The organism is Treponema zioleckii (assembly GCF_014737315.1).
GTDB classification, from domain to species: domain Bacteria; phylum Spirochaetota; class Spirochaetia; order Treponematales; family Treponemataceae; genus Treponema_D; species Treponema_D zioleckii.
In genome coordinates this window covers 1-46,371 of record NZ_JPUF01000031.1, presented here as the reverse complement: position 1 = coordinate 46,371, position 46,371 = coordinate 1, and the positions used below count along the sequence as shown (strand labels likewise).

At 43.2% G+C, this 46,371-nt stretch carries 51 protein-coding genes and 1 pseudogene; 41 read left to right on the top strand and 11 right to left on the bottom strand.

Annotated elements, in window-relative coordinates; translation table 11 throughout:
• Window positions 1–578 (bottom strand): annotated as a pseudogene (locus tag JI65_RS09545) (hypothetical protein); the annotation flags it as partial.
• A 137-nt stretch (window positions 579–715) separates the two neighbouring features.
• Here JI65_RS09545 and JI65_RS09540 point away from each other — a divergent pair.
• The 12 genes from JI65_RS09540 (at window position 716) to JI65_RS09485 (ending at window position 10,749) form a co-directional block, all read left to right on the top strand.
• On the top strand, window positions 716–988 hold the full coding sequence (locus JI65_RS09540; protein WP_197971931.1) for a GNAT family N-acetyltransferase: 273 nt from the start codon (window positions 716–718) through the stop codon (window positions 986–988).
• A 144-nt stretch (window positions 989–1,132) separates the two neighbouring features.
• Window positions 1,133–1,594 carry a GNAT family N-acetyltransferase gene (locus tag JI65_RS09535; RefSeq protein ID WP_191015704.1) on the top strand — a complete coding sequence of 154 codons (462 nt, stop codon included), beginning with the start codon at window positions 1,133–1,135 and terminating at the stop codon, window positions 1,592–1,594.
• Window positions 1,595–1,771: 177 nt separating this feature from the next.
• Window positions 1,772–3,118, top strand: coding sequence for an ankyrin repeat domain-containing protein (locus JI65_RS09530; RefSeq protein ID WP_191015701.1), 1,347 nt, complete (start codon window positions 1,772–1,774; stop codon window positions 3,116–3,118).
• Window positions 3,119–3,129: 11 nt separating this feature from the next.
• The gene (locus JI65_RS09525) at window positions 3,130–3,666 is read left to right on the top strand and encodes a membrane lipoprotein lipid attachment site-containing protein (RefSeq protein ID WP_191015699.1); all 537 of its coding nucleotides are present in this window, start codon (window positions 3,130–3,132) and stop codon (window positions 3,664–3,666) included.
• Window positions 3,663–4,139, top strand: a complete 477-nt coding sequence (locus JI65_RS09520) for a hypothetical protein (protein ID WP_191015696.1) — start codon at window positions 3,663–3,665, stop codon at window positions 4,137–4,139. Before JI65_RS09525 ends, JI65_RS09520 begins: the two co-directional genes overlap by 4 nt.
• A 2-nt stretch (window positions 4,140–4,141) precedes the next feature.
• Window positions 4,142–4,951, top strand: coding sequence for a hypothetical protein (locus tag JI65_RS09515; RefSeq protein ID WP_191015694.1), 810 nt, complete (start codon window positions 4,142–4,144; stop codon window positions 4,949–4,951).
• Window positions 4,948–6,186 carry a hypothetical protein gene (locus JI65_RS09510; protein ID WP_191015692.1) on the top strand — a complete coding sequence of 413 codons (1,239 nt, stop codon included), beginning with the start codon at window positions 4,948–4,950 and terminating at the stop codon, window positions 6,184–6,186. The genes JI65_RS09515 and JI65_RS09510 overlap by 4 nt, the downstream gene beginning before the upstream one ends.
• Window positions 6,187–6,455: 269 nt before the next feature.
• A complete protein-coding gene (locus JI65_RS09505) occupies window positions 6,456–6,599 on the top strand; it encodes a hypothetical protein (RefSeq protein ID WP_191015689.1) in 144 nt (47 codons plus the stop codon).
• Entirely contained in the window at window positions 6,596–7,975 is a 1,380-nt protein-coding gene (locus JI65_RS09500) for an ankyrin repeat domain-containing protein (protein WP_191015687.1), read from the top strand. Before JI65_RS09505 ends, JI65_RS09500 begins: the two co-directional genes overlap by 4 nt.
• Window positions 7,976–7,986: 11 nt before the next feature.
• On the top strand, window positions 7,987–8,574 hold the full coding sequence (locus tag JI65_RS09495; RefSeq protein ID WP_191015684.1) for a hypothetical protein: 588 nt from the start codon (window positions 7,987–7,989) through the stop codon (window positions 8,572–8,574).
• Between the two features lie 81 nt (window positions 8,575–8,655).
• Window positions 8,656–10,056: an ankyrin repeat domain-containing protein gene (locus tag JI65_RS09490; RefSeq protein ID WP_191015681.1), complete on the top strand. Its 1,401-nt coding sequence runs from the start codon at window positions 8,656–8,658 to the stop codon at window positions 10,054–10,056.
• 261 nt (window positions 10,057–10,317) lie between these two features.
• Window positions 10,318–10,749 (top strand): hypothetical protein, encoded by a 432-nt coding sequence (locus JI65_RS09485; RefSeq protein WP_191015679.1) that lies wholly within the window; start codon window positions 10,318–10,320, stop codon window positions 10,747–10,749.
• A gap of 178 nt (window positions 10,750–10,927) precedes the next feature.
• Here the strand turns inward: JI65_RS09485 and JI65_RS17550 are convergent, their stop codons facing one another.
• Window positions 10,928–11,521, bottom strand: coding sequence for a peptide chain release factor-like protein (locus tag JI65_RS17550; protein WP_191015676.1), 594 nt, complete (start codon window positions 11,519–11,521; stop codon window positions 10,928–10,930).
• Between the two features lies 1 nt (window position 11,522).
• Window positions 11,523–12,644 carry an RtcB family protein gene (locus tag JI65_RS09475; protein WP_191015673.1) on the bottom strand — a complete coding sequence of 374 codons (1,122 nt, stop codon included), beginning with the start codon at window positions 12,642–12,644 and terminating at the stop codon, window positions 11,523–11,525.
• A gap of 258 nt (window positions 12,645–12,902) precedes the next feature.
• On the opposite strand from JI65_RS09475, the gene JI65_RS09470 reads away from it, so the two are divergent.
• Both JI65_RS09470 and JI65_RS09465 read left to right on the top strand, forming a co-directional pair.
• Window positions 12,903–13,415: a hypothetical protein gene (locus tag JI65_RS09470; RefSeq protein WP_191015670.1), complete on the top strand. Its 513-nt coding sequence runs from the start codon at window positions 12,903–12,905 to the stop codon at window positions 13,413–13,415.
• 282 nt (window positions 13,416–13,697) lie between these two features.
• Window positions 13,698–14,309 (top strand): sigma-70 family RNA polymerase sigma factor, encoded by a 612-nt coding sequence (locus JI65_RS09465; RefSeq protein WP_191015668.1) that lies wholly within the window; start codon window positions 13,698–13,700, stop codon window positions 14,307–14,309.
• Window positions 14,310–14,317: 8 nt separating this feature from the next.
• Here JI65_RS09465 and JI65_RS09460 read toward each other — a convergent pair whose 3' ends face one another.
• Complete coding sequence (locus JI65_RS09460; protein WP_191015665.1) at window positions 14,318–16,714, bottom strand: AAA family ATPase; 2,397 nt, start codon at window positions 16,712–16,714, stop codon at window positions 14,318–14,320.
• Window positions 16,715–16,829: 115 nt separating this feature from the next.
• Between JI65_RS09460 and JI65_RS09455 the strand changes: the two genes are divergently transcribed.
• The 7 genes from JI65_RS09455 to JI65_RS09425 all read left to right on the top strand — a co-directional run bounded on the left by JI65_RS09455 (window position 16,830) and on the right by JI65_RS09425 (window position 22,025).
• Window positions 16,830–17,405, top strand: coding sequence for a hypothetical protein (locus JI65_RS09455; RefSeq protein ID WP_191015663.1), 576 nt, complete (start codon window positions 16,830–16,832; stop codon window positions 17,403–17,405).
• Window positions 17,406–17,490: 85 nt separating this feature from the next.
• Window positions 17,491–17,721 carry a hypothetical protein gene (locus JI65_RS09450; protein WP_191015660.1) on the top strand — a complete coding sequence of 77 codons (231 nt, stop codon included), beginning with the start codon at window positions 17,491–17,493 and terminating at the stop codon, window positions 17,719–17,721.
• Between the two features lie 84 nt (window positions 17,722–17,805).
• Complete coding sequence (locus JI65_RS09445) at window positions 17,806–18,546, top strand: hypothetical protein (protein WP_191015658.1); 741 nt, start codon at window positions 17,806–17,808, stop codon at window positions 18,544–18,546.
• 125 nt (window positions 18,547–18,671) lie between these two features.
• Entirely contained in the window at window positions 18,672–19,394 is a 723-nt protein-coding gene (locus tag JI65_RS09440) for an SEL1-like repeat protein (RefSeq protein ID WP_191015655.1), read from the top strand.
• 116 nt (window positions 19,395–19,510) lie between these two features.
• Window positions 19,511–19,720 (top strand): hypothetical protein, encoded by a 210-nt coding sequence (locus JI65_RS09435; RefSeq protein ID WP_191015653.1) that lies wholly within the window; start codon window positions 19,511–19,513, stop codon window positions 19,718–19,720.
• Window positions 19,717–20,175, top strand: coding sequence for a hypothetical protein (locus tag JI65_RS09430; RefSeq protein WP_191015650.1), 459 nt, complete (start codon window positions 19,717–19,719; stop codon window positions 20,173–20,175). Before JI65_RS09435 ends, JI65_RS09430 begins: the two co-directional genes overlap by 4 nt.
• Before the next feature lie 14 nt (window positions 20,176–20,189).
• Window positions 20,190–22,025: a YwqG family protein gene (locus JI65_RS09425; protein WP_191015647.1), complete on the top strand. Its 1,836-nt coding sequence runs from the start codon at window positions 20,190–20,192 to the stop codon at window positions 22,023–22,025.
• Window positions 22,026–22,048: 23 nt separating this feature from the next.
• On the opposite strand, the gene JI65_RS09420 is transcribed toward JI65_RS09425, so the two are convergent.
• Complete coding sequence (locus tag JI65_RS09420; RefSeq protein ID WP_191015645.1) at window positions 22,049–22,336, bottom strand: hypothetical protein; 288 nt, start codon at window positions 22,334–22,336, stop codon at window positions 22,049–22,051.
• Between the two features lie 75 nt (window positions 22,337–22,411).
• Between JI65_RS09420 and JI65_RS09415 the strand changes: the two genes are divergently transcribed.
• Window positions 22,412–24,055 carry an SH3 domain-containing protein gene (locus tag JI65_RS09415; RefSeq protein ID WP_191015642.1) on the top strand — a complete coding sequence of 548 codons (1,644 nt, stop codon included), beginning with the start codon at window positions 22,412–22,414 and terminating at the stop codon, window positions 24,053–24,055.
• 129 nt (window positions 24,056–24,184) lie between these two features.
• Complete coding sequence (locus tag JI65_RS09410) at window positions 24,185–25,504, top strand: SH3 domain-containing protein (protein WP_191015639.1); 1,320 nt, start codon at window positions 24,185–24,187, stop codon at window positions 25,502–25,504.
• Between the two features lie 116 nt (window positions 25,505–25,620).
• Here the strand turns inward: JI65_RS09410 and JI65_RS09405 are convergent, their stop codons facing one another.
• Complete coding sequence (locus tag JI65_RS09405; protein ID WP_191015636.1) at window positions 25,621–27,438, bottom strand: SH3 domain-containing protein; 1,818 nt, start codon at window positions 27,436–27,438, stop codon at window positions 25,621–25,623.
• Between the two features lie 659 nt (window positions 27,439–28,097).
• On the opposite strand from JI65_RS09405, the gene JI65_RS09400 reads away from it, so the two are divergent.
• From JI65_RS09400 to JI65_RS09325, 17 genes are all read left to right on the top strand, one after another.
• Window positions 28,098–28,421, top strand: coding sequence for a hypothetical protein (locus JI65_RS09400; protein WP_191015633.1), 324 nt, complete (start codon window positions 28,098–28,100; stop codon window positions 28,419–28,421).
• A 156-nt stretch (window positions 28,422–28,577) separates the two neighbouring features.
• On the top strand, window positions 28,578–29,264 hold the full coding sequence (locus JI65_RS09395) for an SH3 domain-containing protein (RefSeq protein ID WP_191015631.1): 687 nt from the start codon (window positions 28,578–28,580) through the stop codon (window positions 29,262–29,264).
• Window positions 29,261–29,947, top strand: a complete 687-nt coding sequence (locus tag JI65_RS09390) for a YARHG domain-containing protein (protein ID WP_191015628.1) — start codon at window positions 29,261–29,263, stop codon at window positions 29,945–29,947. Before JI65_RS09395 ends, JI65_RS09390 begins: the two co-directional genes overlap by 4 nt.
• 205 nt (window positions 29,948–30,152) lie before the next feature.
• Entirely contained in the window at window positions 30,153–30,977 is an 825-nt protein-coding gene (locus tag JI65_RS09385) for a hypothetical protein (RefSeq protein ID WP_191015625.1), read from the top strand.
• The gene (locus JI65_RS09380; protein WP_191015623.1) at window positions 30,974–31,660 is read left to right on the top strand and encodes a hypothetical protein; all 687 of its coding nucleotides are present in this window, start codon (window positions 30,974–30,976) and stop codon (window positions 31,658–31,660) included. The genes JI65_RS09385 and JI65_RS09380 overlap by 4 nt, the downstream gene beginning before the upstream one ends.
• A gap of 9 nt (window positions 31,661–31,669) precedes the next feature.
• Entirely contained in the window at window positions 31,670–32,437 is a 768-nt protein-coding gene (locus JI65_RS09375) for a hypothetical protein (protein WP_191015620.1), read from the top strand.
• Window positions 32,434–33,195 (top strand): SH3 domain-containing protein, encoded by a 762-nt coding sequence (locus JI65_RS09370; protein ID WP_242457209.1) that lies wholly within the window; start codon window positions 32,434–32,436, stop codon window positions 33,193–33,195. The genes JI65_RS09375 and JI65_RS09370 overlap by 4 nt, the downstream gene beginning before the upstream one ends.
• 54 nt (window positions 33,196–33,249) lie before the next feature.
• Window positions 33,250–34,368 (top strand): YARHG domain-containing protein, encoded by a 1,119-nt coding sequence (locus JI65_RS09365; RefSeq protein WP_191015617.1) that lies wholly within the window; start codon window positions 33,250–33,252, stop codon window positions 34,366–34,368.
• Window positions 34,365–36,080, top strand: coding sequence for an SH3 domain-containing protein (locus tag JI65_RS09360; protein ID WP_191015614.1), 1,716 nt, complete (start codon window positions 34,365–34,367; stop codon window positions 36,078–36,080). Before JI65_RS09365 ends, JI65_RS09360 begins: the two co-directional genes overlap by 4 nt.
• A gap of 9 nt (window positions 36,081–36,089) precedes the next feature.
• Entirely contained in the window at window positions 36,090–36,716 is a 627-nt protein-coding gene (locus JI65_RS09355; RefSeq protein ID WP_191015611.1) for a hypothetical protein, read from the top strand.
• Between the two features lie 16 nt (window positions 36,717–36,732).
• A complete protein-coding gene (locus JI65_RS09350; protein WP_191015609.1) occupies window positions 36,733–37,821 on the top strand; it encodes an XAC2610-related protein in 1,089 nt (362 codons plus the stop codon).
• Window positions 37,822–37,830: 9 nt separating this feature from the next.
• Window positions 37,831–38,217 carry a hypothetical protein gene (locus JI65_RS09345; RefSeq protein WP_191015606.1) on the top strand — a complete coding sequence of 129 codons (387 nt, stop codon included), beginning with the start codon at window positions 37,831–37,833 and terminating at the stop codon, window positions 38,215–38,217.
• 9 nt (window positions 38,218–38,226) lie between these two features.
• The gene (locus tag JI65_RS09340; RefSeq protein ID WP_191015604.1) at window positions 38,227–38,421 is read left to right on the top strand and encodes a hypothetical protein; all 195 of its coding nucleotides are present in this window, start codon (window positions 38,227–38,229) and stop codon (window positions 38,419–38,421) included.
• A 21-nt stretch (window positions 38,422–38,442) separates the two neighbouring features.
• The gene (locus tag JI65_RS17545) at window positions 38,443–38,571 is read left to right on the top strand and encodes a hypothetical protein (protein ID WP_277950595.1); all 129 of its coding nucleotides are present in this window, start codon (window positions 38,443–38,445) and stop codon (window positions 38,569–38,571) included.
• A 9-nt stretch (window positions 38,572–38,580) separates the two neighbouring features.
• Complete coding sequence (locus tag JI65_RS09335; RefSeq protein ID WP_191015601.1) at window positions 38,581–39,312, top strand: SH3 domain-containing protein; 732 nt, start codon at window positions 38,581–38,583, stop codon at window positions 39,310–39,312.
• Window positions 39,309–39,809 (top strand): hypothetical protein, encoded by a 501-nt coding sequence (locus tag JI65_RS09330; RefSeq protein ID WP_191015599.1) that lies wholly within the window; start codon window positions 39,309–39,311, stop codon window positions 39,807–39,809. The genes JI65_RS09335 and JI65_RS09330 overlap by 4 nt, the downstream gene beginning before the upstream one ends.
• A gap of 100 nt (window positions 39,810–39,909) precedes the next feature.
• Window positions 39,910–41,139, top strand: coding sequence for a hypothetical protein (locus JI65_RS09325; RefSeq protein WP_191015597.1), 1,230 nt, complete (start codon window positions 39,910–39,912; stop codon window positions 41,137–41,139).
• 269 nt (window positions 41,140–41,408) lie between these two features.
• Here JI65_RS09325 and cobM read toward each other — a convergent pair whose 3' ends face one another.
• Both cobM and JI65_RS09315 read right to left on the bottom strand, forming a co-directional pair.
• Window positions 41,409–42,164 carry a precorrin-4 C(11)-methyltransferase gene (gene cobM, locus JI65_RS09320; protein ID WP_191015594.1) on the bottom strand — a complete coding sequence of 252 codons (756 nt, stop codon included), beginning with the start codon at window positions 42,162–42,164 and terminating at the stop codon, window positions 41,409–41,411.
• Window positions 42,161–42,916 carry a precorrin-2 C(20)-methyltransferase gene (locus JI65_RS09315; RefSeq protein ID WP_191015592.1) on the bottom strand — a complete coding sequence of 252 codons (756 nt, stop codon included), beginning with the start codon at window positions 42,914–42,916 and terminating at the stop codon, window positions 42,161–42,163. The genes cobM and JI65_RS09315 overlap by 4 nt, the downstream gene beginning before the upstream one ends.
• Window positions 42,917–43,040: 124 nt before the next feature.
• Between JI65_RS09315 and JI65_RS09310 the strand changes: the two genes are divergently transcribed.
• Entirely contained in the window at window positions 43,041–43,997 is a 957-nt protein-coding gene (locus JI65_RS09310) for an MBL fold metallo-hydrolase (protein WP_191015590.1), read from the top strand.
• A gap of 48 nt (window positions 43,998–44,045) precedes the next feature.
• Here the strand turns inward: JI65_RS09310 and JI65_RS09305 are convergent, their stop codons facing one another.
• The 3 genes from JI65_RS09305 to JI65_RS09295 all read right to left on the bottom strand — a co-directional run bounded on the left by JI65_RS09305 (window position 44,046) and on the right by JI65_RS09295 (window position 46,335).
• The gene (locus tag JI65_RS09305) at window positions 44,046–44,414 is read right to left on the bottom strand and encodes a hypothetical protein (RefSeq protein ID WP_191015588.1); all 369 of its coding nucleotides are present in this window, start codon (window positions 44,412–44,414) and stop codon (window positions 44,046–44,048) included.
• 134 nt (window positions 44,415–44,548) lie between these two features.
• A complete protein-coding gene (locus JI65_RS09300; RefSeq protein WP_191015585.1) occupies window positions 44,549–45,790 on the bottom strand; it encodes a DNA adenine methylase in 1,242 nt (413 codons plus the stop codon).
• An 11-nt stretch (window positions 45,791–45,801) separates the two neighbouring features.
• Window positions 45,802–46,335, bottom strand: a complete 534-nt coding sequence (locus tag JI65_RS09295) for a hypothetical protein (protein ID WP_191015583.1) — start codon at window positions 46,333–46,335, stop codon at window positions 45,802–45,804.
• Between the last annotated feature and the right edge of the window lie 36 nt (window positions 46,336–46,371).

Here is a 46,371-nt window from a genome sequence, read left to right as displayed (position 1 = left end):
TTTGAGTTGATTTTTTGAATGAATTTTGAGATTTCTTTTTGATTCCCGATTTTTTTTAAGTCAAAGCCTTGTTTTAAGGCCCACACGTCAAACGCCCATTTTTGGTGAATATCTGTTGACGTTGTTATGACTGGCAAAGCACCTAATTTTTCTGCGAGAAAGTTTGCCACGGTGTTTGCACCGCCAATATGTCCGCTTAAAACAGGAATTACAAATTTTCCGCTGTCGTCAATGCAAATTACTGCCGGATCTGTGACTTTGCTTTTTAAAAACGGCGCGATTTTTCGCACACAAATTCCGACTGCGCCCACAAAAATGATTAAAACTTTTTTTTCTTGGAAGGAAAGTTTAAAAAGCTCTTCGATTGTATATTTTAAATCATTTTTATTTGACAAACCGTCTATAAAAGTAGACGATTTTAGAATTTTCCAAAGTTTTTCTTCGAGTTCTGCGCCGAATTTTGAGAAGGTGAATATTTGTATTTTATCAAAATGATTAGGCAAATCGGATTTTTGCGTTGACTGCCCGAATTTATGGGCTTCCCCTTTTTTTAATTCAATTTCTGTCATAAGTGCCATTATAGCATACTGTGCTGAATACATGTTAGATTTTATAATAGAGGCACTTTTTAAAGTCTGTTTTTCTCAGCGTTCATTTCAGCATGAATGGCTTGTAAATTCTACATGGTTCGACGGGAAGTTAGGAGGTTTGATTTATGGAAATCACATACAAAGATACGCACGAGTTTTCATGGGAGGAGCTTGAAGAGCTGTTTTTATCGGTCGAATGGTCTTCGGGGCATTTCCCCGACAAACTCAAAGTTGCAATGCAAAACTTCAAGACTGTCGTTTCTGCTTGGGACGGAAAGAAGCTTGTCGGTATGGCTTGCGCAATGGACGACGGAATTATGAACGCATATATGCACTATCTTCTTGTGCACCCAGAGTATCAGGGAAAAAAATTGGCGCGGCACTTGTTTCAAAGATAAAAGAAAAATACAGCGATTATCTTCGCCTTGTCATCGTCGCTTACAACAAAGAAATCGGCTTTTACGAGCATTGCGGCTTTAAGAAAGCAGAAGACGCAAGTGCGATGTTTATCACAGATTTATGGACTTAAAATGGGGGAAACTATGGAAAAGAATATCGAAATCGTAAAAACGACAGCAGCAGACATTGAAACGCTGATGGCGATTCGGCTTGAAATGCTCTGTGAAGTGAACGACTTGTCGAGTGATTATGAGTTTAGCGAAGAGCTTAAAACGTGCGCCCGCGAATACTTTTTGAGCGGCAATCAGACGACGATTCTCGCAAAGGACGGCGAAAACATCGCAGGTATGGCGTCAATCAACTACATCACGATTATGCCGACTTTTTCTCACCCGACAGGAAAGAGAGCCTTTTTGATGAGCGTCTATTCGAGAAAAGAATATCGCAGAAAAGGCATTGCGCGTGATATGGTTCAATCGTTGATAGATGAAGCGAAGTCTCGCGGTTGCTCCGAGATTATCCTTGACGCAACGGATGATGGAAAACCTCTTTACAAATCCTTAGGATTTACTGAAAGCGACGACACAATGACGAAGCAGATTTAATTTTCTTTATGCGGAACTCTTTTCAGCATCGACGGTTGCTGAGCTGTTCCCTGAGCGTAGTCGAAGGGAGTCAAAGCACAGATTCCGAAATAAGTTCGGTGGGACGATAGACGATAATAGAAATAATGTATACGCGAAAAATCTATTCTATTCATGGCCTTTCTTTTGGAGGTTTTTATGGATTTTGAAATTCCTTTGTGGCTTATAATCACTTTTGGTGTTTGTGCCGTGGCGTGGCCGCTGATTCTTATGGCGGGCGGAACGGCAATCGTCTCGCTCATTGTGGCGGCGGCGGCAAAAAGTGCGCTCGCTCTCAAAGTGGCTGGAATCGCGGCGGCGGTCTTCTTTTCGCCACTCGCCATCGGAATCTTGGGTGCGCCCATACTAAAGATACTTGATAGCGCAGGAGATTCGTTTTCTAATTCGGGCTTCAGCGAATGGAAGGAGAACACGCCTCTTATCCGTGCGGTGAAAAAGCAGAACGAGAAAAAAATCGCAAAACTGCTCAAAAAAGGCGCGGACGTGAACGCTTTTTCTGAATATGAAAGGCGCACCCCTTTGAGCGAATCCTGCAAGGCTTACGCCGACGAAGAAAAGGCTGACAGAATCACGGCTCTTCTTTTGGACTCAGGCGCGGACGCGAACAAGGAAATAGAGTTTAAAAGGGATGCGATGAAGAACGCGGTTGCGTACAAAAGGCACGGCGCAATCAATCTTCTTTGCTCCCACGGCTACGATTTTTTTGCGGAAGACGGAAAAGGAAACGGCATTGTGGAGTTTGCAATCGGGACGAAGTGCTATGAGGAAGCCTGTATTCTTCTTGAACTTGGTACAGTCCCCCTTGAACGCTACGATTTTGGCTTTTGCCGCGAGGACTACACGCCTTTTATGTTCCTCTTGGAGGAATCGATTTTTTTCATCTATGATTCCAACGAAACTGAGGAACAGAAAGAAAACAGGCTGCGCCTTGAGAAAAAGAATGTCGCCGACCTCTGCCGCCTGTTCACTCTTCTTTTGGAGAAAGGAGTTGATGTGAACGCGCAGACAGATGACCACAGAAAAATGACCGCGCTCATTCTTCTTGCAGACAGGTATGCGACAACGCGGAACGACGCTCCCAAACTGCCAATGGCAAAAGTTCTTTTGGACGGAGGGGCTGACGTGGACATTCAAGACGCATACGGAAGAACTGCGCTGATGTGTTTTGCTAATATTTCGTGGGCAACAGAAATCACAGACATAGTAGACTGGATTCGGCTTTTGGTTTCATACAACGCGGACAAGACTTTGCGCGACGAAAAAGGACTCACCGCACTGGATTACTTTCACCGCTCATGCCGCAGGGACGACCTCAAAGAAGCGGAAATCCCCGTCTATGACGAAATCGAGCGACTCCTCACTCCAGACACACAAACAAAGACAGCCGTAACAGAAAGAGGCAAAAGCGTTACTGAAATCGAAAGAGCTGAGAATGTGCAGATTGCGCTTCATCTTCCGCTTGAAGATATGAGCGACGATTGGTAAGGAGAGAGACAGTGAAAAAGATATTTTTGATTTTGGCGGCGGCGGTCATGCTGTCGTCGTGCGCGTCGAATAATCTTCCGCCAGTGACGGAGGAGCGGCTCAATGAGATACTTGCCGAGATTGTGGAGCGTGAGAGCAGAATCATCACGGAAGAAGAAAGCGACACGGTTATTGAAAATAAAAAAGAAGGCTACATCTACTTTCACGCGAACGGGTGCACCTATCTTATGGATATAAACAAAATTTCGCCGTATCACTATGTCCGCGTGTTGTACAGAGGCGAAGATGCCGATGTGCCGAATTACATATATGTTCGGTACGGTCGCCCGACCAAAGAAAATATGCGCTATATAAAGAAAATTCGGAAAGAAGTCGTCCGAATTCCAGTCGATGATGTTATTGGAACTGACGGCATCGAAGATGGGTACTACGGCGCACAGTCAGGTTTTGAATTCACGCTGCATACCACCGTGGAAATCGGCGGCGAGGAATACGAGGTGATGTTCGTCGATGTAGACGAAGGTTTAATCGAAAGGAGCGAAAGATGAAAAAGATATTTCTGATTTTTGCGGCATCGGTCGTGCTTGCGCCATTGTTCGGAGAGCCGAACTACACATTTTCGAGCGAGCGGCGGGACGAGGCTTTTCCCTCTGGCTTCATGGTTGAAAGGACTTTTGTCATAATCGGGCATAACGGCAGAAAATGGGAACTTTCTCTGCCTGTCGCCGACTGGGAAGCGAAGAATTTCGGCTTGGGCGACCCCGCGTTTGCTGAAACGGACGAAGGATTTTACATAGCATTTGACTGGGGCGGCGGTCATTGCCTTTTCTATGAACTGTTCTTCTTCAAGGAAATCGCGGGCGAGCCGAGCCTGTACAAAATCGAAACGAGGCGCACATCTGACTATGAGCCACCGTATGATTACAAAACGGAAACGCGGCAACGCCCGATTCAGCCGCCCATAAAGATAAGCGAACTAGACGCAGACAAAATCAACGACCTGCTCGGAGGAGGAGAATGACGATGAAAAAGATATTTTTGATTTTGGCGGCGGCGGTCATGCTGTCGTCGTGCGCATCTAAAGTGAAAAATCCGCCCGAAAACGTCCCGCCGTCGCCTGTTTTCAAAAGCGAAGGAATCACCTTCGACGGCTCGGAGTGGTTTCATACTCGCTTTGCGGACAAGAAAGGCATAACTCAAGCATTTATGAAAAACATGCCCGTCATTATCACCGTGAAGTTTGGCGACGGACGGGAGGGGCGGATTTGGACAGAGTGCGACGAAAACTCAGAGGTTTTTATTCCGAACCTCAGCGATGAATTTAAAGACTGCAAGATTTCTCTTGAAATCGACAGTGAACGATGGCATGAGCTGTGTGAAATCCAAAAAGCCAAAGACGAAGAACAAAAATCCCGCGTCGCTCTGGGGGAAAAGCGAGGGGAAATCCTTTCTCCGAGCCCTGTTCGGTGGACTTTTTCCGACGAGAAAGTGGAAATCACCGTGGAGTTCGGCTTGGGGTATCCAGAGGCTGACGAAATGGAAATCAAGCTTGACTACAAAAAAATCAAATACAAGTTTTATGCGTGGCAAGGAAAATACGCCGCCACCGACAGCCACATCGAGCTTTTCGTGACGGACTACGCCGAAGGCTACAAAGACGGCGTTGGCGGCTACGGAAGCCTTACGGATTACTGCGAGCTTTCCTATTTGCTAGACGGCGACACGCTCACGATACACACTCCGCTTTCCGACATTCTGTATTCTGCGGACGAGCTGGAGAAAGGCTACCGCTTCCCCGTTCCGCTTGTGCTGACAAAGGAGAAAACACAATGAAACACAAACTTGCGAAAATCATTCTTGCGCTACAGATTGCTATCTATGCGATTGGGTTTGCCGCCTTTCTGCTCGGTCGCTTGGACGGCATACACTATGGTTTTGAAGGCGGACAACTTGTCGAATCTGATTCCGCTTTTCTCAAAACTTTGGGACATATCGGCGACACTGCGAATGCGGTTTTTATGTACACCGTTATTTTCGGCGGATTTATCTTGCTTGCTTTTGCCGTTGTGGGCGTGGTCTTTTCGCTCCTTGCCCGTCGTGAGCGGCTGGCGAAAACCTGCCTTTTTGTTTCGCTCTTTAACCTGCTTGTTTGTGGAATGATTTTACATTGGATAGTCGGAATCTCGAATGAGTGGGGGTATCCAAAGCCATCTCCCGTCTACAATCTCACTTGGCATTTGCTGGACGATTCGATTCAGGGCGAGAAAATCATTTTGACTTTGACAGCCGATGATTTTTCAACTTCAGAGCCGCAAAAAATTGAAAAAAAGAAAAACGTTGTGGCAGGAAAGACAAAAAAGATTCGCCTGCCCGACGAGGATTTTACAAAAGTCGAGGGTGTTTCAAAGTCAGACGAGAATGTGAGAGTTTTTGTTCCCTACGGCTTTTTCATCAACTGGCGGGAGGATTTGGACAAATACGTAAAACGGGATTCATACGAAATCATCGTCTACAAAAAGCCCGAAATCACGGAGGACGAAGAAAAGTTCGTGATGGAAAATGTTCCGCACGACGCTGTTTTTGAGCTTTGCTACTGGGACAAGGATTTGCGGAAATTCGTTCACATCGCTTCAAGCGACGGCGTTTTCTACAAGAAAGACAGAAGCGAAGAGCTTCTTTTGGATTCAGAAAAAGAATATCCCGATTCGGACGAGCAGTATAATCTGTTTATGAGCGTCAAAAGCGCGGTCTATGCTGACGAAACATATCTCATCACGCTGAGCTATGAGCGGGACAAGAGTTTTTTGCCCGTCAAAAATATCCGCACATATATTCAAGACGGCAGGGAAATCAAGGCGGAAAACGTGGAGCTGAACGGCACGCAATGGATTAAGACGCAGTATGTAAGCAAGACAGGCGAGCCGATTGCGAATGTTGAAGCCGAGATTTTTGTTTTTGGCGACGACATCAAAGACGGCATTATCCACGCGAAGACCGACAGCGACGGCTATCTTTGGGTGGAGCATATCCCCGACGGCGTTGATTGCTATGTTATGCTCGGCGATTAAGATGGCAAAAACTTTTAGGAAGGCTTCCTAACTCTTTAGGAAATGCTCCTAACCTTTTAGGAAGGTCTCCTAACCTTTTAGGAAAGCCTCCTAAACCTTTAGGAAGGTCTCCTAACCTTTTAGGAAAGTTTCCTAAGCCTTTAGGAACATTTCCTAACCTTTTAGGGAACTCTCCTAAGCCTTTAGGAAAAGTTCCTAAAAATATGTGCTTGAAAATTAGCCCTTGAAATGTATAGTATTTAAGAAATTTTATGCCGAGGAGGAAACAAATGGCATCAAAAGCAAATACATCTTTGTCTAGCGAAATTACGACGGCTCGGCTTTTGGCTGAGGAAATTAAGAACCGTGCGGATTCTGTGGCGAAAGTCGGCTTGACGACGTTTTTTTTGCAAGCAGGGGGTGAATTATTATGACTGGTGAACACGCACTTGGTGCGATTGTTGATGTATTTCTGCTGCTCGGCGTTTTGTTGCTGCTTGGCGGGATTGCACTTGGAGCGGGAATTATCGCGACGGCAGTTGCGGCTTTTTTTTCGAGCGGAGCAAAAAGAATCGCTCTGATTGCAGTCGCTAGTCTTGGCGTTGTTGCAATCCTTTGGAATTCGGGAGTTTTTGGAATTTCATCTGGCAGAAAAAAACAGCAAACCAAAGGATACACATCGCTTATGAAAGCGGTTCACAAAAAAGATGTGAAGAAAGTCAAAAAGCTTTTGAAAAAAGGTGCTGACCCGAACGAAACGAGAGCAGGGCTTTCGCCTCTCATCGTTGCCTGCAATCAATTTCCTGATGATTTTTATGGAATCAACGAATCTTCTGATGAAATTGTCCTTTTGCTCCTTGAAGCGAACGCAGACCCAAACTTGAGAACAAACACTGACGGCGAAAAGGAGCTGCTCCCACTTGAACGTGCCATAGAACACTCAAGAATCGAGGCTGTTCGTGCTCTGGTCTTGCACGGAGCGAGCATTGACAGCCTTGACGAAAAAGACGGAATGCTTGATTTTATGCCCGTGCAGTTTGCCCTTACTCGTGGTTTTAATCAAGGAACGATGCTGAAAATAACAGAAATCCTTTTGGATAACGGTGCAAAGACAGGGCATTATCTTTACAAATACGAGAAAAATACAGGCGAAACGATTATTATGCGAATGATTCATTATATCCCCGAAAAGAGTGGCGAGAAAGAACTTGCGCTGAAACTTTTTGAAAGATTCCTTGAAGACGGAGTGAATGTGAACGAAAAAGACGGAGAAGGCAGGACAGCCTTGCACTACGGAGCTGAGTATTCATTCCGTCATAAAGAGGAATTTCCGTTTGCAGAAAAACTCCTTTCCTACAAAGCCGATATAAACGCCAAGGACAACAAGGGCAGAACACCGCTCATGCTGCTGATTATAAATGGCTATAGTGTAGAAAGACTTTTTCCCGCAGTTGAGTTTTTTGTCTCTCACGGAGCCGATGTCTCGCTGACCAATAATTGGGGAGAACTTGCATTGGATTTGTTCAAGGAGCATTTCAACTGGGCAAAAGACCAAGATCATTATGACGAAATCGAGCACCTGCTCACGCCAGAGGCAAAAATCAACGCGCCGAAGAGCGAAAAAAGCAAAACCAGCGAAATACGCACGGACGGGCAAACACTTGTGGCAAAGGCAACCACCGAAGAAAAAAACGACAAAATCGCCGACTTGTGCACGGTGAAAACAGGCGTCAGCAAAAAAGAGGCAGAAATGCCGAAAATTGAAGCAGAAGAACATATTGCACTCTGCGATATTTCAGATGATTGGTAACGGGAGATTTTATGAGGACAAAAAAGATTGTATTTATCGCGATGGCGGTGCTTTTTCAAATCGCGCTTGTCTCGTGTGCGACGATGAGAGCGACAGAAACTGGGGAAACTCTTTTGTGGAAAAGCGGGCTTCGCCAAACCGACAGGGCTGTGCTGAACAAGGACATCACGATTTTTGCGCGCTTACCGAACGTGGCAGACGGAACGAAAGTGAAAATCACGATTAGCGAAGTAACGACAAAAAAGGAAACTCCCCTTGTTTACGAACTTGAAAGCACTGTCAAACACGGCAAGGTCAAAGCTCTGTGGTGCGTGAAATATGATGTGGACGACGAAACTGATTTGGGATTCGGCGAAAACTACGAGCAGCCCTCTTACGTTTTTTGTGTGAATTATGAGGGAAAAACGAGCGAAGATTCAAAACCTGTGCGTTTGTTTTGCGATTTGTATATGAAGCTTGAGTTTAGAGGGCGCGTGCTAAAAGGCTATCCGTATTGTCTTAAGCTTGCCGACGGAAGCACACGACAGGGAAAGACAAACAAAGACGGGCTTATCATAGAAAAAGAAATCCCCGTCGGCGCGGTGCGTCGTCTGTTTTAATCTTTTTTCTAACTTTAAGCCGAGCCTATCTCTGTTTTATGATTGAGATAGACGAAGATTTAGGAGAATAGGAGAAAAAAAATGGGAGACGCATTGGGAAAAGCCCTTTGGGCAGGTCTTTTGGTATTTGGCTTTATGGCACTCACGGGCGGAATCGCGCTCATTTCGGGAATTGTCGCGCTTTTGGCGCACGGTGTGGCGAAGACCGTGGCGGCGTGGATTTTCGGCATAAGTTTGGGTCTTTGCAGCCTGCCGATTTTGGGCGGAATCCTCGATTCGCTCAAAGATTCCGCAGCCGTAGCCCGATACCACAGGGAATACAAGAAGGAATACAAGAAGGAGCGCACAAAACTCATTATCGCGGTGGAAAACCGGGACATCGAGAAAGTCAAGAAACTCATCAAAAAAGGCGCGGACGTGAACGAGGGCAAAGGCTACCGAACGCCGCTCATCGTTGCCTGCGAGCGCGTAAGCGGCTTGGCCGACGAAGACAAGGTGAGCGACTATGACGAAATCGTGAGGATTCTGCTTGAGGCGGGAGCGGAAGCCGACCTTGTGCGCGATGAGCAGTATATTTTTAAGCGCAGCACCAAATATTTCTCCAATATTTGCGCCATGCCGATTGCGATTGAAAAATACAGGGACAATGCGGTGAAGATGCTCATCGAACATGGCGCGAACATCGACACCTACGAGGAAGAAATCGACGAAAACGGCAAAAAAGTGCTTGTGGGAAAGCCTTTTATGCCGTTTCAGTGGGCGCTTTCGACTTGCTCCTACGAGTGCGCGAAGGTGCTTTTGGACGCGGGAGCGAAGACGGGCTTTTATATGTACGGCTTGAACTCCGAGTACGGCAAGAACGAAAAGAAGACGATTTTGATGGAGCTTTTTCACGGACACGAGACAGATTACGACATCGAGGCGAAAACCTACGTTCTTTCAAAAATCCTCGAAAAATGCGACGAAGAGGACGTGAACCGCCACGACGACAAGGGAAAAACGGCTCTGCACTGGGCGGCTTCTCAATACGACTGGGACGAATTGAAAACCCGGCTTGCCATTCTTCTTGTGGAAGCTGGCGCGGACGTGAACGCGATAGACGACGAGGGCAAAACGCCGCTGATGTATGCGGTGAAGGAAGTTGGATTATGGCGCGATACGGCCTTGGAGCCGGTGGGCTTTATGGTCTCCCACGGCGCGGACATCACGCTGAGGGACAAAGATGGCAAGACTGCGCTCGATTTGTTCACGGCTCGCTATGCCGATAGAAAACTTGACGGCAAAGAAAAAGCGAATTACGACAAAATCGTGGAGCTTCTCACGCCGAAGAAAGTCAAAAAGATTGCAGCAAAAATCCCGGAACTTCCAAAAAGTCAGTTGATAGCGAAAGCCCCGGAGCCGGCGCAGATGCCGAATCCTGAAAAATCCGCTTTTTCCGAGGAAAAGCACTTGGAACTGAACGACATGGAAGACAACTGGTAGAAAAATGATGAAGATACTGTTTTTTGTGCTGGCGGTGTTGCGCGGTGCTTTTGCGGTCGGCGCGGTCAGACGACTGTTTTAGCCTTCTCTGCTCTGACGGCGGCGGGTTGCGCTGTCGTCTGTTGCGTTCGCGGAAGACAGAAATCTAAAAGCGGCAACTGACTCGTCGCGGAAATACATTTGAGCAAATTATGATTTTGAACGGCTATGTCGATGCAAAAAGAGCGAGCTATATTCGGAAGGTGAAGCGGTAGGAAAGATATGAAATCAAAATATGAACAGAATCATTTTGCAGTTTTTCAAGGAAATTTGTTTTCTGCCGACAGCTGGAAATGCTGTATCGAATTACATACAAAAAGCAAACGAATTGCCAAAAAATATGATTTTATAGAAGAAAACGGAGCTTTTCACAAACTTGTCTCTCCATACGAAGTGAGTGAATATTATCTGCAAAGGTTTGAAGCAAAATATCATGAAAAAACTGTTTGCATTTTGCGCGGAGACGATAGATATGTCGATATTGAAGCTGGGGCAGGATTTTCTCCTGATGACCTGAATTCCCTGGGGTTTGTCCAAGTAGAAAAATATGTTTTTGAGAAAACCGTCCGTACTTCAGAACTCAAAGATATTCACGCGATAAAAGAAAATTTGCTGGAAAATGCAAAAAAAATTTTTGATGAACATCAGAAATAGAGTCAGATGCTTTAAAGTAAAAAATATATTTTATATTTCGCTGGGGGCTCGTAATGAATAATAGGCTTAAAAGGCAGTGGTTGAACCTGTCGAAGCCACCGCCCATAGCCTTGCAAAGTCATTTAGAGTGGCCCAATGACCATACGAATGGAACTTATTGGCAGTCCCGTTTTGCATCCTAGCGTTTCAGGACGAAATCCTTGCCTTCATAAACGCGGACGGCTTTTCCTCGGACGAGATTTTTATGCCTTTCCCAAAGCGCAAACTTGTTTTCATCGGAAGCCTCATTGCGTTTTTCTTCAAGAACGGCATGAAGTTTTTCAAGTGCACGCTTTCGGTTCAAAACCTGGCTCCGCTCTTCGCTGCAAGTGACCGTAAGTCCCGTCTGAACATGAATCAACCGCACCGCAGTTTCGACTTTGTTCACATTCTGACCGCCATTTCCGCCTGAGCGAAAAAACTGCCACAAAATTTTTCCGTCCGGCGAAAATATTTCAGAATCCGGCAGAATCGCAATATCGACAAACCAATTCTTGCGCTTGTGACCGGGCCGGAGAAAACTCTTGCACCGCCATTCAACGCTTCCTTCCAAAAACGAAAAATCAGTCTGCGTTTTAAAAGAAACAGAAGTCCAGCCTTCACAGGATTTTGATTCATTCAAGTTCAAAATCTCAAATTTCTCGCAAAATTCTTTTTGAAGCGATTCGAACAAAAGCCTGACCGCAATCTCACATTCGCAAGGCCCTTGCCCGGAAGAAATCTGAATTGTCATCCTATGCCTCCGACTGAGCCTTAAAATTGTAGACCGGTTTTAGAATTTGAGTGATTTCTACCGTCGGTTCGATTGCTTTTTGAATTTCGTCGATTCCCCGGTACGCGAACGGCGCTTCGTCCAAAGTTCCTTTTGAAATGCACGAAGAATAAATTCCTTTCATCGCGGACTTGAACGAACTCACCGTAAAAGATTTTTTTACATCTTCACGCTTCATGATTCTTCCAGAGCCGTGAGGGGCCGAAAAATTCCAGTCAGGATTCCCCTTGCCTTTTCCGAGAATGATTCCGTCTTTCATGTTAATCGGAATTATGACCCGTTCGTCTTTCTGCGCCGAAACTGCGCCTTTCCGTAAAACCGGCTTTTCAGTCCGAAAATCCACATAATTGTGGATGCATGAATATGGCTCGTCGATTTTCCACTTCATTCCGCGGGCAATTTCATCGATAATCGCACGCCTGTTGCGCTCTGCGAATTTCTGAACGACCGCCACATCCGAAAGATACAAATCCTTCAAATTTTCTTCTATATATATAAGTTCGAACGGAACCGTTTCCCCGCGATTCTTCAGGATTTTCTGCCCTTCCCCAAGGTAAAAATCTGCGACTTCCTTTCCGAGATGCCGGCTTCCAGAATGAACGACGATGAAAAAATCACCCTCCTCGCTTTTGTCGATTTCAATAAAATGATTTCCTCCGCCCAAACTTCCAAGACTCAGAACGGCTTTTTCTTTGTAAACATGAGAGCCGCATTCAAGCCGGGAAAAATCGAAATCTGCCGAAAAACGATGCGGATTTTTGCGGACTTCAAATCCGCTCGGAATATTTTCCCGAATCACGCTGTCGAGCTGCTTGAATTCCATTCCGCGATGTTTTTTGATGCGAGCGAGCGTCATTCCGCAGCCAATGTCGATTCCGACAAGATACGGAAGAACTCGATTTTCAACCGTCATAGTAAGCCCAATCGGAGCGACTTTTCCAGGATGAACATCGGGCATCACGCACATTCGGCTTCCCGAAGACACTTCGTTGTCGCAGATATTCTTTATCTGCAACGCAGCATACTGCTCACACGTTTCGCTAAAAACCGTGCACGAGCAAAATTTTCCTTTGATAATTTCCATATAATTCCTTTTGAAAATACGGAAACAACGGAGAGAATTTAAAACTGAATCTGTCGGATTAAAAAAAGACTATAAGCGGACAGCCGTTGCTTCCTTAAGATTTGATGTGAATAAAAATGTAATTGCAATCATAGCCGTCCTCCTTTAAAATTGGTTTTGTTTAAATATAGCGAATCGAAAAAAGTTTTGCAATCGAATGCTTAAAGTGTTTTTTATTAGGACAAATGTCGAGTTTTGCTTGAAAAACGGAGGTCAAAAATGAAAGCAAAAAAGAGTAATTTTGTTTTATTTGCGGTTATGGGCTTGCTGCTTGCTGGCTGTGCAACGACAAAGCTGGAAAATTCAGCTGTAGAAGAAAAGGATTTTGGCGAGGAATATTGTTTTGTCATTTCGCGAAGCGGTTCGGAAGTAACGGCAACCTGCGGTGAAAAAACGGTTCGGAATTTCTCAAGGATTGACCGAAATGACCCGAATCAAGTGATTGCAGCGTTTTTTGAAAGCTATCTAAAGCAAACTGACGATTGGAAAAAGTATGTTGCAGAGACCGGCTTTTTTGGCGAAGAAAAAAAAGATTTAATCAATAGTATGAATGAGTTTTTTAAAGAGTTTTACGGGGCCGCGGAAAGCATTTCCGTTACAATTACTTCGGAACAACTTTGTGCGATAAAAATCAGCTATTCGTATCAAGGAAAAAAACAAAATATAGAAGATTCAGTGGCTGTTATTCAAGATGAAAACGGTTATTGGTTCATAGTGAAGATTCCTTATTAATCATAGATTACGGAGGAAAAATGGACGGACGTAAAAGAGGCTATTTTATGGGAATCGCGGAAGGCTTTGAAAATGCGATTTAAACCGCTCGGTATTCTTTGAACGGCTTTCGGGCGGGAAAGTTTCTCTCAGAGAGGCTCTGCTTCTCTACTTTTCACAGCTCACCGAATTGGTTGAAAAAAACTAAATATAATAAAAAATTCTAAGAATTTCGAATGGTCAGCCACCTATATTTTTTTTTCTACACATTTTTTTATTTTACCAATTTTTAGGAGGCTAACCATGGATGAATTCAAATTCCCAACCGTCAAACTTTCTCCAGAAGATGAAAAAGAAGTCGCTCTCAGAGCTGAGAATGGCGATAAAAAAGCCCGCGAACTTCTTATTCTCTCATGCGTTCCTTTCGCACGAAAATATTCTCAGCGATTTCATGGTCATTTTCTTGACGACGAAGAGCTTTTTGAACAAGCTTTGATTGGCCTTGTAATCGCTGCGGATAAATTTGATGTGCACAGAGGATTTCGCTTTAACACTTACGCAAAATATTGTATTCACTCGGAAATTCGAAATGCCCTTAATTTCAACAAAAAAAGACTTCCTCTTATCAAAAACAAAAACGACCCGGATGAACTCTTGGAGCTTGAACCTGATTCTTTTGACACCGCAGAAACTTTCGTTAATTCTGAGTCAACAAAATCTCTTCTCAAAGCCGTGCGCAATCTTAAGCCACTTGAGCGCGATGTCGTTTCAATGCACTATGGTCTCAACGGCAAAGAACCAAAATCTTTCACTGAGATTGGTGAACTCAAAGGCTACACAAAGGTCCGAATGCACCAGATTGAGAAAAAAGCCTTCCTCAATTTGAAAAAATCTCTGGAAGGCCTTTGTTCGTAGACTTATTGCTAATCGGCGTAAAAGCCGATTTTTCGGCTTGTGCTTTCGCCTGTCTTTTCGTCCTGCATTTTGCAGAGTTCTTCTGTGATGTAGGCAGGCGAAAGTTCCGTGCTGTCCATAAATCTCATCCTGTTCGCGAGCGCACCGAAGTCACCGGGCGTTACGCTTTCTTTTCGCTCCAGACGGTTGATTTCCTCATCGCTGAATTCGTATGAAGCAAAATATTTTTCAAGCATACAGCGGATTCCGTTTTTATCCAGCGGTTTGAATTCTACGATTATGTGAAAACGGCGGTTCATCGCACTGTCCATGATTTCTTTTAGATTCGTGGTGCAGATTATGATGCCACCGAATTCTTCCATCTGCGTGAGAAATTCGTTCACCTGTGTGCGCTCCCAGCTGTGCTCGGCGTTTTCCCTGCTTGCAAAAAACGAATCTGCCTCGTCGAACAAGAGAATGCTGCCCGTCCTGTCGGCTTCCTCAAATGCGTCGCGGATATTCTGCTCCGAGCCGCCCACGTATTTGTCGAGAATGTCACTTGCCCGCTTCAAAAGAATCTTTTTGCCAAGGCTCTCTGAAATGTAGCGCGCGAACTCGGTTTTGCCAGTGCCGCTCTTTCCGTAGAACAACATTCTGATTCCGTTTTCGCTTCCAGAAAGGTTCTGCAAGTTGTTCTTTGAAAATCTTTCTGCGTTCTGAACCATCCTCACGATTTTTTCTGGCTCCATGCTTGCGTTCAATGCTTTTGCGTCGTAATTTTTGCCGACATTTTCCCGCAGCCGTTTTTTGCCGTTAATCAGGAGAGCATTTTCTTTGAGAATCGCCTGCACGGAATCAATAAAATCTGAATCTGTGCTTGTCTCTTGCCCGCTTTGCAACGAAGAACTTTCAAGGCTTTTTATCGTTTTTACAACGTTGTCAACAGAAGCTCCGGTCACGCTGTATTTTTCCATCAAGACCAAAATCTTTTCGTTCATAAGATTCGGGAGATTGAGCGGGCTTAGCTTACTTTGTGCGATTGATTTTAGCTGCTCACGGCTCATCGCGTCGAACTTGTAAGAGAAGTTGAATCTCCGCAAGGTTGATTCGTCAATCTGAGCCGTAAAATTCACAATCCAGATGATTTTGTTTTTGTTCGTTTCGAGCATTTTGTTTATGGTACCCTTTGTTTTTGACGGCGAAATTATGCCGAAGAACGATGAATCCCGCGTTTTTAAAATCGTGTCGGCCTCATCGATAATCAGAACAGTGTCCGGACGGCTTATCGAAAGAAAAAGATTCAGCCTGCTCAAAACATAATTTTCGCCACTTTTCTGCGAGACATTTAATTCTGCTTCGTTTTTGAAAATCAGCGGTTTTAAGCAGGAAGCCTTCGCCAGTGATTTGGCATATTCTGTTTTTCCGCTGCCGGGCTTTCCGTATAAAAGAAGGGAAATATTTTCTTCGCCGCAAAGCATTCTGGTCATAATGTTCGTGACATTTTTGTTCACGTTGAATGAGTCGAGCTTGTATGAATCCTTGCAGTCTGTTTCTTTTACCAAATCCGTAAAGAAAACATCAAAATTTTCGTTTGTTATGCAGTCGATTGTGTCTTCGTGCGGGTCTCCTTCATCGTCAATGAATCCGTATGTTCTGAGGGATGAAGATGAGCGTAGAATCGCGCTGTAGTCATGGGGCGAAATGTTCAGCACTTCTGAGCGGAAGAGAGAATTTTCTTCGGCTGAGAGAGAATTCAAAAGCTTTTTTAGCGGCGGAAAGATTGAAGAGCGGTACAAATAGAGAAGATAAGTTTTTTCTTTATCTGTAAGTTCAATCGCAGCGCTTAAGAAGTCAAGGCGAGAAAAATCTTCGATTGCGTTTTTGACCTTTGCCGGAAGCCGCGTGATTTTGGAGCCGCCGTTTTGAATCTTTCCCGTGTCCTTGCAAGGCGATTTGAGCAAAAAATTGGCTATAAGGTGCGGTAAAAATTCATTGTCCACATAAAGACAGCGGTAGAGATTTACGACTGTCTGATTGATTTTTAATTCGTGGTCGCCGAAGTCGCCTGGAATGTTCCTGTCAACATCTTTGTCTTCATCGTAAACAAACGGAATCGTTGTGTAGTCAAAATACATCGGCTTAATTGTGGGCACATCATTTGGAAACTGAAATCTTGAGAGTTTTCCCTCTTTTTCAGCCTTTTCCACCATTTTTTCAAGATAATCAGAAATCACCCGTGTGCATTTTAGGCGGGAAGCGAGTTTGAAAAAAAGTATAACCTGATATTCAAATTCAACTTCAGAGCCGACGAGCATTTCCGAGATTTTGTACAAATAGTATGCCGAAACATAGCAGTCAGTCATACTCAGTTCGCCCATGTACAATACTGTTGGTTTAATGTATCTGGATAATCTTCCTCTTCGCATTTTATACCTCGTAGAAATAATATATGGGGATTTTTTTTTTAAGTTAAATTTTTTGAGAAAAAAAATTGTTTAACGGTGTAAAAAAATAGCACTAGATTAAAAGCAGGAGGAACAAATGTCATTTCCACAATATATTACAAAATTCGAATTAAGCGATTATATTTGGGTTGAAGCCGCAGGTGGCCCTGAAACTGAATATAGAATCTACAAAAAGGACAATTATCGCATACATCATGCTGATGCGCATCCTATTGATACGTCGTTGGCTGAAATCTTGATTCCGCATTTTTGCATGGAGCCAAAAGTAAAGCTCGGTGCCTTTTTGCCTCAGTTCGACAAAATCCTGTGCGAGCTTCTTGTCGTGGCTGACCGCGAAATTGTAAGCCTTTTGTTCTCAGAGACGATGAAAGCCCTATTCCCCGAAGAGGCCGATAATTTTGAATTTGAAGTTTACGAGAAATTCGGCGGAGTTTATTCTAAGATTGATTGCTCAAAGGAATATTTCAAGAGTATTTTTGGGCATGAGCGCGGTGTAAGCGCTGCGGAAATGGCAATGAATAGAATAATTCCACAAAAACGGACGATGTTCCAAGAGCGGGACGAAATCTGGGAAAAATACAAAAATGCATTAGAGGCCAGATGCGAAGCCGGAAAAAGAAGAAGAGATTTTGGAAAAAATCGTAAAAATTAAAAAATAATGTTAAGGAATTGACCTCTGTGCGTCTATATTGTCTTATATAAAATTTTTAATCTTCTATTTTAAACTGGAGGAAATTATGATAAAAAGACTTTTAGTTATGATACTTAAACTCTTTGTTTTTTGCTGCATTTTGCTTTATACATTATTTTTCCTGAATAAACTTTTTGACTTAGAGCAAAATGCTCCGGCGATTAACAATTTTCTGGCAGCGATTGCCGCTATACCAATTCCTGGAGTAGGAAAACTTGGCGGCATTGTTATACTCGTTGTCGGCGCGCTTACATTATCAGGTGCTTTCGATGACTAAGGGAGCGGAATCGCAGAATTTTATTTTATTTTTTTTACAAATGTATGGTAAAATCAAACTACATCAAAAAAAGGAGATTTTTATATGATTTTAGAACCTGTACAATGCCAAAAAATTGTTGAAAAACTTACAGCTTTTTTAGAACAAAAAGAATTATGTGACTGGTATAATGCACCTGTTCCTGCTTCTTTGAATGAAATATGTTCGAATGTATATGGGGAAATAGCCAAGACAGATGGAAATTACAAAAAAAATTGCCTGTTAAAAGAGATGCTTCCAGCTGAATTCAGAAGTTTGGATGAAAATCAGGCTGTAAATCTTGCAATTTGGATAATTCGCAAGTGGGGACGAATTAATCGAAGTTTTAAGAATGATGGCCCGACAATGGCTCTTGCAAAAGATTTCATTAAAAAGGCAAAAAATGATGAAGATGACATTTCTAAACTTTCGATTACAGGTGGAATATCATCTCTTTCCAAAGTTTTGTCATTTTTGAGACCAGAACAGTATGCAATTTGTGATTCAAGAGTACTTTTTACACTTAATTGGCTGATTTGTCTTACAAGCGAAAAAAATTCTCCAGAGATTAAAATATTTACAAGTTTAGGTTCTCTTAATAAAGACGTTTCTAATGCAAAAGCTCTTCCAAATAATGCATCTATTTGCTTCAAAAAATATAAAGAATATTGTGATGCTGTAACAGAATTAACTGAGGCTTTAAAAGCAAAAACTGGCAATTCAGATTGGAAATTCTATTACACAGAAATGCTGTTATTCGCAATCGCAGATTCTCAAGAATTATTGAATCTGATTGATAATTATTAATTGAAAGATTAAAAATAGAATATCAATCAAAAATACAATAAAAAAAAATTAACGATTTCAAAGTCCTCCACTATGTTATTAGTGTATAAAATCAATTCTCACCCTAATTGCATTTGGAGGCAAATATGGAAATCTTAACAAACGAATGGAATTCTTACATCGAATCAATGAAAAACACTCTTGCAGAAAATGCGAACTGGCAGGAAGAGCTTGACGGTTGCCTTGAAATGGCAGAAGACGCAAAGAATGACGATGAAGAAGTTCTCCTTGACCTTGCCGTTTACAAAATGGATCATGGCATTGATTTTGAAGAAAGCCTTTCTTTCGTTGATGAAAAAGCTGGTCAGGGAGATGTTTACGCGCTCACACAACTTGGATTTCTCTACTGCACGGGCGTGTTTAATTCCTTCGATGATTCGAAAAAAAGCCTCATCGATATTAACGACATCAAAAACGAAGAAAAGTCCAGCTCATACTTTGAAAAAGCTAGTGAACTTGGCGGCGTGCGTGCAATGGCAACTCTGGTAAACCACATTTGGGTTTATGGCCGCAATCAGGATTCAGAAGATTCAGAAAATGAAGAAGATTCAGTTCAGCTTACGGCAGAAGATTTTGTCAAAGCCGAAAAACTTGCATTGAACGCCATCGGCATCTACGAAAATCAAAAAGAAAAATGTGATGTTCCTGATTCAATCATCGCCCTTCTCATGAGCTGGCTTTCTGATTTGTACGAATCAAAAAATCCTCTCTCACCAATTTTCAGCCAGGAAAAAGCCGAATACTGGAAAAATCGTTCCGACAAACTCTCTCAGGAACTGAAAGAAAGCTCTGAAGAAAGTCAGCAGTAGTTTTGCTTGCTGGCAGCTAAAGAATGAATTAAAATATTCTCTGTTTATCACACCAATTGCTGATGCGGTAGTCGGTGTGTTTTTGTGTGTCAGGAAAATAAAGATGCCAATAAAAAATGTATGCAAAAGATTTCATTTGCTGGGCTAAAACATTTCAAAAAGATGACCGCTCAATTGAAGGACTAACTTTAATACTTTCAGCTGAAATATATGGATTTGGTTTTCCGCTTGCGTGTGATTTTATAAAAGAACTTGGATTTGAAAACTTTGGCTTATTGGAAAGCGGAGATTTGTATCTGAATAAAAAAATAAGGAGCGAGTCATGACAAAAGGCGAACTTTCAGAAAAGATTTCATCTTTTATCATTGCTGAAATCGAAAAGAAATACAGCGGGCAACTCATTCAGAAAATGTTTTTCGAGATGTGCCCGTATTACAACAAGGGCGAAAATGGCGAGTGGGAAAACTGGATTGAGTTTCGTGCCATCGTCGCAAGCAAGGCGGAAGTTGAGCGCGTGATTGAAGAGTACGTCAAAAGCGGAGAAAGCCGTGAAGACGCGATTTCGATAAGCGAATCGAGCGGTGAATACGACACGGAAGACTGGAAAAACCACGTTAAGTTTAATTTCTCAGAAAAAGAATACGGCATTGAAGACTGGGAGAAGTCGGACAAAGTTGAAGCGTGCGAGAACGCTGTTCAAAAGATAAAGGCTCACGAGTTCACAGCATTTTCAAAGACAAGCGACTTTTGTTTTTACGACGAATTGTGGATTGATGATTAAAAAAGGAGCGACTTATGGCAAACAGAAGTTATCTTTATTCTTTGGATGTTTTTTCAGATTGTCCAAAACCGCGCGCAATCGGTCTTTCGGAAAGCGAGTGCAACATTCCGCTGATTTATCGCATTCTTGTGAGTTCTGCACCGCAAGCGACCGACTCCATTTTGTTTTCTGGACAAGGAAAAATCGCGATTACGGCTGATTATGACGGCGGAGTTCGAAAGCTCGAAGAGTTCTTTTCAAAACTTCCACAAGAGTACAAAGAGAAAGCCGAAAATGTTATAAAATTCTTGAAAGATTACAAAAACAGGCAGACTTACATTCATCTTGAGTGCGCTGAAATCTTTGAAATAGAAGCCGACGAGGACGAGTTTGAGAAAAAGAACGCCGAACTTGTTGAAGAAATAAAAAACATCGATGAAGAAATCAAAAAGGCTCTAAAGCGCATTCACTACGACGGCGACACTTTTGATGTGCGCGAGATTGAAGCGGAATATTGGACGAACACGCTTTTTTTTACGCCTAGTTCCGGCGATGAAGATGAAAACGGTGACAATGCTTCTAAAGAGCATTTGTCTTCTGAATATTCTTCGGCTCCAAAAAACAATGATGTTAAACCCGCAAAGAAAAACTCTGTCAAAAGCTCAAAGAAAAGCTCTGTCATTATTTGGGATATTCTTGTTCCGCTTGTGATTGCAGCTGTGGGAATAATTTTGTTCGTGCTCACAGGTAGTCAGGCAATCGTATTGCTTACAGCCGTTTTGCTTTTTATCTACAGCAAAATCAAAAAAAACAGAGAGTCTCCGTCGGATTTTAATGATAAAGGTTCCAACGCGTATTGGAAGTCAAAATCAAAAAATCTTGAAAACTCATTTGATGAGATCTTTAAGCCGCTCGTCCGTGACAAACAAGAGTCATCTGAAAACTACGAAACAATACAATCAGGATTTTTCACGGTAAAAGTTCCAAAGAAAGATTCTGGCAAAAACGACGATGTAGAAAAGTACACGCACGAACAGGCTAAAATGATTTTACAGCGCATTCACGACACAGACGGCGCGGAGTCGATTCGCATAAAGACAGCCGTAAAAGAAACGCCGCTTCCTTTGACCGCGAGCAAGTTCGGCGGGCTTCCTTATTGGGAGAGAACAGACGAGTTTCCGCGCGACGAAGACGGAAAGCCTCTTTATCTTTTGGCGCAGATAAACTTTGCAGACGTTCCGCATTTGCCCGATTTTCCGGAAAAGGGACTTTTACAGATTTTTGTGAAAGCCGATGATTTGTGGGGATTGGATTTTAAGGACGAAAGGCAAAAAAACTGGCGCATCGTCTATCACAAGTCCATCTCTTCAATCATGGCAATGAGCGAGGCGGAGCTTCGCGCAATGGGCGTAAAAACTGCGTCAGACGAAAAAGACGAAGAGGAATATCTCCCGTTTGAAAAAGAATATGCGCTTTCGTTTGAAAAGCAACTCACGTTTGTTCACCCCAACTGCGACGACCAGTTCGACGACACGGTGCAGGCTATCGCACAAGAGCTTGGCTTTCCTGTGTTCGACGGAGGCGCGCTCGACTGGTTTGAAGAGGACGATTACAACGCGTTCTATTTGGACGACAAATACGCAAACCACCAGATTGGCGGCTTTCCTAACTTCACGCAAAGCGACGTGCGCAGAGTGGGCGACGTGCTTTTGTTCCAGATGGACAGCGAAATGGGCAACGGCGAGGACGGAAAAAGCAAGAGCTGGGAAATCCTTTGGGGAGATTGCGGGATTGCGAACTTCTTTATCAGCCGGGCAGATTTGAAGAACCTTGATTTTTCAAACGTGCTTTACAACTGGGACTGCTACTGATTTTTGGTCATGCTGAACTCGTTTCAGCATCTGCGTTTACTGAGCGTAGCCGAAGCACGGATTCCGAAATAAATTCGGAATGACAACTCTTCCTTGACGTTAAGGAACTCTTCCTTGACGTTAAGGGAAACTTCCTTGACGTTAAGGAACTCCTCCTTGAGGTCAAGGAACACTTCCTTGCCGTTAAGGGAAACTTCCTTGAGGTTAAGGAAACCCTCCTTGAGGTCAAGGAAAGCCTCCTTAATGTTAAGGAAAGCCTCCTTGACGTTAAGGAAGCGCGGATTCCGAAACAAGTTCGGAATAACGTTCATTCTGTGCGGTTGCAGAGCGTAGCCGAAGCACGGTTGCTGAGCGGAGTCGAAGCACACAACAAAAAGGAAAAGAAAATGAAGAAGATTTTTTTTATCTTGCTAACTTTGTTTTTCGCGCTCTTTGGTTTTGCCCAAGAGTTCCGCGGAATGTACGTCAATTCCCGCGAGGGACTGAATATCAGAGAATCGCCGAGCTTGAGCGCAGAAAAAATCGGTGCGCTAAAAGGTGCACTAAAATACGGCGAATACATTGGCGTGGTGGAAGAAGGCGAAATCGTGACAATCGACGGAATAAAAGCTCCATGGACAAAAATCCTCATCGATTACGACGGATTTGAGGAAGATAATTTCAGAAACTACGGCTGGGTTTTCGGCGGATATTTGCAGAAAGAATGCCCGATGAGCGAAAAAGAAATAATCTCTTATCTAAAAAAGCTCAGCGTTGAAAACGAGGATTACCTTTTCAGCAACTATTTTCCAAAAAATCCTGCCATTAACTATATGAAAAATCCTAGCGCATACTTTGAGTTTGACGGCGCGGAATGGCAAAAGCCGAACACTGAGTTTTCGCATGCGCTTCCGAACTATGCCTGCAAATATTGGGAGTATGAAACAGAGAACGAAGTCGTTGCCGTGCGCGACTGCTTTATGTATTTTGCCCCTGCTGGACCAGCGGCCTACGGTTGGCTTCGCTTTGTGAAAGCTGGCACAACGTTCAAGGTAAAAGGCGTGTCGAGTTGGGGAATAGAGAACGGCACTCTCTTTCCGATTTACAGGACTGGCTATGACTCGTATATCCGCGGAATCGACTTTACGGGCGCAAATTGCGTTTCAAAGGCGAGCGACGGCAAGGGTGGATTCCACACGCTTGTCTATCAGCCGATTCTGGAAAATGTTTCGATGAAAAACGTTCAGAATCACAACCAATGGGAAAGAGAAAAACTTTCCACGAGCGATCAGCTTGAAAAATATTTCAGCCACGAAATGACATATGAGGGCAGATGGCTTCGAGGCGGCTTTGAAACGAACTTTGCAGAGTACACAGACCCCAAAGGCAAGAAACTCCCCGTTAAAATCGACAAGCGGACAAGCACTCTCAAACTCCTTTATCCGCTCAATATGAATAAACCCGTGCCGATTGTTCAAAAAGAATGGTTTTCAGGCGGAATGGGCGGCGGAACGTATTACACGGAGCTTTATTCCCTTGATACATTCGCGCAGCTAAAAAAGATTTGCGAATACGGCTACACGAGCGCGGACGTGGGCTTTGACGGAATGGCGTATCATTACTTTACCAAAAACTGCGTGGTAACCTATGAGTATCAGACTGACGAAATGGGCAAGGTTGAAACGAACAGGCAGGAAGCGTTTCGGCAAACAGACAGTTCTCCTTATGCGTTTTTCAGTGAAGATGAAGCACTGTGCGAGCCGCAGGGAAAAAGCCAGAGTCTGAAAGTGGGACAGTATGTAAATCCTATCTGCCGTCTAAAAATGCGACAGTCCCCTGACCGTTATTCACGGACGCTCCTTATTTTAAAGCCTGGAACGCTTCTCAAAGTTGTCGAGGTCGGAGAGCGGCAGACAATTGACGGACTGAGCGCGAACTGGGTGAAAGTTCAGCCTGTCAACGATGACAAGTCAGTGGATGGCTATGTCATCAAGGATTTCCTTCCTGCTGAGGAAACTGCCGCCTGGGTCTTCGGCGCGTATTTGGAATAGCTTTTTCGTCATTCATTTTCGTCATGCTGAACTCGTTTCAGCATCCGCTGTTCCCTGAGCGTAGTCGAAGCAGAGATTCCCAAACAAGCTCACCGATGACAAAACGCCGATGAAAAACAGGAGAAAATTATGAGTAAGAAAACAGCTTTGATTTTGGCAATTTTGCTTTTCGCGAAGAGCGGTGTGTTTGCGGGTGGCGGAACTGATTTTGCTCCAGATTCCCCGATGACCGAAAGCGAACTGATTGAAGAGGCTATAAAAAACGGCTCAGTTCAGGCGGAGTTTTTTCCCTCTGGCGACGGCGTGAATTATATGAGACCGAAAAAGCAAAACGAAGCACTTGTCTGGGACTCGACCCCAGTGGAATACAAATACGCGCTCACAAATCTTTGTCAGGACAGCCGAGGGGGCGTGAAGTGCATGGTTGTGAGGGATTGCTTGTCGTTCTGGGAGCCCATCAATGATGAGAAATACGGAGAGTTGTGTTTCGAGAAAACAGGAACAAAGCTGGATGTGTACGGTATTGCAGGCTTCGGAATAGAAGACGGCTTGCTTTACCCGATTTATTATCTTCGCACTGGAGGCTACATTCGGGGAATCGACATCGCGCCTTTGAGCAGCCTTATTTTCGCGAGGAACGGAAAAGGAAGAAAAATGAGTATAGCCTTTCAAGCGCTGCTGAAGCGCATTACGAGCAAAAGCACGGGTATAGCGTTCAATGAAATCGAGAGGGCTTTGAGAACCGTAAACACAGAGGATTCATCAAACTTCTTAAGCTACATTCCGTATTTCATCGACTGCGACGGCAAAAGTCAAAGACTTCCTGCATTATGGTACGACAAAAAATACAGGCTTTTGTATCCGCTCAATATGAAAAATCCTGTGCCGATTCTGGAAGAAAAATCTTTTTCTTACGGGATTTCTGCCAGCGGCGGCGAGTATATCTTGATTTTTGCACTTGAGCCCAAGGACGACATCTTCTGTTCCCTCAATAATATCTGCATGTACAAGGTCAGAGAAAAATACAAAGGCTTGAGCAATCATTTTTTTACAGAAAACGGCGTTGCAGTTTACGAGTTTGAGCACATTGGCAAAGAAATAACACAGAACGAAGTTACGCTCTATTTGCAAGACGAAACAAATCCGTACAAGTTCAGCAAAACAAGCAAGACCGACGGCGAACCGCAAGGACGGAGCAAGACGCACAAACAAAACGATTTTGTAAATCCGATTTGCCGTTTGAAGATGCGAGCAGAGCCGAACCTTGACGCACAAGTTTTTGGCACTCTTGAAGCTGGCACGCTACTAAAGATTGTGCAAGTTGGCGAACAGGAGCAAATCGACGGCGTTATGGCAAGCTGGGCGAAAGTGGAAGCTGTGAACGATGAGCATTTTGTTGAAGGTGGCGAAGTCAGCACAGGCTGGGTCTTCGGCGCGTATTTGGACTAGCTTTTTCGTCATTCGGCTGTCATGCTGAACTCGTTTCAGCATCCACTGTTCCCTGAGCGGAGTCGAAGGGAGTCGAAGCAGAGACCCCGAAACAGGTTCGGGGTGACAGAATATCTTTAGAACTCAGGAAGATAATCTACAATTTCGGCATCTCCGTCTTCTTCAAAGCGCAAGGCTTCTGTGTCGAATCTGTATTTTTGAGTAATCGTGAACGGGTTTTCTTTTTCCCCTGTTTCCAAATTCCGACTCCAGTAGCCGTATTCAAACATCGTCAATTCTGGCAAGGCGGAGTCTTCGTCCAAAGAGGCTTTAAAATCGCTGTTCACTTCCGCGCAGTGCTGCACATATTCTGAGTTGCCAAAAGTTCCAAGCAGGAAGGCAGTGCCGTCGTCGCGAACCGCGTAGAAATGATAGAGCGAGCGGTTTGGTGCCCATGAGAACGGATTGAAGCTGAACGCGCAGAAATAGTAATTCTGTTCTTTGAGCTTGAACGGAAAGGATTTCACAAGCGTAAAGTTGCGCATGAAATCTTGATTGCCCAAAGAAATTGGTCTGCTCTCAAAATGCATTTCGTTTTCAGCAAAGCCAGTTTCGAGTTTTCTCAATTGCTCGGTTTTTAAGTCATATTCATACAAATCTACAAAATATTCGCTCTCGTTGGTGTAAATGTATTTTATGTATTTGTAATTAACATACAGTTTCACGCCATCAAGTTCGGCAGAACTATAAAAATGAGCGCCCATTGTGATTTCGTCATGCGCCAAAGCCGAGCCTGACAAAATGCCAACTTTGTCCTTGAAGCGAACAAGATAATAATTGTAGCGAGTATAGTATCTTTGAGCGCTGTCGGGATTGTATTCATCGTATTCAAAAAGGCTGTTGTATGGCTGTTCGCCGTATCTGTCGCTAAGCAATTCCACAATTTCCACAGTGTCGCACGAGTTGACCTCTGTCGTCGTGCCGTCGGGCAGGAACATTTGCGCCTGGCGGACAACAATCGGAGAGTCCCCGCGGGCGAACTCTTGCTGCGTGAGCAAAATCGTTTGCTTGTCTTCTGACATCTCAGTCAAGGCTTCTGCCGCAAGCTCACGGTCATTTTGTGTTTGAATGAGATATCCCACGCACTGAGAAACAAGGCTTGGAACATCATAACGGCAAAGATCAAGCATTTCTTTGATTTCGTCGTTTTTGCAATTGTCGATGTAATCAACGAGCGCGCGGCCTTCGTTGTCTTTGTGAGTCAAACCGCTAAAATTATTGGCTTTGATTTTTTTATAAAAATACTTTACGGCTTCGATGTTCATAGATTTTACGGCAAGCATCAGGCACGAACGCCCTTCGCTGTCATAGGCTCTCATATCGTCAAACAAAAATAAAATATCTTCGTTCGCATAAGGAAGCAAAATATGAAGAGGGTTTGTTGTGTCCGGGCTAAAGTCGGTAACTTTTTGAAATTTTGGCAAAATCAAAGAAACAAAGTTTTTTAGAACAGCGTCATCTTCCCAATTCTCTTTCTGCAATCGGTCTTTCAAGTGCAAGTCGGCAAGGAGTTTCGTCAACTTCTCAACAGCTTCCGCATTTGAAAACATGTAAAAACTGTGCTCGAACAAAATCTTTGCGTTTTCATCTCCGTCAATCGCAAGGTTCACGGTCTTGTCAAAAATTTCTTTCGTCAGCGTTACGTCTTTCAATGAAATCCAGCCGGTCTTTTTCGAGCCGCCGTCGGAGAACTTCACTTTGAGCAAATCGCCGGACTGTTCGATTATTGAGAGCTGTGTAGGCTCTGTAAAAACTGAAAGTTCATAGTATGTACTCTCCTTTTTTTCTGTATCCGAATAAATCTCTACTGGGCTCTCATTCGGAGTCACCACGCAGTCAGCGATTGGCGATGTGTTTTGAGTTTTTTGTTTGCAACTTGCAAGAAAAAACGCCAAAAGAAAAATGGTTGTTACTCTAAAAAAGTTTCTCATATGCGAAATATAGCATAATCAGAGTTTTTGTAAAGGCTCTTAAGACTTTATTTTCTTTGTGTTTGAGATATTTATCGTTTTTGCAATCTTGAAGCCCGAAGATTTCAGGATTTCTTTTAGAGCACGCACTGCGCCTGTCAACGATGACAAGTCAGTGGAAGGCTATGTCATCAAGGATTCGCTTCCTGCAGAGGCGACTGCCGCCAGGGTCTTCGGCGCGTATTTGGACTAGCTTTTTCGTCATTCGGCTGTCATGCTGAACTCGTTTCAGCATCTGCCTTCGTGTGGGCAAAAGACCCCGAAACAAGTTCGGGGTGACAACCCGCGCGTCATGCTGAACTTGATTCAGCATCCACTCAGCCACCCTTTTGCCCCACCCGTTTAGGAAAGCTCCCTAGACCTTTAGGAAAGTTTCCTAACCCCTTAGGAAAGTTCCCTAAACTTTTAGGAGAGCTCCTGAACCTTTAGGAAGTGTTCCTAAACCGTTAGGAGAGATTCCTAAAGCCTTAGGACGAGTTCCTAAACCGTTAGGAATGTTTCCTAAAAGTTTTTTGCGGGTGCTTGCAGTTATAGGGGTACACTAGTATAGTTTATACAGGTTTAATTGCCACAGGAGGAAAACAATGGCATCAAAAGCAAATACATCTCTTGCAGAGCAGCTTTCTGCCGCGCGCCTTATGGCGGACGGACTCAAGCAGAAAGCGGACGCTGTTTCTGGTGTGGGAATCACGGAGGCGAAGGTAAAGGAGCTTGAGAATTTGACCGAGCTTCTTGCGAGCCAAAACAGCGAGCAGGAGGCTCTCAAGGCTGCTCTAAAAAACAAGACGGCGGCTGTTGATGAGACGCGGAAAAAGCTTTCTGATTGTATGTCCACTATGAAAAAACTGGTTAAAGTCGTGGTGGACAAAAACGATTGGGTGGCGTTCGGTATTTCGGACAAGCAATAGGGACTGTCCAATATGTTCGTTGCTCAGTGTCATTCCGAACTCGTTTCGGAATCCATGCAGCGTAGATGAATACTTTTGGGGCAACCACTTTGTAAGAGCTACAGGCTGTTGGGCGGACAGGCTAAAAACTTGCCCGCCTTTTTTGTGTGGATATTTATGAAGAAAAAGATTGCATTTTTTGTTTTGATGTTGTTTTGTCTGCTCACCGCTGAGGCACAATCTGCACGAAGCGGATTTGCAGACGGCTTTTCAATAGACAGGTATGAGAAGAAAACTTTGGGTGATGCTTATGAAACTGCGCAGCGTTCTTATGAACGAGGAATTTCTGGCGAGCATTTTAAAAGTTATTGCCATTTTATAAACCAGTTTGACTGGTCGAATGGAGGAACTCAAGGTCGTTTTTATGGTGATGATAGTTATTTGGCAGGAGATTTTACAAAAGGTGTTCCATTCCCAAAAGACATTCCGCCTTTTACGTCTCTTATAATTTATTATCATTTTGAAGCTCCGTATTACGCAATATTTCCTTATATCGACGGCTGGGAAGTTGTGAACGAAGCTCGCTTTGTGAATCAAAAATACATAGCAACGGACAATCTCAAAATCAGGGAATCCCCTTCACTTTCGGCAAAGCAAATCGGTCGGCTCGTGAAAGCTGAGTGCGCAACCGTCATCGAGCTGGGCAAAGATGTTATAATCGACGGGATTGAGTCGGCGTGGGTCAAAGTGCGCACAAAAGACGGAGCGGAAGGCTGGTGCTTTGCGGGCTACCTCACCGACGGCACGGAGTACCGAGTGCCGATGTGGAAGAGTGATGACAAAGCGGAGGAGAAAACAAAATGAAAAAGCTATTTCTGATTTTTGCGGCACTGTTCGTGCTGTCGTCGGTGGCGTGGGCGGACGAATTTTTCAAGTGCAGAAAAGAAACTTACATCTATAATTATAAGTATGCTGTTCATAGAGGCGAAGAGTATTCAGAAGAGTTTTACTTCATAAATAATTTTATGATTTATGAATATCAAAATGGACTCACTGTTTTTTATAAAAATGAAAAAGGTGATTATTACCGTGTTTTTGGGAATTACGGGAACTATCACCCTGATTATCTGGGCGATGGGATATTTTCAGCGGCAAAATATGACTTCAATGAGCCTCCAAAGGCAAATATTAAAAATGTCGAGGAAATAAAATACCGCAAAACTGATTTTTACAGAATCCTTGCGGACGAGTTTTACAGGTGGTATCTTCAAAACGAGGCATTTAATAACTCCTCTTACAACCCGGATTTTGACTGCCTTGCAGCATTTGTTGAGATAGCAAAAATCTTTTCAAAAGAAGATTTGCGAATCCTGCGGAACACGATTTATGCAAAATACGGATACGAGTTCAAATCCGCCGACCTGAGCGAGATTTTTTCCAAATGCGACTGGTATTCTCCAAAAGAAAGCAGTGCCGAAAACGTTGAGAAGCGTTTCAACCGCCTTGAATCAAGTTTGCTCGAAGTTATAAAGCTTGCGGAGAAATAATTGCAATTAAGGAAGGAATGAGAAAGTACAATCTTTATTGTGCTTTCAATCGGAGGCGTCCTGTTTTCCGTGCTTGCGTGGACGGCCGACGAATGCCGCTTTTTATCGAAAGAGCTGCTTTTCTCTGTCCTGCATTTTATCATGATGGGCATCTGGTTCTTTTTCCTGCAAATGTGCATTTATGCGACTTGACGGAGGATTTTTTATGAAAGCAAAAAAGATTGTATGTATCGCTCTGGTATTGCTTTTTCAAACTGTGCTGTTTACTTCTTGTGCAAGCAATCCGCCTGCACCGCCCGAAAACGTTGAGCCGTCGCCTGTTTTCAAAAGCGAAGGAATCACCTTCGACGGCTCGGAATGGTATCATGTTCACTTTGCGGACAAGAAAGGCATAACTCAAGCATTTATGAAAAATATGCCCATCATTATCACCGTGAAATTTGGCGACGGGCGAGAGGGACGGATTTGGACAGAGTGCGACGAAAACTCAGAGGTTTTTATCCCGAACCTTAGCGATGAATTTAAAGACTGCAAGATTTCGCTTAAAATCGACAATGAACGATGGCATGAGCTGTGTGAAATCCAAAAAGCCAAAGACGAAGAACAAAAATCCCGCGTCGCTCTGGGCGAAAAGCGAGGGGAAATCCTTTCTCCGAGCCCTGTTCGGTGGACTTTTTCCGACGAGAAAGTGGAAATCACCGTGGAGTTCGGCTTGGGGTATCCAGAGGCTGACGAAATGAAAATCAAGTTTGACTACAAAAAAAGCAAATACAAGTTTTATGCGTGGCAAGGAAAATACGCCGCCACCGACAGCCACATCGAGCTTTTCGTGACGGACTACACAGAAGGCTACAAAGACGGCGTTGGCGGCTACGGAAGCCTTACGGATTACTGCGAGCTTTCCTATTCCTTAGACGGCGACACGCTCACGATACACACGCCGCTTTCCGACATTCTTTATTCTGCGGACGAGCTGTATAAAGGCTACCGCTTTCCTGTTCCGCTGGTGCTGACGAAGGAGGAAAAATGAAAGCAAAGAAAATTATTATTTGCTTTCTCACGGCAATACTTTTCTCGCTTTCAGCACACGCGGAATTTGACGATAACATTCGTCTTGAAGTCGGTTCTTTTTGCTTAGACTTTGGCTGGGGCCTTACATACAGTCCAGAAACGCTGGATAACAGCGAGTCGATTTTTCCGCTTTTGAAGTTCGTTGAAGAAAATTATGACGAGCTAAAGACTGTCAAAAAAAGTTTTTGGAGCGAAATTTTTAAAAAGTCAGACCAAAACGGAGAAGTTTATGAGCTTTGGGTTAGCGAGCATAATGATTCCGAAGACGGAGACCTTAAAACATACCGCGTTAAGAGCGAGGCCGAAGCCGTTCAGATTTTACTTGAGCGCGTTGCTTCTTGCGTAAAAAAGGTAAATCCGCTTAAAAGCAATCTGCTCACGCTTTATCTTGTGGCAAAGAAGTTCGAGCGTGAATCCGGCGAAGCCGACTGGACTGGCGAAATTACGCGGCACACGCTTTCTCATAAAATGACAGGGGATTGGTATCATTATGCGTTTTATTTTTCGCGGGAAAAAGCCGAAGAAAAAGCCCGACAAAACACTGGCTCAATCATTCGCAAATTCGTCCTTAATCAAGAAGATTCAAATATAATTGATTTTTCTTGGGAAACCGAACTTGAAAAAGTTCTTGGCGTAAAATAAAGGGGAAAAATGAAAAAATACATTCCAGCAATCGCATTGGTTTTCCTATCTTCAATTGCTTTCGTTCAAGAAAGATTTACGCCGGTATTGTCAGACTCGCACAAGAAAACAATCTGGGAAGTTGAAAGCGATGTCGTTGTGGACGAAAATATTACGGACACTCGTGGTGACAAAATTACCGTAAAGAGATTTTCCCTGAAAGGCGGCTACACGCTTCTTTTGAGGCCTGTTGTCTGGACTTATAAAGAGCTGGGCCTTTCGTCTCAAGTTTATCTTCAAAATGATGGAAAATTACGGCTGATTGCTGACAGCGACGGAGGCAGTGCTTCAATCCACCCTGAAAAATACATGTACCGCTATTGTAACATTGATTTTGATGACTATTTCATCCTTACAATTTATGGCGGAGCCTACACAAACTATCTTTACGAAAAAAAATCAGGAAGGGTGATTCTTGAATTTGACAGCAGTAACCCCGCCTGCGATACTAAGAACAATCTTCTCGTTTATTGGGATGAGCAAGCTCAAGCCGTTTATCTTTTTGACCTTGCGACCATGAAAAAATATCCGCTTGATTCTTTTCTTGATGAAGAAATACAAAAGAACGGTTACTGGTCGGTTTGTGCAGGCTGGGTGTATGATGCCTTTGAAATCATTGCGGCAGATTCTGAGAAAGTTAAGCTTAGATTTTATGGCTGCTACAAGCCAATCCTTGACAAAAACGGAGAACTTGTTGATTCCGAGGAAAAGAGCATTTACTTTGAGGTAAAAAAGTGAAAAAACTGATTTTGATTTTTGCGCTGATTTTTATTTCGGGCGTTTTGGCAACAGCGCAAGATTCTGCGCTCTGGCGATACGTCAACACGCTAGACGGCGTAAACGTGCGCGACAAGCCGAGCCTTAGCGGAAAGAAGAAGTTTGCGCTCAAATGTAACGAGCGTGTTCAACTCATTGAAGAAACTGCGGAAAAAGAGACAATCGGCGAGTTTGAAGAGCCTTGGTGCAAAATCCGCACACAAGACGGCTCATGGGGATTTGTCTATGGCGCGTATCTTTCAAAATCCCTTGCATCAGCCGCATACTTCCGCTGTTACGAGGCATTGCACCCTGTGGCAGATTATCTTGAAGGGCTTGCAGACGAATTTACTTCGACGATGAACATCGAAAAGAATATGCGCAATATTTCGAGTTTTAACGAAGAGGACACAAACAGAGTTTACGGTCAGGGCATGAACTTTATCTTTTACCCAACAAAAGACAACGAGAGCGGAAAAGAAGGCTATTTTCTTTTGGGCGTTTATGTTTTTGACAATGGTAGCTTGCCAAAGGATTTTCCGATACGGCTTGGCGATTCACTGGAGAAAGTTTACGAGATTTTTGGCAAAGAGCCAAACGGAGAGCGTTATTATCTTGATGACGGCGAAGAGATAAAGGCTTGGGAAGGCTGGGGAAACATTTGCCATGTGGAAATGCTTGTTTTTGACAACGGCGAAAGCGTTATGGGCATAAAGTTTATTTTCGATCCTGGCTGGTAATGGGAAAAGACCTTTGATAAAAACAAGGCGGAACTTTTTAAGTAGTGAGGTTTTATGAAAGTAATGAAAAAGCAGATTGCAATCACGGCACTTTTGTTTTTGCTGACCACTTTTGTGTTTGTGACACAGGGCTTTTGTTTGGACGAAAGAGGAAGTCAAAATCCTTTTGAAATTTCGTGTCCAGTTTTTAATGATGAAAGCGTTCTGGTAAAAAATCAGAAAATTGTTTGCACTGAAGACTTTGCTTCAATTGATTATGTGATTTCTGGCAAGAAGAAAAAAAATATTTCGGCTGTGATTGACTGCAAGGTTTTGGGCTTTCAGAGGCTTTGCAACGACATTCTGATTCCGCTTGATTTTTGCATAAAGAACGGTGGCAAAGAAATCCCGTTTGAAGTCTTTTTGAACGAAACACTGGTTGACAAAAGCGTTTATTACAAAAGTCTAAACGAGGAAAACGGGGAGATTTATAAAACAACAGACAAAATCGAAATAAGATTTGACTTTGAGATAGACGGCGAAAAAACGCTGAATGTGTCTTACAAGAATCTTAGTTATCAGGGCATGTTTTGTTTTTTATATGATATTCCGCTTGCAAGGAACACAGGCGGAGTGCCTGTAGACTACACTTTTGTTTATAAGGGAATTGAAAATTCAGAGATTTATCCGAGCGAAATCGGGATTTCTTTATATGATAAAGCGAATAAATATTTTAGCAAGGCAGAGGATATAAAACTGGATTTTGCTCGTTTTACAGAGGGTGAATTTTTCTGGAAGGCGGACTTAAAGCAACATTCTTTTTCTGAGAACGCAAAATTTGATATTACGTTTGTTCCATTTAACATATTTTATGAAACTTCTGTTTTGTTTATTCCCTATTGGGAAAAAAACGGAAGAATTGTTACACACAATACAGAAGGAAATCTTATCGATTTCTCAAATGAAAAAATCAGCGAAGACTTGCTTTTTTTTATGACAAAATCACAACTTGCGATTTTTAGAAATGCTTTTTATGCCATTCACGGCTACAAGTTCAAAAATAAAAAATACAAAAAATATTTCACTCTGGAAGAATGGTACAAGGTAAATCCCGATTTCAACGAAAGCAACTTAAACGAGATAGAGCGAGCAAACGTCAATCTAATCAAGAAATACGAGGAGAAACAAAAATGAAAAAACATATTTTGCTTGCACTTGTTTTGCTCAATGCCTTTTGTGCTTTTTCAGCAAACAAAATGCGCTTTTATTTGAGCGGAAAACTGCACGGGTTTTATGTGGACTCAAAAGAAGGCTTGAACGTCCGAAGCGAGCCGAACTTGAGCGCAAAGAAAATAGCGACTCTTTTGGACTCGGATTATGTTATCCCTGTGGAAATCGGCGAAAAAGCGACGATTGACGGAACAGAAGATTATTGGGTGAAAATCCTGCTTTATCCAGAGCATCGCAAAGACAAGAAAAAAGACGAATACGGCTGGGTTTTCGGCGCTTATCTTGATGACGCATTCCCAAGTTTTTACGCCGACGAGCTAAAAAAACAGATAAAACAGCGCGGCTTCAATCATTTTCCAGATTTTTGCGACGATGAAGAGACAAACTATATGATTTATGACGAAGATGATGAGCGCTCAAAATGGGCTGCTGTGTATTCAGATAATTCTGTGGGAAGCTGGCGGGACAAATATCCGTATTATAATCGCGCGCTCCCGAACTACTTTGCCACAAGCGAGACAAGCAACGTTTTTGCTCTTACCGTGCGCGAAGCATTTTTCTTGGACACGGACACAGACGGAAAGAGCGCTGAAAATCCAAGATACCACACGATAAAAGTGCTTCCGCCTTTTACCCGCGTCGGCTTGCTTGGCATTTGCGGCTGGGGAATCGAGCTTAAAACAAAGACGCTTTATCCCATTTATTCTGCCCTCGTGAATAACCGCGCAGGTAAAATCCGCGGAATCGACATCGCAAACATTTACGACTCTTCTTACGCATTCATCTCGGAAGAAAAAGGACTTAATTTTGTCTATCAGACAGCATACACGAACGTTCGGACAGACGAAAACGGCGGAGTCGGATTTTACAAAGAGGAGTTCGAAAAAGTTTTGGGCGACAAAAAAACGTACGATTTGGCTTTTCTTAATGGCACAACCGAGATTTCTGCGATGTGTTTCAAAGACAAAGACAAAAAGTGCTTTTCGATTTCGCCAAAAGATTTGACCAAGAAAAACGGCTTTCTTCGCATTTTGTGTCCAAAAAATCTTGCAACAGCAAATCCCCCTGCAATTCTTGAGCAAATCGCGGTCGGAGATTTCAACGAAAAAAAGAGAACCATAAATCAATCCACGACGCTCTATTCGCTAAAAACAAGCGGAGACGAGGCAAAAGCCAAAGAAATCTGCACTTATTCAATAACAACTTCCGACAATTCCAGAAAAGCCCCGAAAGGCATTGCAAACCATTTCTTTGTCTCATCTTCTGAGCATTATGCCGATGCGCTTTATGTTTATGAGTACCAGACGGACGAAAAAGGCAAAGTCATCACGAACGAAACCCGAATCTTTGAGGACAGGGATTACGATAATACTTTCCGCTTTGTAAAAAAATGCGTCGGAGAGCCAAAGCCTGAACGCCCCTTTGGTGAGCCTGATTTTTATGTAAATCCGATTTGCCGCCTTAAAATGAGAGCAGAGCCGAACCTTGACGCTCTTGTTTTTGGCACTCTTGACGCTGGCACGCTGCTGAAAATCGTTGACGTTGACGACAACAACTGGGTTGTGATTGACGGCATAAAAGGCAAATGGCTCAAGGTTGAGGCGGTGAACGATGAGCATTTTGTTGAAGGTGGCGAAGTCAGCACTGGCTGGGTTTTCGGCGGTTATGTGATGTAGGAGAAAAAGATGAGATACAAAATTGCACGTCGTTGCATTCTTTCCGCGCTGTTTTTCGTAGTTCCTTTGTTCTCGCTTTTTGCTGATGTTGTTGACCGATACGAGCTAAACTCTTCGAACAAAATGGTCTTGTATCATCACAAAAAAGGCTGGTCGCCCATTCCTCGCTCAATCGACGCAAAAGAGCCTCTCGTCGTGCTGTTTTATCCCTGCTTTTACCGTGGCTTTATCGGCACGCTGGACTTTAATCTGCACCTAAAGCTCTACCTCTCGCTAAGCGAGGACGTTGGGCTGTTCCATGTCAAGAGCATTCGCGTGCAGGGAGAATCGGGCTGGACGTATTACAACATAACGCAAAACGGCTATTATTCAGGAGATTTTCGTGAAGAGAACCTTTTGTACAACGAGGACGGAACACTTTTTGAAACAGAAGACGGAAAAAACTTGTATTGCACTTTGATTGATTTGCAAAAAGACGTGTACGGGCGAAAAGCGAGTGGCTGGAGCAAAAAGAACGTGAAGGTCATCATTGAATATACGCTTGCAGGCGAGGATCATACGTCGGAACTGGATTATATTTGCGCCCCGCACCATTTTACGCCTGCGGATTTCTTTACGCTTTTTGCAATGCCGTAAAAATAAGGGGATATTTATGAAGAAACTGATTTTTACCGTAATACTTTCTCTTTTAACACTTTTTGCTGTTTTTTCGCAAACGGAATTGGACGGAAACTTTTCTGTTACTGGCAAAAAATATTCCATCTCTTATGAGAGGCGACGCGATGTTTCTGGGAATGAAGAAGTTTCAAGGTGGTTCGCGACAATCTTTTGTAATGGGAAAAACTGGGAACTGAGGCTTCCTGTCGCTGATTACGAAGTGAAAAATTTGAGCGTGCCAAAGTTTTCAGAGACTGACGAGGGCTTTTCGCTTTCGTTCGGCTGGGGCGGCGGAAGATATTTCTGGCATGTGGATTTTTTCTTCAAGGAAATCGGCGGAGAGCCAAATCTGTATAAAGTTTTATCAACTGTAGATGAATGCCTGAGTTTTAAGGACGACGACTGGAAGACGGACACCCAGACCCGTGCAATCAACCCGCCGTTAAAAATCACTGACCTTGATACCGAAAAAATCAACGCTCTGCTTGGTCGTGGCGAGATTTACACCACGCTCGTTACCTGCTCGGATTCGGACTTCAACAACGAAATCAAGGACAAGACCATGCACCTTGAAGTGTGGCGTGACAGAAAATGGATTCAGAGTCTTGAATACAAATATACCGAGGATTTTGCAGAACTGTTCGGCATCAAAAAGAAATTCAAGATGGTCGATTTGAACTTTGACGGCTATGCCGACATTCTGATTTTGGCAGGTTGTACGGCGGGCGGCGCACAGCCTTATTACGAGGCTTTTTTCTGGAACGCTGAAAAAGGGCAATTCGATTTTGCTCCGCCTTTTTGGCAAACTGTCACGAACACAAACCTGAAGTGCGACTCTGAAAACAGGCTGCTTTATTCTTCGTGGCTGCACACATCGGGCGTGATGACGTATTACATCTACGAATTTGCGGAAGGCAAATACAGCGCAAAGGCGGCTTTGTTCCACGACACCGAAACTGGGCTGTATTCTTATGAATTCAACTGGAATCCTCAAAAAGAAGACGGCGGAATAAACTGGTTTTCTTACGAGGAGCTTTCAGCGGAATGGAAGCGAGTGCTTGAGTTTGACGGCTTTGATTTTTGAGGAGAAAAAATGAAAAATCCGCAGGTTCCGATACGAAATATTGTAATTTCATTTATTATTCACGCACTTACAGTTGCTATATTCTATTGCTTGTTTATTGCTGGCTGGGAATTCTTGGAGCATTTCACGAATCATGCCACACACGGAAAACTTTCTGAAGGACTTGGCTCATATTATAGCTTCATTTTGTTTGCCGTCGTAGAATTAATCCTTACCTTTATTCCCTGGTTCAAATGGAAAATTCCATTGGTCGTTCTGTACGCCGCTTTAATGTTTTTGCAGTGGTTTGGGCTTCCACCGTGTTGGACTCCCTACAGATTCTTGTATCATGCGGTTCTCGGAACTGCCCTTATGATTTTTACTGAAGTCATCATAAAATATATTGAGAAAAAATGAGGAGAAAATATGGATTTTATGAATCTGAGAAAAAGCAGACTTTTTGCCTTTGTTTTGCTTTTTGCGATGACAGCAGCTTTTTCGGACAAAGCTCGGTTTTACCAGAATGGCAAAGTCATCGACACGATGTATGTGGATTCGACGGAAGGATTGCGCGTCCGGGATAATCCTTCGCTAAAGTCAAATCGTCTTTGCGGACTCTAGCACAGGCTGCCCGTTAAAGTCGTGGCGATTGGAAAAGAAGAGACGATTGACGGCATAACGGCTCCGTGGGGTGAGATTCTGATTCCGCGCTACGAGTGGAAAAATGAAGAGCCTGAATATGGCTGGGTTTTCGGCGGTTATGTGATGTAGGAGATTTTTATGGTTTTTAGGATTTCTAGAAAGAAAATATTTTTTGTTTTGATGTTGTTTTGTCTGCTCACCGCTGAGGCACAATCTGCACGAAGCGGATTTGTGGACGGCTTCGACAAGAGCAAATATGAACCAATCTGGATTAGTTCAATAGAAAGAATCGAAAATGAAGCTTATAAGGCTGGAGTTTATGAATCTGCTCCAGGAATGGCTTTTAAAAGTCAGGGACATCTGGTGCTCAACGAATATGATAAGGATGATCCGGATATCCAGATGAGGAATTTAAGGTTCTTTGGAGATGGAGAATATTGTTTTGGGTTTTGGGCTGATGGAAAATCGTTTCCTGATGATATGCCGCTTTTTACATCTGTTGAAATTTATTATTCATTTGTAGCCAATCGTTTTAGAGGAGAAGATGTTTTAATATGTTACATTGACGGCTGGCGTGTCGTTGACGATGTGCGCTTTGTCAACCATAAATATGTTGCAACAGACAACTTGAGAATCCGTTCTACTCCATCTCTCGATGCAGAAAAAATCGGTCTTTTGAAAAAAAAGGAAAAAGCCACAGTCATCGAAGTTGGCGAAGATGTCACAATCGACGGAATCGAATCTACGTGGGTCAAAGTGCTCACGAAAGACGGAGCGAAAGGCTGGTGCTTCGCGGGCTACCTCACCGACGGCACGGAATACCGAGTGCCGCTGTGGAAGAGTGCTGAGAAAGCGGAGAAAACAAAATGAAAAAACTTATTTTCTGGACAATGATTTTGCTGGGGGCATTTTTACTGGTTTCCTGTGCCTCAAGTGATTTTAAAACTGACAATATTGAGCTTAATGGAAAAAACTGGCTTAAACTTCAGTTTACGGACCAAAATGGTCTTCCAATCCAGAATCTTGAATGTCAAATCATTGTTGTGCTGGACGATGGCCAGGAAGGAATTATCAAGGTTAAAAGCGACCGGAAGGGGCAGATCCACATTAAGAAGATTCCGGAAAATATGGGTTATGGCGTTTTCATCAGAGAGCCGGAGCTGAAATTCTCGGTCCAGGTTCAGTATACCGGATATGGACCATATTATGCTTGTCGTGCTTTCGCAATAAACAATGGAGAACCTCTTCTAAAAAAAGAAACTACAACCGATGACGAGGGAAAAACCATCCTTGAAAACATTTCAGGCGGGGAAGAATACTGCATTTATCTTGATACGGTCTTTCACGTCATGCAGCTTTCCTATTAAAAAATTCAGGAGTTTTCCCCTGTCTCCAAAGAGGCAGGGGCCGGGCTTTCCAGGGCTACCGCTTCCCCGTTCCGCTCGTGCTGACAAAGGAGATGTCACAATGAAACACAGAGTCATAAAAATCATTCTTGCACTACAGATTGCTGTCTATGCGATTGGGGTTGCCGCCTTTCTGCTCCGTCGCTTGGACGGCATACACTATGTTTTTGAGGGCGGACAGGTTGTCGAATCTGATTCCGCTTTTCTCAAAACCTTGGGACATATCGGCGACACTGCGAATGCGTTTTTTTTGTACACCGTTATTTTCGGCTGGATTGCAGTGCTGCCGTTATCGATTGCGGGAATTGTGCTCTCGTTTTTTTCAAAAAGCTGGAAAGGGCTTACTCCCTCACTCGTGAACGCTGGTATTTCGATTGTCTGGGTGTTGATATTCATTTCGATTTACTCGTCTTTTCCTTTTGAGCCAAGGCTGAAGCCCGTGTACAATCTCACTTGGCATTTGTTGGACGATTCTCTTCAGGGCGATAAAATCATTTTGACTTGCAAAAACAAATATGCAGAGCCTCCTGTTGAGAAAAAGAAAAACGTTGTGGCAGGAAAGACAAAAAAGATTCGCCTGCCCGATGAGGATTTTGAGGATGTTGAGGGCGTTTCAAAGTCAGACGAAAATGTGAGAGTTTTTGTTCCCTACGGCTTTTTCATCAACTGGCGGGAGGATTTGGACAAATATGTAAAACAGGATTCCTACGAAATCATCGTCTACAAAAGGCCAGAAATCACGGAGGACGAAGAAAAGTTCGTGATGGAAAATGTTCCGCGCGACGCAGATTTTGAGCTGTGCTACTGGGACAAGGACGCGCGCCGATTCGTTCACATCGCTTCAAGCGACGGCGTTTTTTACAAGAAAGACAGAAGCGAAGAGCTTCTTTTGGATTCAGAAAAAGAATATCCCGATTCAGATGAGCAGTTCAATCTTTTTATGAGCGTTAAAAGCTCGGTTTATGCTGGCGAAACATACCTCATCACGCTGAGCTACGAGCGGGACAAGAGCTTTTTGCCTGTCAAAAACTGGCGGACTTATCAGCAGAACGGCAGGGAAATCAGGACGTTGAACCTTGAGCTGAACGGCACGCAGTGTATTAAGACACAGTACATCGACAAGGAAACGGGCAAGCCAATAGCACACTGCAACGCCACAATCTATGTGATTTTTGAAGACGAAGAGAGAAAGAACGAGGAAGCCGCGATTGAAACGCAAACCGACGAAAACGGCTATCTTTTGGTGGAAAATATCCCCGACGGCGTTGCGCTTTATACTATGTTCGACTGACGAGAAATTGTGAAAGTAGGAAAAAATGGGAGACGCATTGGGGAAAGCTCTTTGGGCAGTCTTTCTGGTAATTTGCTTTATGGCTCTGCATTGGGCGGCTTCTCATTACGACTGGGACGATTTCGTATAATTTTAGGTATTTTTTCGACCGCACTTTTATTGAATTACTTTTTCATCTTTATCTTGACTTTAACAAGACCTTTAACAGTATTATTGGTGATTAGTTGTTGCGGGGCTTAGAGCGTCCTTTCAACAACTAGTCGCAACGCCTACTCTGCCGACCTGAATTCCGTCGAAAATCCTGCATCGTACAGTTTGCTTGGAGTGTACTTTTCGCCCAAAAAATCTCCCACCAAAATCAAAGCGGTTTTTGAGATTCCGTTTTCGCGAGTTTTTTCTGCAATATTTTCGAGCGTTCCTCGGACGATTTTTTCGTCAGGCCAAGTTGCCTTGTAAACTACCGCGACCGGAGTTTCGTTCGTGTATACCCCGCCCTTTTTTAATTCTTCTGCAAGGGACGAAATCATTCCTGTGCTCAAAAAAATTGCCATGCTTGAGCCGTGCTTAGAAAGTTCACGGATTTTTTCGCGTTCAGGAACTGGCGTTCTGCCTTCCATTCGTGTAATAATCACAGTCTGCGAAAGTTCGGGAACCGTATATTCTGTTTTTAGGGCACTCGCCGCTCCGCAAAAACTTGAAACGCCAGGAACCACTTCATATTCGATTCCGGCCTTTTTTAATTCTTCCATTTGCTCCCGAATCGCACCGTAAAGGCACGGGTCGCCGGTATGAAGCCGCACGCAAAGTTTTTTCTCGTTTTCCGCGCGAACAAGAATTCCGTTAGTTTCTTTTAGCGAAAGTTTTGAACTGTCAAAAAACTCGCAGTCAGCTTTGCACATTTTTAAAAGCTCTGGATTCACAAGGCTTCCTGCCCAAACTACGATATCTGCTTTTTCAAGGAGTCTAGCTCCGCGCAAAGTAATTAAATCCGCAGCTCCGCTTCCAGCTCCAACAAAATAAATCATGCGTTCCCCCTGCCTTTTACGATTAAAATACTCATGTATGAATCCTTAAAAAAATCATCAGAAAGTCCTAAAAGTTCGCTTCCGCATACAAGAAGTTCGTTTGGTTGACCTGCATCCCGCACGAGAGTCGAGTTTTCTAAAAGCGAGGCATTTTTGACTTTTTTTAAGATTTCTTTTAAAAATCTTGCGGATTTCATAAAGACTTTCGTTCCCTCTGCTCCGAGAACTTCGTCGATTTTCCCTTCCGAAAAATATTTGTCCCCTGGAATTATTCTTATTTCTTCGTCTGGCAAAGAAAGTTCAATTTTGGCCGTCGCGGCCGCCGCGCAAAAAGACGTTACTCCAGAAACAAATTCGATTTTTACGCCATGTGTTTCAATCATTTTTGAAATTCTTGCAGATGTGGAATAAATTGAAACGTCGCCTATAGAAACAAAGGCACAATTTCCGTCTTTTAAGGCTTCAAGAATTTTATTTTGTGCCTCGTCGTATTCGTTTTGCCGGACTTTCTGATTTTTTGTCATTGAAAAAACAAGAGACTCAAATCTTTTTGAATCAAATGTTGAATCAGAATCTAAATCAAAGAGATTTTTTACTTCGTTAATCGTATCGAATGCAATGTGATTTTTTGAATCTGCTTTTGTGAGCGGATAAAAAATCGTCTTGCAGTTTTTTAAAACTTCCACCGCTTCCAGCGTAAGGAATTTGCTTCCTCCTGGGCCTGTGCTCACTGCGTAAAAAGTATTCTGCATAAAAACATTGTAACAAATTTATCGTAAAAAGTGGATTGGTTTTCTGAAGATAAAATCAAAGTGGTTTGGTTTTGTTAGTGTTCAACCTGTAGAAAAAATTCCGTCTTGACGATACCCTATCTTTATGTCACTTACACAGGAAAATTTTATACAGCTTACGGAACACGTTTTTTACATCAAAATGCAGACAAACATCGGAGTGATTAAGATTCCGCGTGGAACGCACACCGATGTGTATATAATTGATTCTGGAAACGACGATGTTATTGCGCAAAAAATCCTTGAAATCCTAAAAAATAATATTCCGGACGCAAAGTTGCAAGCCATAATCAACACTCATTCGCACGCAGACCATTGCGGCGGAAATCCGTATATTTTTCAGCAGACTGGATGCGAAATTTGGACTAGCAAAGGCGAAGCGTCTTTAATGGAATACCCGGAGATTGAAACCGCGCTCATTTGGGGCGGAACTGCGATTCACGACATTCATTCAAAATTTCTTCTCGCAAAACCGAGCCATGCCACAAAAATAATTGAGGAAGGCAAAGATGAGATTTTAAAAATTGATGAAAAAAATCAACTTGCAATAAAACCGATTTCGCTTCCAGGTCACTACATGAATCAAATCGGGCTTTTAATCGTTGATACTGACGGAAAAAAATCTTTTTTTATGGGTGATGCCATTTCTGGGCGGAACGTTATAAAGCGGTATTGGATTCAGTATCTTTTGGACGAGACAAAATCCAAAGAGTCGCTTCACAAGCTTGCTCAAATTGAATCGGATTTTTACGTTCCGAGTCACGGAGATTTGGTTGAAGATATTGAAGGCCTTTCGGAACTGAACATAATTGCATTGCTCGAAACCGAAAAACTGATTCTCGACATTTTAAGAACGCCAAAAACGACCGAGGAGATTTTAAAAGAAGTCGCTGACCGAAACGGCATAAAACTCGGCATAAGCCAGTTCGTTTTGATTGGCAGCACGCTCCGGTCTTATTTGACAGGACTTTACGAAGAAGAAAAAATCGGCTGGTCTATTGAAGACAATATTTTGCGTTGGCACCGGACTGAGCTAAAATAATAGCCCGAATGTCGCGTTTCTTGTCATTCCCGCACTTGATGCGGGAATCTATAGTTTTAGATTATCGGGGGCGACAATTCGCCTTACGTGCTGAACCGAATCTCCGCTATTTTTTTTTACTTCGTTTACTTTTTCGCCGATTAAACTGTTTATTTCGTCGCGTCGGGCTGAATCGGCAAACTTTAGTTCATCAATTCGCTTTGCCCAATCATAAAAAGTCTCCCGATTTTTTTTGTGGGCAAGTTTTTTTAGCGTCTGAGGAATCATTTTTGCAAAGTAAAGTGGATTTTCATCGCTTTCAACGTGCGAAATTATCTCAAAAAGTTCTTCTTCCTTTGTCTCGCAGGCGCAAGGCATAATAACGTCATGGAGTTTTTTTAGACTTTCGCTTGAGAAGTTTGCAATGTCGCAGTCCACAGATGGGCTCAGCGTAAAAAAGTAGTCACTTTCGAGCGTTAGCGAAGTTTCGCCAGCCTGAATAAGGAGCGTGAATTTTCCTTCATCCTTTTTCGATTTGCCTTTTACCTTCGTAATTTTCTTGCAAATTGACTTTAATTTTTTTTGTTGTAGAATTTCTGCTTGAACAAAAGCATGAATTTCTTTTTTGCAAGAACTGAGTCTATCATCAATTTTGTGCCTTCGTCAGATTTTTTTGAAGTGTCGATGCACAAAATAAATTCAATGTTCGCATTCTGTCGTTTGTTGCTCTGTTTTCCGCCGCGGTACGTTGTATATTCGTTCGTCACGAGAGAGAGTTTTCCTCGCTTCATGCAGATTTCGAGCATTTTTTCAAACGGAATTATTCCGTCGGTGGAATAACTTACGAGAATATGCTTTGCGTCAAGGTTTTCGATTAAATCCTCGAATGATTTCTGGGCATCGTCCTTGTAGCAGTAGCTTGAGCGCGTCTGAATCCAGTCGTGCCGGATTCCGGCTTTTTCTTTTAGAACTCCCTTGTTGTTCAGTTCAAGGCTTGCAGGTACGTGGTCCCACTTTGCAATCGTGTTCAGAATATGGTAATTGCTTCCGTACTGATGCTGGTTATACGGCGGGTCAAGGTACGCAATGTCGAGATTTTTTAGCTTTCGGGCGAGTTGGTTCGCGTCCTCCATAAAAATGTGCATTTTTTGATTTGAATCCGTCAAAACTGGCAGGTTCAGCTGAATCTTGCCAAAAATGCGTTTTAATGCGTCTTTTCCGTGACCGCCAAATTCCTTGTGGAATGCCTTAAAAACTCCGCTCGTGTTGTTGTGAGTCGCAGCTTCGTAAATCAACTCTGCCAAAAGAAGATTCTTTCGTTTGTCGGAGTCATTAAAATTGCCTTCGATGTAATTTCGGATTTTGTCGATTGCAAGTGCGTTCTGCCGCGTATAAAAAAGTCTTTCGGTGCGGTAGTCGGCCTTGTCCGCTTCAAATTCCTTTGGGGCGTAATACTTTGCGATGTATTGGTCGTCTTCGCTTGGAGGCGGCAAATTGTTTATTTCGCGCAAAAGTGAGCAAAATTTTTCTTCTGAGCCAAAAAGGTCTTTTATGTCGCTCTTGTTTGTCTCCAAAAAGCCACGGTTAATCACGTTCGAGTAATATTCCCAATCGTTCGCGAATACTTCAAATTGAAGTTCCTTCGCAAAGCGCGCGACAACCCCGCTTCCAGAAAAAGCGTCTAGAAATTTTAATCCAGCTTTTATTTCAAGACCTGTTTTTTCGATTGCGGAGTATATGAGTGGCAAAAGTTTTCGCTTGTTACCGATGTAAGCGATGATTTGTTCCGTTAGGTAGGATGATGAGAAATCCAAAGCAGACCACCTTATTTATTTGCCTTGCCGCTGGCTTCGGTTATTTCATAAACATCAACGATTTTTCCATCGTCCCACTGAACGGCAACAAAATGTTTTTTTTCAATCTGATAAATAAAACATGTTCCGCGCCCAGATTTTTTTTTCAAGTCAACGGGCGCACCGAATACTTCAATAAATTTGTCTGGCGTATAAGATTCAATTTCGTCGATATTTTGTAAAATTTCGATAGCAGGGCGTTTTGCTTCCTGAGTTTTAACGGTATTAAGTTCTAGTTTTTTTTTCTCAGAGATTTTATGAAGCTGGTCATCAAGGAAAGAGAAAATAATCTTTTTTCTTGAGAGCAATTTGTATGAAAAAACTTTTACCTTACCGCATTCAACGATAAGGTTTGGCTCACCAAAAGTTTTCCTAACTTCTTCGGATGTGCTTCCAAGTTCTGTGGCAACAAGTCGGCTTTTCTTTTGATATGCTGTAAATCCTAGTATGCCGAATGCGATTATGATGAGAAAAAAAGGAATAAAAAAAAGCCGAATGCGGTTCATTAACAACCTCTGTTGCATTTTTTGTTATTTATATTA

Bases quoted from the DNA above. Each gene is read 5' to 3' on its own strand.
- JI65_RS09325 (WP_191015597.1), top strand. From the start codon at position 39,910: ATGAAACACAGAGTCATAAAAATCATTCTTGCACTACAGATTGCTGTC.
- JI65_RS09385 (WP_191015625.1), top strand. From the start codon at position 30,153: ATGAAAGCAAAAAAGATTGTATGTATCGCTCTGGTATTGCTTTTTCAA.
- JI65_RS09410 (WP_191015639.1), top strand. From the start codon at position 24,185: ATGAGTAAGAAAACAGCTTTGATTTTGGCAATTTTGCTTTTCGCGAAG.
- JI65_RS09315 (WP_191015592.1), bottom strand. From the start codon at position 42,916: ATGCAGAATACTTTTTACGCAGTGAGCACAGGCCCAGGAGGAAGCAAA.
- JI65_RS09340 (WP_191015604.1), top strand. From the start codon at position 38,227: ATGGATTTTATGAATCTGAGAAAAAGCAGACTTTTTGCCTTTGTTTTG.
- JI65_RS09470 (WP_191015670.1), top strand. From the start codon at position 12,903: ATGAAAGCAAAAAAGAGTAATTTTGTTTTATTTGCGGTTATGGGCTTG.
- JI65_RS09500 (WP_191015687.1), top strand. From the start codon at position 6,596: ATGACTGGTGAACACGCACTTGGTGCGATTGTTGATGTATTTCTGCTG.
- JI65_RS09415 (WP_191015642.1), top strand. From the start codon at position 22,412: ATGAAGAAGATTTTTTTTATCTTGCTAACTTTGTTTTTCGCGCTCTTT.
- JI65_RS09395 (WP_191015631.1), top strand. From the start codon at position 28,578: ATGAAGAAAAAGATTGCATTTTTTGTTTTGATGTTGTTTTGTCTGCTC.
- JI65_RS09425 (WP_191015647.1), top strand. From the start codon at position 20,190: ATGGCAAACAGAAGTTATCTTTATTCTTTGGATGTTTTTTCAGATTGT.
- JI65_RS09495 (WP_191015684.1), top strand. From the start codon at position 7,987: ATGAGGACAAAAAAGATTGTATTTATCGCGATGGCGGTGCTTTTTCAA.
- JI65_RS09540 (WP_197971931.1), top strand. From the start codon at position 716: ATGGAAATCACATACAAAGATACGCACGAGTTTTCATGGGAGGAGCTT.
- JI65_RS09475 (WP_191015673.1), bottom strand. From the start codon at position 12,644: ATGGAAATTATCAAAGGAAAATTTTGCTCGTGCACGGTTTTTAGCGAA.
- JI65_RS09460 (WP_191015665.1), bottom strand. From the start codon at position 16,714: ATGCGAAGAGGAAGATTATCCAGATACATTAAACCAACAGTATTGTAC.
- JI65_RS09455 (WP_191015663.1), top strand. From the start codon at position 16,830: ATGTCATTTCCACAATATATTACAAAATTCGAATTAAGCGATTATATT.
- JI65_RS09310 (WP_191015590.1), top strand. From the start codon at position 43,041: ATGTCACTTACACAGGAAAATTTTATACAGCTTACGGAACACGTTTTT.
- JI65_RS09465 (WP_191015668.1), top strand. From the start codon at position 13,698: ATGGATGAATTCAAATTCCCAACCGTCAAACTTTCTCCAGAAGATGAA.
- JI65_RS09505 (WP_191015689.1), top strand. From the start codon at position 6,456: ATGGCATCAAAAGCAAATACATCTTTGTCTAGCGAAATTACGACGGCT.
- JI65_RS09535 (WP_191015704.1), top strand. From the start codon at position 1,133: ATGGAAAAGAATATCGAAATCGTAAAAACGACAGCAGCAGACATTGAA.
- JI65_RS09360 (WP_191015614.1), top strand. From the start codon at position 34,365: ATGAAAAAACATATTTTGCTTGCACTTGTTTTGCTCAATGCCTTTTGT.
- JI65_RS09400 (WP_191015633.1), top strand. From the start codon at position 28,098: ATGGCATCAAAAGCAAATACATCTCTTGCAGAGCAGCTTTCTGCCGCG.
- JI65_RS09485 (WP_191015679.1), top strand. From the start codon at position 10,318: ATGAAATCAAAATATGAACAGAATCATTTTGCAGTTTTTCAAGGAAAT.
- JI65_RS09420 (WP_191015645.1), bottom strand. From the start codon at position 22,336: ATGAACGTTATTCCGAACTTGTTTCGGAATCCGCGCTTCCTTAACGTC.
- JI65_RS09345 (WP_191015606.1), top strand. From the start codon at position 37,831: ATGAAAAATCCGCAGGTTCCGATACGAAATATTGTAATTTCATTTATT.
- JI65_RS09335 (WP_191015601.1), top strand. From the start codon at position 38,581: ATGGTTTTTAGGATTTCTAGAAAGAAAATATTTTTTGTTTTGATGTTG.
- JI65_RS17550 (WP_191015676.1), bottom strand. From the start codon at position 11,521: ATGACAATTCAGATTTCTTCCGGGCAAGGGCCTTGCGAATGTGAGATT.
- JI65_RS09450 (WP_191015660.1), top strand. From the start codon at position 17,491: ATGATAAAAAGACTTTTAGTTATGATACTTAAACTCTTTGTTTTTTGC.
- JI65_RS09295 (WP_191015583.1), bottom strand. From the start codon at position 46,335: ATGAACCGCATTCGGCTTTTTTTTATTCCTTTTTTTCTCATCATAATC.
- JI65_RS09430 (WP_191015650.1), top strand. From the start codon at position 19,717: ATGACAAAAGGCGAACTTTCAGAAAAGATTTCATCTTTTATCATTGCT.
- JI65_RS09380 (WP_191015623.1), top strand. From the start codon at position 30,974: ATGAAAGCAAAGAAAATTATTATTTGCTTTCTCACGGCAATACTTTTC.
- JI65_RS09355 (WP_191015611.1), top strand. From the start codon at position 36,090: ATGAGATACAAAATTGCACGTCGTTGCATTCTTTCCGCGCTGTTTTTC.
- JI65_RS09515 (WP_191015694.1), top strand. From the start codon at position 4,142: ATGAAAAAGATATTTTTGATTTTGGCGGCGGCGGTCATGCTGTCGTCG.
- JI65_RS09490 (WP_191015681.1), top strand. From the start codon at position 8,656: ATGGGAGACGCATTGGGAAAAGCCCTTTGGGCAGGTCTTTTGGTATTT.
- JI65_RS09350 (WP_191015609.1), top strand. From the start codon at position 36,733: ATGAAGAAACTGATTTTTACCGTAATACTTTCTCTTTTAACACTTTTT.
- JI65_RS09520 (WP_191015696.1), top strand. From the start codon at position 3,663: ATGAAAAAGATATTTCTGATTTTTGCGGCATCGGTCGTGCTTGCGCCA.
- cobM (WP_191015594.1), bottom strand. From the start codon at position 42,164: ATGATTTATTTTGTTGGAGCTGGAAGCGGAGCTGCGGATTTAATTACT.
- JI65_RS09440 (WP_191015655.1), top strand. From the start codon at position 18,672: ATGGAAATCTTAACAAACGAATGGAATTCTTACATCGAATCAATGAAA.
- JI65_RS09390 (WP_191015628.1), top strand. From the start codon at position 29,261: ATGAAAAAGCTATTTCTGATTTTTGCGGCACTGTTCGTGCTGTCGTCG.
- JI65_RS09375 (WP_191015620.1), top strand. From the start codon at position 31,670: ATGAAAAAATACATTCCAGCAATCGCATTGGTTTTCCTATCTTCAATT.
- JI65_RS09510 (WP_191015692.1), top strand. From the start codon at position 4,948: ATGAAACACAAACTTGCGAAAATCATTCTTGCGCTACAGATTGCTATC.
- JI65_RS09330 (WP_191015599.1), top strand. From the start codon at position 39,309: ATGAAAAAACTTATTTTCTGGACAATGATTTTGCTGGGGGCATTTTTA.
- JI65_RS09365 (WP_191015617.1), top strand. From the start codon at position 33,250: ATGAAAGTAATGAAAAAGCAGATTGCAATCACGGCACTTTTGTTTTTG.
- JI65_RS09445 (WP_191015658.1), top strand. From the start codon at position 17,806: ATGATTTTAGAACCTGTACAATGCCAAAAAATTGTTGAAAAACTTACA.
- JI65_RS09435 (WP_191015653.1), top strand. From the start codon at position 19,511: ATGTATGCAAAAGATTTCATTTGCTGGGCTAAAACATTTCAAAAAGAT.
- JI65_RS09530 (WP_191015701.1), top strand. From the start codon at position 1,772: ATGGATTTTGAAATTCCTTTGTGGCTTATAATCACTTTTGGTGTTTGT.